The organism is Corynebacterium sp. Z-1, from assembly GCF_031844665.1.
Classification (GTDB): domain Bacteria; phylum Actinomycetota; class Actinomycetes; order Mycobacteriales; family Mycobacteriaceae; genus Corynebacterium; species Corynebacterium sanguinis.
The window spans coordinates 2,044,781-2,102,451 of record NZ_CP134621.1; the positions used below are offsets into that span (position 1 = coordinate 2,044,781).

General features: G+C 66.8%; 51 protein-coding genes (1 of these 51 cut by a window edge). 15 read left to right on the forward strand and 36 right to left on the reverse strand.

What is annotated here, in order from left to right; translation table 11 throughout:
- Window positions 1-651: the 3' portion of a YbjN domain-containing protein gene (locus tag RIU96_RS09970; RefSeq protein ID WP_311204928.1), read on the forward strand. Its footprint begins 417 nt before the window's first position; 651 of the gene's 1,068 nt are visible here — the last part of the coding sequence; its start codon lies off the left edge, out of view; its stop codon occupies window positions 649-651.
- Here RIU96_RS09970 and RIU96_RS09975 read toward each other — a convergent pair.
- Both RIU96_RS09975 and RIU96_RS09980 read right to left on the reverse strand, forming a co-directional pair.
- Window positions 623-1,162, reverse strand: a complete 540-nt coding sequence (locus RIU96_RS09975) for a hypothetical protein (RefSeq protein WP_311204929.1) — start codon at window positions 1,160-1,162, stop codon at window positions 623-625. The two genes, RIU96_RS09970 and RIU96_RS09975, sit on opposite strands and share 29 nt — an antisense overlap.
- A complete protein-coding gene (locus RIU96_RS09980; protein WP_311204930.1) occupies window positions 1,162-1,863 on the reverse strand; it encodes a nuclear transport factor 2 family protein in 702 nt (233 codons plus the stop codon). The genes RIU96_RS09975 and RIU96_RS09980 overlap by 1 nt, the downstream gene beginning before the upstream one ends.
- Window positions 1,864-2,032: 169 nt before the next feature.
- Between RIU96_RS09980 and RIU96_RS09985 the strand changes: the two genes are divergently transcribed.
- From RIU96_RS09985 to RIU96_RS10010, 6 genes are all read left to right on the forward strand, one after another.
- Window positions 2,033-2,632 carry a TetR/AcrR family transcriptional regulator gene (locus RIU96_RS09985; protein ID WP_311204931.1) on the forward strand — a complete coding sequence of 200 codons (600 nt, stop codon included), beginning with the start codon at window positions 2,033-2,035 and terminating at the stop codon, window positions 2,630-2,632.
- A gap of 61 nt (window positions 2,633-2,693) precedes the next feature.
- Complete coding sequence (gene glgX / locus RIU96_RS09990; protein WP_136651538.1) at window positions 2,694-4,877, forward strand: glycogen debranching protein GlgX; 2,184 nt, start codon at window positions 2,694-2,696, stop codon at window positions 4,875-4,877.
- Window positions 4,878-4,898: 21 nt separating this feature from the next.
- Window positions 4,899-6,296, forward strand: coding sequence for a 3'-5' exonuclease (locus tag RIU96_RS09995; protein ID WP_144740574.1), 1,398 nt, complete (start codon window positions 4,899-4,901; stop codon window positions 6,294-6,296).
- Window positions 6,297-6,344: 48 nt separating this feature from the next.
- The gene (locus tag RIU96_RS10000) at window positions 6,345-6,941 is read left to right on the forward strand and encodes a hypothetical protein (protein ID WP_144740571.1); all 597 of its coding nucleotides are present in this window, start codon (window positions 6,345-6,347) and stop codon (window positions 6,939-6,941) included.
- Window positions 6,942-7,012: 71 nt separating this feature from the next.
- Window positions 7,013-9,553, forward strand: coding sequence for a malto-oligosyltrehalose synthase (gene treY, locus RIU96_RS10005; RefSeq protein ID WP_311204932.1), 2,541 nt, complete (start codon window positions 7,013-7,015; stop codon window positions 9,551-9,553).
- A gap of 20 nt (window positions 9,554-9,573) precedes the next feature.
- A complete protein-coding gene (locus RIU96_RS10010) occupies window positions 9,574-10,611 on the forward strand; it encodes a GTP pyrophosphokinase (RefSeq protein WP_144318092.1) in 1,038 nt (345 codons plus the stop codon).
- A gap of 97 nt (window positions 10,612-10,708) precedes the next feature.
- Here the strand turns inward: RIU96_RS10010 and RIU96_RS10015 are convergent, their stop codons facing one another.
- Genes RIU96_RS10015 through RIU96_RS10025 form a run of 3 tightly spaced genes read right to left on the reverse strand, consistent with a single transcriptional unit; the run spans window position 10,709 to window position 12,008 of the window.
- Window positions 10,709-11,086: an Hsp15 family ribosome-associated heat shock protein gene (locus RIU96_RS10015; RefSeq protein WP_259810753.1), complete on the reverse strand. Its 378-nt coding sequence runs from the start codon at window positions 11,084-11,086 to the stop codon at window positions 10,709-10,711.
- An 8-nt stretch (window positions 11,087-11,094) separates the two neighbouring features.
- The gene (locus RIU96_RS10020) at window positions 11,095-11,337 is read right to left on the reverse strand and encodes a hypothetical protein (RefSeq protein ID WP_136651533.1); all 243 of its coding nucleotides are present in this window, start codon (window positions 11,335-11,337) and stop codon (window positions 11,095-11,097) included.
- Window positions 11,338-11,348: 11 nt separating this feature from the next.
- The gene (locus RIU96_RS10025; RefSeq protein WP_311204933.1) at window positions 11,349-12,008 is read right to left on the reverse strand and encodes an IMPACT family protein; all 660 of its coding nucleotides are present in this window, start codon (window positions 12,006-12,008) and stop codon (window positions 11,349-11,351) included.
- Between the two features lie 31 nt (window positions 12,009-12,039).
- On the opposite strand from RIU96_RS10025, the gene treZ reads away from it, so the two are divergent.
- Window positions 12,040-13,791, forward strand: a complete 1,752-nt coding sequence (treZ, locus tag RIU96_RS10030) for a malto-oligosyltrehalose trehalohydrolase (protein ID WP_259810757.1) — start codon at window positions 12,040-12,042, stop codon at window positions 13,789-13,791.
- A 197-nt stretch (window positions 13,792-13,988) separates the two neighbouring features.
- On the forward strand, window positions 13,989-14,165 hold the full coding sequence (locus RIU96_RS10035) for a hypothetical protein (protein WP_259810759.1): 177 nt from the start codon (window positions 13,989-13,991) through the stop codon (window positions 14,163-14,165).
- A gap of 10 nt (window positions 14,166-14,175) precedes the next feature.
- Here the strand turns inward: RIU96_RS10035 and ilvA are convergent, their stop codons facing one another.
- Window positions 14,176-15,459: a threonine ammonia-lyase IlvA gene (gene ilvA, locus RIU96_RS10040; protein ID WP_259810761.1), complete on the reverse strand. Its 1,284-nt coding sequence runs from the start codon at window positions 15,457-15,459 to the stop codon at window positions 14,176-14,178.
- Window positions 15,460-15,667: 208 nt separating this feature from the next.
- Here ilvA and RIU96_RS10045 point away from each other — a divergent pair, with 208 nt between their 5' ends.
- Window positions 15,668-15,841 (forward strand): hypothetical protein, encoded by a 174-nt coding sequence (locus RIU96_RS10045; RefSeq protein ID WP_259810763.1) that lies wholly within the window; start codon window positions 15,668-15,670, stop codon window positions 15,839-15,841.
- Here the strand turns inward: RIU96_RS10045 and RIU96_RS10050 are convergent.
- Complete coding sequence (locus tag RIU96_RS10050) at window positions 15,838-15,960, reverse strand: hypothetical protein (RefSeq protein WP_259810765.1); 123 nt, start codon at window positions 15,958-15,960, stop codon at window positions 15,838-15,840. The two genes, RIU96_RS10045 and RIU96_RS10050, sit on opposite strands and share 4 nt — an antisense overlap.
- Here RIU96_RS10050 and RIU96_RS10055 point away from each other — a divergent pair.
- Both RIU96_RS10055 and RIU96_RS10060 read left to right on the forward strand, forming a co-directional pair.
- The gene (locus RIU96_RS10055; RefSeq protein ID WP_396136768.1) at window positions 15,905-16,681 is read left to right on the forward strand and encodes a choice-of-anchor I domain-containing protein; all 777 of its coding nucleotides are present in this window, start codon (window positions 15,905-15,907) and stop codon (window positions 16,679-16,681) included. The genes RIU96_RS10050 and RIU96_RS10055 overlap by 56 nt on opposite strands.
- Window positions 16,567-17,439: a choice-of-anchor I family protein gene (locus RIU96_RS10060; RefSeq protein ID WP_311205186.1), complete on the forward strand. Its 873-nt coding sequence runs from the start codon at window positions 16,567-16,569 to the stop codon at window positions 17,437-17,439. The genes RIU96_RS10055 and RIU96_RS10060 overlap by 115 nt, the downstream gene beginning before the upstream one ends.
- Before the next feature lie 52 nt (window positions 17,440-17,491).
- Here RIU96_RS10060 and dnaE read toward each other — a convergent pair whose 3' ends face one another.
- From dnaE to lspA, 7 genes are all read right to left on the reverse strand, one after another.
- Entirely contained in the window at window positions 17,492-21,052 is a 3,561-nt protein-coding gene (dnaE, locus tag RIU96_RS10065) for a DNA polymerase III subunit alpha (protein ID WP_311204935.1), read from the reverse strand.
- Window positions 21,053-21,121: 69 nt separating this feature from the next.
- Entirely contained in the window at window positions 21,122-22,396 is a 1,275-nt protein-coding gene (locus RIU96_RS10070) for an ABC transporter permease (RefSeq protein WP_311204936.1), read from the reverse strand.
- Complete coding sequence (locus RIU96_RS10075) at window positions 22,393-23,109, reverse strand: ABC transporter ATP-binding protein (RefSeq protein ID WP_136651667.1); 717 nt, start codon at window positions 23,107-23,109, stop codon at window positions 22,393-22,395. Before RIU96_RS10075 ends, RIU96_RS10070 begins: the two co-directional genes overlap by 4 nt.
- Before the next feature lie 22 nt (window positions 23,110-23,131).
- Window positions 23,132-24,652, reverse strand: coding sequence for an efflux RND transporter periplasmic adaptor subunit (locus tag RIU96_RS10080; protein WP_311204937.1), 1,521 nt, complete (start codon window positions 24,650-24,652; stop codon window positions 23,132-23,134).
- Window positions 24,653-24,836: 184 nt separating this feature from the next.
- The gene (locus RIU96_RS10085) at window positions 24,837-25,409 is read right to left on the reverse strand and encodes a hypothetical protein (RefSeq protein WP_311204938.1); all 573 of its coding nucleotides are present in this window, start codon (window positions 25,407-25,409) and stop codon (window positions 24,837-24,839) included.
- A complete protein-coding gene (locus RIU96_RS10090; protein ID WP_311204939.1) occupies window positions 25,406-26,332 on the reverse strand; it encodes an RluA family pseudouridine synthase in 927 nt (308 codons plus the stop codon). The genes RIU96_RS10085 and RIU96_RS10090 overlap by 4 nt, the downstream gene beginning before the upstream one ends.
- A complete protein-coding gene (gene lspA, locus RIU96_RS10095; protein ID WP_136651522.1) occupies window positions 26,322-26,834 on the reverse strand; it encodes a signal peptidase II in 513 nt (170 codons plus the stop codon). Before lspA ends, RIU96_RS10090 begins: the two co-directional genes overlap by 11 nt.
- A gap of 43 nt (window positions 26,835-26,877) precedes the next feature.
- On the opposite strand from lspA, the gene RIU96_RS10100 reads away from it, so the two are divergent.
- Both RIU96_RS10100 and RIU96_RS10105 read left to right on the forward strand, forming a co-directional pair.
- The gene (locus RIU96_RS10100) at window positions 26,878-27,852 is read left to right on the forward strand and encodes a DUF6263 family protein (RefSeq protein WP_311204940.1); all 975 of its coding nucleotides are present in this window, start codon (window positions 26,878-26,880) and stop codon (window positions 27,850-27,852) included.
- 1 nt (window position 27,853) lies between these two features.
- A complete protein-coding gene (locus tag RIU96_RS10105) occupies window positions 27,854-29,539 on the forward strand; it encodes an ABC-F family ATP-binding cassette domain-containing protein (RefSeq protein ID WP_311204941.1) in 1,686 nt (561 codons plus the stop codon).
- Window positions 29,540-29,755: 216 nt separating this feature from the next.
- Here the strand turns inward: RIU96_RS10105 and RIU96_RS10110 are convergent, their stop codons facing one another.
- On the reverse strand, window positions 29,756-30,358 hold the full coding sequence (locus RIU96_RS10110) for a WKL family lipoprotein (RefSeq protein WP_136651519.1): 603 nt from the start codon (window positions 30,356-30,358) through the stop codon (window positions 29,756-29,758).
- An 86-nt stretch (window positions 30,359-30,444) separates the two neighbouring features.
- On the opposite strand from RIU96_RS10110, the gene RIU96_RS10115 reads away from it, so the two are divergent.
- Window positions 30,445-31,377, forward strand: coding sequence for an asparaginase (locus RIU96_RS10115; protein WP_259787366.1), 933 nt, complete (start codon window positions 30,445-30,447; stop codon window positions 31,375-31,377).
- Here RIU96_RS10115 and RIU96_RS10120 read toward each other — a convergent pair.
- The 21 genes from RIU96_RS10120 to RIU96_RS10220 form a co-directional block, all read right to left on the reverse strand.
- Window positions 31,374-32,747, reverse strand: coding sequence for a DNA polymerase IV (locus RIU96_RS10120; protein ID WP_311204942.1), 1,374 nt, complete (start codon window positions 32,745-32,747; stop codon window positions 31,374-31,376). The two genes, RIU96_RS10115 and RIU96_RS10120, sit on opposite strands and share 4 nt — an antisense overlap.
- A 76-nt stretch (window positions 32,748-32,823) precedes the next feature.
- On the reverse strand, window positions 32,824-36,012 hold the full coding sequence (gene ileS, locus RIU96_RS10125) for an isoleucine--tRNA ligase (RefSeq protein WP_311205187.1): 3,189 nt from the start codon (window positions 36,010-36,012) through the stop codon (window positions 32,824-32,826).
- Window positions 36,013-36,339: 327 nt separating this feature from the next.
- Window positions 36,340-37,257: a DivIVA-like cell division protein Wag31 gene (locus RIU96_RS10130; RefSeq protein WP_136651515.1), complete on the reverse strand. Its 918-nt coding sequence runs from the start codon at window positions 37,255-37,257 to the stop codon at window positions 36,340-36,342.
- A gap of 222 nt (window positions 37,258-37,479) precedes the next feature.
- Window positions 37,480-37,788 (reverse strand): YggT family protein, encoded by a 309-nt coding sequence (locus RIU96_RS10135; RefSeq protein ID WP_136651514.1) that lies wholly within the window; start codon window positions 37,786-37,788, stop codon window positions 37,480-37,482.
- 101 nt (window positions 37,789-37,889) lie between these two features.
- Window positions 37,890-38,369 (reverse strand): cell division protein SepF, encoded by a 480-nt coding sequence (locus RIU96_RS10140; protein WP_136651513.1) that lies wholly within the window; start codon window positions 38,367-38,369, stop codon window positions 37,890-37,892.
- 40 nt (window positions 38,370-38,409) lie between these two features.
- Window positions 38,410-39,126, reverse strand: a complete 717-nt coding sequence (locus tag RIU96_RS10145) for a YggS family pyridoxal phosphate-dependent enzyme (RefSeq protein ID WP_136651512.1) — start codon at window positions 39,124-39,126, stop codon at window positions 38,410-38,412.
- On the reverse strand, window positions 39,119-39,874 hold the full coding sequence (pgeF, locus tag RIU96_RS10150; protein WP_136651511.1) for a peptidoglycan editing factor PgeF: 756 nt from the start codon (window positions 39,872-39,874) through the stop codon (window positions 39,119-39,121). Before pgeF ends, RIU96_RS10145 begins: the two co-directional genes overlap by 8 nt.
- 205 nt (window positions 39,875-40,079) lie before the next feature.
- Window positions 40,080-41,309, reverse strand: coding sequence for a cell division protein FtsZ (gene ftsZ, locus RIU96_RS10155; protein WP_136651510.1), 1,230 nt, complete (start codon window positions 41,307-41,309; stop codon window positions 40,080-40,082).
- A 153-nt stretch (window positions 41,310-41,462) separates the two neighbouring features.
- A complete protein-coding gene (locus RIU96_RS10160) occupies window positions 41,463-42,128 on the reverse strand; it encodes a cell division protein FtsQ/DivIB (RefSeq protein WP_144689187.1) in 666 nt (221 codons plus the stop codon).
- A 3-nt stretch (window positions 42,129-42,131) separates the two neighbouring features.
- Window positions 42,132-43,583 carry a UDP-N-acetylmuramate--L-alanine ligase gene (gene murC / locus RIU96_RS10165; RefSeq protein ID WP_259794598.1) on the reverse strand — a complete coding sequence of 484 codons (1,452 nt, stop codon included), beginning with the start codon at window positions 43,581-43,583 and terminating at the stop codon, window positions 42,132-42,134.
- Window positions 43,584-43,632: 49 nt separating this feature from the next.
- Window positions 43,633-44,712 (reverse strand): UDP-N-acetylglucosamine--N-acetylmuramyl-(pentapeptide) pyrophosphoryl-undecaprenol N-acetylglucosamine transferase, encoded by a 1,080-nt coding sequence (locus RIU96_RS10170; protein ID WP_136651507.1) that lies wholly within the window; start codon window positions 44,710-44,712, stop codon window positions 43,633-43,635.
- Window positions 44,713-44,730: 18 nt separating this feature from the next.
- Window positions 44,731-46,299, reverse strand: coding sequence for an FtsW/RodA/SpoVE family cell cycle protein (locus tag RIU96_RS10175; RefSeq protein WP_375544260.1), 1,569 nt, complete (start codon window positions 46,297-46,299; stop codon window positions 44,731-44,733).
- A 144-nt stretch (window positions 46,300-46,443) separates the two neighbouring features.
- Entirely contained in the window at window positions 46,444-47,871 is a 1,428-nt protein-coding gene (gene murD / locus RIU96_RS10180; RefSeq protein WP_311204943.1) for a UDP-N-acetylmuramoyl-L-alanine--D-glutamate ligase, read from the reverse strand.
- Window positions 47,868-48,977 carry a phospho-N-acetylmuramoyl-pentapeptide-transferase gene (gene mraY / locus RIU96_RS10185; protein ID WP_136651505.1) on the reverse strand — a complete coding sequence of 370 codons (1,110 nt, stop codon included), beginning with the start codon at window positions 48,975-48,977 and terminating at the stop codon, window positions 47,868-47,870. The genes murD and mraY overlap by 4 nt, the downstream gene beginning before the upstream one ends.
- Before the next feature lie 6 nt (window positions 48,978-48,983).
- Window positions 48,984-50,540, reverse strand: a complete 1,557-nt coding sequence (gene murF / locus RIU96_RS10190) for a UDP-N-acetylmuramoyl-tripeptide--D-alanyl-D-alanine ligase (RefSeq protein WP_136651504.1) — start codon at window positions 50,538-50,540, stop codon at window positions 48,984-48,986.
- Window positions 50,527-52,143 (reverse strand): UDP-N-acetylmuramoyl-L-alanyl-D-glutamate--2,6-diaminopimelate ligase, encoded by a 1,617-nt coding sequence (locus tag RIU96_RS10195; RefSeq protein ID WP_136651503.1) that lies wholly within the window; start codon window positions 52,141-52,143, stop codon window positions 50,527-50,529. Before RIU96_RS10195 ends, murF begins: the two co-directional genes overlap by 14 nt.
- A gap of 64 nt (window positions 52,144-52,207) precedes the next feature.
- Window positions 52,208-54,217, reverse strand: coding sequence for a peptidoglycan D,D-transpeptidase FtsI family protein (locus RIU96_RS10200; RefSeq protein WP_396136759.1), 2,010 nt, complete (start codon window positions 54,215-54,217; stop codon window positions 52,208-52,210).
- A gap of 88 nt (window positions 54,218-54,305) precedes the next feature.
- The gene (locus tag RIU96_RS10205; RefSeq protein WP_311204944.1) at window positions 54,306-55,097 is read right to left on the reverse strand and encodes a cell division protein FtsL; all 792 of its coding nucleotides are present in this window, start codon (window positions 55,095-55,097) and stop codon (window positions 54,306-54,308) included.
- Complete coding sequence (rsmH, locus tag RIU96_RS10210; RefSeq protein WP_311204945.1) at window positions 55,098-56,135, reverse strand: 16S rRNA (cytosine(1402)-N(4))-methyltransferase RsmH; 1,038 nt, start codon at window positions 56,133-56,135, stop codon at window positions 55,098-55,100.
- A 208-nt stretch (window positions 56,136-56,343) separates the two neighbouring features.
- On the reverse strand, window positions 56,344-56,778 hold the full coding sequence (gene mraZ / locus RIU96_RS10215) for a division/cell wall cluster transcriptional repressor MraZ (protein WP_311204946.1): 435 nt from the start codon (window positions 56,776-56,778) through the stop codon (window positions 56,344-56,346).
- A 440-nt stretch (window positions 56,779-57,218) separates the two neighbouring features.
- Window positions 57,219-57,602, reverse strand: coding sequence for a DUF3040 domain-containing protein (locus RIU96_RS10220; protein WP_136651500.1), 384 nt, complete (start codon window positions 57,600-57,602; stop codon window positions 57,219-57,221).
- Between the last annotated feature and the right edge of the window lie 69 nt (window positions 57,603-57,671).

Consider the following 57,671-nt stretch of genomic DNA (forward strand, 5'->3'; position numbering starts at 1 on the left):
CACGCCGCGGCCTTTTCCACCCAGCTGCGCCAACGCTTCTTGCCTATCGAGTTCGACCAGCCGCTGCCGCCGGCGCTGGCGCGCGCCCAAGACGCCGACGCTTTGTTGGGCCGCCACCCCTCCGAGCGCCATCTGCCGCGCGGCGAACACCGACAGTTTTCGGACATCCACGACGTGCCCGACGTTTACGACAACGTCGACGACGAGTTTGTTGAGCTCGTTGACTTGGATTCGTTTACGGACACGTTGGACATGCTCGACTTCACCTACGACTTCCCCGCCGAGGACCTCATCACCACCGGTGTTAACTCCATCGCGTTCGCGGTCTGCATCGATGCCGGCGAGTACGCCCGGGTCACCGCGATGTGGGACACTGGCCAGCGCAGCGAGGACGGGTTCCTCGCCATGTGGCTGATCTGCAACGACCTCAACGAGCAAACCGCGGGCCTGCGCGCCTACCTGCTCGACCTCGACGGAGACCTGCACCTACACGTGGAAACAACCTGCCTCGTCTCCCAAGGCTTGTCCCCCGCACAGCGGCACAACTATCTGATCTCGTCGTTCGTCTCCATCCTCGGGGCGGTGGATCAGATCAGCACCCAGGTCAAGGGCGCGTCGGCGGTTAATTGGCCGGGGCGGGCTGAGGGCTAACGGCCGGCACGTCGCGCTGGGCGGCCTGCAGCTCAGAGGCGGCCGTGAGCAGGTAGAACATCAACGCCGCGACGAACGGCCCAGCGAGCCAGCCCATGCCGGGGTTTAGCGGGGGCACGACGCTGAACCCATCGCCGTTGGCAAGCGTGGCGTCATGGGGCGAGGGGTGGGTAAAGGCCGCGGACCAGCTGCCGAAGGTATGCACCGCGAAGGCCGCGGCGGCCGCGCACACAATCACCCACAATAGAGCGCGCAACCCGACGAGGCCGCGCGCGAAAGCGAAGATCGCGATGATCAGCCCCAGCACAGCGCTGACCAGAACGAACCCGCCGAGCGAGGCGAACTCGACGCTGGGTGGGCTCGCGACCTCGTCGACAACGTAGGAGCCTTCGCTCAACGTCCCCGCGTAACCCGGCCGGGTAAGACCCCACACGGCCCCGGCGACGGAACCCAGGCCCAGAGCGAGCATGAGGAGGGCCGCCGCGGCGCCGGCCCCGGTGGAAAACTTCATTAGTTGCAGAGCTTCCAGCGCCCGTCTTCGCGCTCGAAGATCAGGGTCTGCTCTTCACTGCCGTTCTGGTTGGTCACCGTCGCGGTGGCCGACGCCCGGTTGCCGTCAACCTTGGCGTCGGTAAGCGACACCGTGCTCTGCGGCACCGTAACCGCCTGGCCGGCCTGGGCCTGCAGGCGCGCCGCCTGCTCAATCTGGTCCAGGGTGTAGCCCGAGCGGTTCATCTCCTCCTGCACCGGCTCCGTCACCTTGCGGCAGGAATTTTCCATCAGTACGCGGGTCCACTTTTCCGGGCTCGGCGGGTTGAGCGCCGCGTGCATTGTCTGCTCCATCTCCTGCTTGTCAGCGTCGGAGGCCTGGCTGCCACCCTGCAGCGGCTGCTGGGTCGGCGGCGTGAAGTTCGGGTCTTGGAACGGGTTGGACAGCGCCGCGCCGCCGGCGGCCGCCGGGGCCCGGGGGTTGGCACCAGGGGCGTTCGCCGCCGACTGAGCGGCAGACGACTCAGCGGCGCTCGACTCCGTGGCCTCCGTCGTGCCGGAAGGCTCGGTGCTCTGCGTCGTCGTCGCGGAGGTAACCGTCGAGGTGGAGGAGGCTACGTCAGCGGTCTCCTCATCGGAGCCGCAGGCGGTGAGTGAGATAGAGGCGGCGGCCAGTGCGACAGTTGTCGCGGCTACCTTGTGGGAACCGGTTGGAAACATCACTACTACAACTCTCCTCGCAAAAATGCATTGTGTGGCCGTTTACGGCTTTTGTGGCTTTGTCAATACTAACAACGCATTGCTTAGTGGGCTGTGGGCCATCAGTGACAGATGTTTGAGAAGTTGCTGTGAGAATCACAGTGCCGTGGTCGTCTGGGTAATGTCGACAAGCATGCATCCGCCGTTGTCTCGGGAGTCGATCAGCCGCCAGGGCTTGGCCATCCTCGACGAATACGGCCTGGCGGACGTGACCATGCGCCGCGTCGCCTCCGCCCTCGGGGTCGCCCCCGGCGCGCTGTATTGGCACATCAGCAACAAGCAGGAACTCATCGCGGGAATCGCCACGCTCATCATCGCCCCGCTTATCGACGCCCCACCCCGCGCCGCCCCCAGCCCCGCGGCACTGTGCGCGAAACTGCGCGAAACCCTGCTTCGCCACCGCGACGGCGCGGAGGTTGTCACCACCGCGATGAGCCAACCGGGGTCTACCGTGGCACACGAGCTGACCCGGATCATGCGCGAGGCCATCGCGCGCGAGTTAGCGGACGCGCGGCGGGAGGCGTCGATAAGCAATGTGCACTCGGTGGCCGACGGACTGTTGTACATGACCCTCGGCGCAGCGAGTGTCCACCAGGCCGCGGAGCAGCTCGCGGAGGCGACCGGTGAGCGCGCCGCCGAACCCGCGACCGCCGCCACGGACGTTGCGGCCGCGATTTCGCTGCTGCTCACGGGCCTTCTCGACGCGAGCTCACCGCCGCCGACCGAACCCTAGCGTGCCAGGGCCGACCCGCAGCGCGCGAGCAACGTCCGCGCCTGCGATACGATTGGCTCCCATGACTGATGAGAACGTTGTGGTGTGGCCCGGTTCGGCCTACCCCCTTGGATCGACCTACGACGGAGCCGGCACCAACTTCGCACTCTTTTCGGCTGTCGCCGACAAAGTTGAGCTGTGCCTGATTGACAAGCAGGGTGCGGAAACGCGCGTCGCGCTCGAGGAAGTCGACAACTTCGTGTGGCACGCCTACCTGCCCGGTATCACCCCTGGCCAGCGCTACGGCTACCGCGTCCACGGCCCCTGGGACCCGCACAACGGCAAGCGCTGCGACCCGACCAAGCTGCTGGTTGACCCCTACGCCCGCGCCTTCGCCGGCGAGTTCGACCAAGACTCCTCCCTGTTCTCCTACGACATCCACGCCGAAGAGCCCGGCACCGGCCGCAACGAGGAAGACTCGCTCGGCCACACGATGCTTTCTGTGGTGATCAACCCCTTCTTCGACTGGGGCGATGACCGCTCCCCGCGCATCCCGGACGAGGAAACCGTGATCTACGAATGCCACGTCAAGGGCATGACGCAGACCCACCCCGACGTGCCGGAGAACCTGCGCGGCACCTACGCCGGCATGGCGCACCCGGCGGTGATCGACTACCTCAAAGACCTCGGGGTGACCTCCATCGAGCTGCTGCCCGTCCACCAGTTCCTGCAGGACGACCGCCTGCGCGACCTTGGCCTGCGCAACTACTGGGGCTACAACACGTTTGGCTTCTTCGCCCCGCAGCAGGACTATGCGTCGTCGGAAAAGCCCAGTGACGTCGTCGCCGAGTTCAAGGGCATGGTCCGCGCCTACCACGAGGCCGGCATGGAGGTCATCCTCGACGTGGTCTACAACCACACCGCCGAGGGCAACCACCTGGGCCCGACGATCGCGTTCCGCGGCATCGACAACGAGGCCTACTACCGGCTTGTCGACGGCGACAAGTTCCACTACATGGACTACACCGGAACCGGCAACTCGCTCAACGTGCGCGACCCGCACTCCCTGCAGCTGATCATGGATTCGCTGCGCTACTGGGTCTCGGAGATGCACGTCGACGGCTTCCGCTTCGACCTCGCCTCGACGCTGGCGCGCGAGTTTTCCGACGTGGATCGCCTTGCAACCTTCTTCGACTTGGTTCAGCAGGACCCGATCGTCTCCCAGGTCAAGCTCATAGCTGAGCCGTGGGACGTGGGCGAAAACGGCTACCAGGTGGGCAACTTCCCCGCGCTGTGGAGCGAGTGGAATGGCAAGTACCGCGACACCATGCGCGACTTTTGGCGCGGCGAGGCCTCCACCCTCGGCGAGTTCGCCTCCCGGCTGACCGGCTCCTCCGACCTGTACCAGCACAACGGGCGCCGCCCGACGGCGTCGATCAACTTCATCACCGCCCACGACGGGTTTACCCTCAACGACCTCGTGTCCTACAACGAGAAGCACAACGAGGCGAACATGGAGGACTCCCGCGACGGCGAGAGCCACAACCGCTCGTGGAACTGCGGCGTCGAGGGCCCCACGGACGACCCGGAGATTTTGCAGCTGCGCGCCCAGCAGCGCCGCAACTTCCTGACCACCCTGCTGCTCTCCCAGGGCACGCCGATGATCGCCCACGGCGACGAGTTCGCGCGCACCCAGGGCGGCAACAACAACGTGTACTGCCAGGACAACGAGATCGCCTGGATGAACTGGGACCGCCTCGAGGAGGCAGAGGAGCTGCACGACTTCACGCGCCGTCTCATCGCGATTCGCAAGCAGCACCCCGTGTTCCGCCGTCGCCGCTTCCTTGAAGGTGGTGCACTCGGCAACGACGTGGTTGACCGCGAGATCGCGTGGCTGGTGCCGTCGGGCAAGCTGATGAAGCGTGAGGACTGGGACTTCGCCTTCGGCAAGGCGCTGATGGTCTACCTCAACGGCAACGCGATTACGGAGCCGGACCGCCGCGGCCAGCGCGTCTCCGACGACTCATTCATCCTCATGTTCAACGCGCATTTCGAGGCGATTGAGTTCACCCTGCCGGATAAGTGGCTGGGCTCGAAGTGGGAGGTGCTCATCGACACCACCGAGCCTCTGGGCTACCCGGCGGACCAGGATGCGCTTGACGCGGGCGCGACCATCATCGTCCCGGCACGCTCCACGGTGGTGCTCAAACAGATTGAGCCGCCGGTGATAGACACCGACGACGAGCACGCTGAGGTTGCGATCTAAATCTCGGCGAAGGAGAGTTACGTGTCTGAGGTTTCTTCACATTCCGCGCTCAAGGCGCGCGGGGTCACGCTCAAGGTGGAGGGCACTGAGCTGGTACTCAGCCCGTCGCCGCTGGAGGCGTCGATAAGCGGCTCAAGCGAGCCCGTGCGTATCGACGCCACCACGATCACGCGCCTGCACGTCACCGACGGTGACGCCTGGCGCGGCGGCGCGTGCGGCATTGAAACGCCGCAGCGTACGGTCGATGTGGCTTTCTTCCCCGGCGACGCCCAGGCCCCCGCGCGGTTGCGCGAGCTTGTCGACGCCGCAGCGCGAGGCGAGGCCGCTAGTACACGGATCCCGGGGTTCGACTTCGTCGGCTTCGACGTCGAGACGGCCAATCCGGCGTGGGGGTCGATCTGCCAAATCGGCCTCGTCCGAGTCATCGACGGCGAGGAAACCGAGCGCGCGACCTGGCTGTGCACTCCCCCGCCGGGCCTCGACGAGTTTGACCCCTCCAACGTGGCCATCCACGGCATCTCCGCCGGGGCGGTCGCCGACGCCCCGCCGGTGGCGCAGCGCATCGACGAGCTGGTCGAGTTCGTCGGCGAGCTGCCCGTGGTCGCGCACAACGCGCAGTTCGACGCCACGGCCCTGCGCGACGCCTGCCGCGCCGTGGGGCGCGACATCCCGAACATCCTGTTCGCGTGCACGCTCGCGCAGTCGCGCGCGGCGAGGCTGAAGGTGGAAAACCACCGCCTGCCGACCCTCGCGGAGCACTTCGGGGTCAGTTTGGACAAGCACCACGATGCCGGTGAGGACGCCGCCGCGTGCGCGGGCATCATGGTGGGCCTTGCCCGCGACGCCGGCCACGAGGGAAGCCTGATGAACTTCGTCCACTCCACCGGGTTTACCCTCGGCGTGATTGGCGACGAGCGCGTCACACCCGTGCTGCGCGACCGCTCGGGCGCAGCCCGGGCGCTGCAGGCCTCCTCGACAGACGGCGCTGCCGTGACCCCGCGCGGCAGCAACCAGCACGAATCGCCGGTGCCCGCACCCGCCCAGGAGTCCGCGCCGGAGGAAGAATCCCCCCGCCGCGGCCCCGCCCCTTGGCAGTCCGTGGCCACCCCGGACACCATCCCGGACCCCGACCCCCAAGCCGACCCCAACTCCCCGCTCTACGGCCACAACGTCACGCTCACCGGCGAGTTCGAGCCTTTTGACAAGGGCCAACTGTGGTCCGGCATCGCCGCCCAGGGCGGTCAGGTGGGCAAGAACGTGACCAAGAAGACCACCATCTTGGTCACCGGCGAGTGGGCGACGATGACGTCGAAGGAAAAGCGCGCCCGCGAGCTCATGGACAAGGGCCAGGACATTGAGATCTGGTCGGCCGAGAAGCTACTCGACGCCCTCGGGCTCAACGAACAGCCACCGTTCTAGGGAACCGAACCCGTTGCGCGGCAGTCTAAGAAAAGTATGACTGCCGCGATGAGCGCTCTTCTTAGCCCCTACGCAGCCGCCGTGCCATGCGCGCTGACGCCCCGCCTCGTGCGGCGCAGCGCGCTGCCGGATGCCGCCTGCTGGTCAAGCAGTGAATTTTCCGCCAGCACCGCCTACATCACGCTCTCGCCCGAGTTGGTGTGCGTATTGGCGGATCACACCGGCCGGCCAGCGAGCCACCAGAGGATCGGCGCGATGGGCCGCAGCGTCACCGGGGCGTGGAACGCGGCAGCGCGCGGCGTGATCAATGAGGCAGTCAGCGACGGGCAGGTCGAGCTGTGGGTCAGGGACGCCACCGCAGCTTTTGGAGCTGACGTCCCGCGCGGGCTCCAACTGCGCGACGACCGGATGATACCCACGACGTGGCTGACCCACCCAAAGCTCTTTACCGTCTTAGATTCGCACTTCACGCAAGTGTTACGGCCGCGCTTCGGCCTGACATACCTCACCCGCGACTACCGCGAACTGTTCGTCTTTGACGCGCTCCCCAGCTCGTTCGCGCGGCGCTTCGCTTCGGCGTGCGTGATGCGCTACTCCGTGGGCTTTCCCCTCGTGGAACGCAGCGACCACCCTGCCGCGTGCTGAAAAAAGATTACGCTTGAACGGGCACGTACGACGTAGGAAAGCAACACAAGATCTATTTCTCAGGAGCCCTGATGCGACGCCCGATTACATCCACCTACCGCCTCCAGCTGCGCGGCCCCCACGCCGACCCCACGGGGCGGCGGTACGGGTTCGCGGAGGCCGCGGAGCAGATCCCGTACCTGCGCTCGCTCGGTGTCTCGCACCTGTACCTCTCCCCGATCTTCACGGCGGTCAAAGAGTCCAACCACAACTACGACGTCACGGACCCCACCGTGGTCAACCCGGAGCTCGGCGGGATCGAGGGCCTGCGCGAGCTCGCCGCGGTTGCCCACGACGCGGGCCTGGGCATCGTGCTCGACATCGTGCCCAACCACCTCGGCGTGGAAACGCCGCGGCTGAACAAGTGGTGGTGGGACGTGTTGAAGCTGGGCCAGGGCTCGGAGTACGAGCCCTACTTCGACATCGACTGGCACGAGGACAACGGCGCTGGCGGCCGGCTCGGCCTGCCCGTTTTGGGCGCGGAGGGCGACGAGGACAAGTTCAAGCTGGTCCACCTCGACGAGATCGACGAGGACGTGCTCGAGTACTACGACAATTACTTTCCGCTGGACCCCGAGAGCTACAGCTCGCTTGACGACGACCCCCTCGACGTCTACTCCAAGCAGCACTACCGCCTGATGTTCTGGCGCGACGGGGTGATCTCCTACCGGCGCTTCTTCTCCGTTAACGGCCTCGCCGGGATCCGCCAAGAAGACCCCCTGGTGTTCGAGCAAACCCACCGGATCCTGCGCCAGCTCATCGCCGAGGACCTGATCGACGGCGTACGCGTGGATCACCCGGACGGCCTGGCGGACCCGTTTGACTACCTCACCCGCCTGCGCGGGCTGATGGGCGACGACCGCTGGCTCGTGGTGGAGAAAATCCTCGGCGTCAACGAGCCGCTTGACCCGCGCCTCGCCGTCGACGGCACGACCGGCTACGACGCGATGCGCGAGTTCGACGGGGTGTTCATCTCGCGCGAGGCGGAGGACTCGTTGAGCATGCTGGCGATGCAACAGTCGGGCTCGACGTGGGACGAGGCGGCCATTTCCGCCGCCGAGCACCAGCTCAAGCGCGACGTGGCGTCCTCCGAGCTGGGCGCGGAGATCCAGCGCCTCACCCGCGCGATTCGCCGCGACAACTTCTCCACGGCCGGCTCCACCGTCTCCGACGAGGACCTGCGCTCGACCGTGGTCGAGCTCGTCGCGGCGATTCCGGTGTACCGCGCTGACTACATCTCCCTGTCGCGCATCACCTCCTCGGTGGTGGCCGAGATGGCGCGCCGTTTCCCCTCCCGGCGCGACGCGCTCGATCTGATCACCGCCGCGCTGCTGGCTAACAGTGAGGCGAAGACGCGTTTTTCCCAGGTCTGCGGCGCGGTGATGGCCAAGGGCGTGGAAGACACCCTGTTCTACCGCGCGAGCCGCCTTGTGGCGCTGCAGGAGGTCGGTGGCGCTCCCGGCCGGTTCGGTGTGTCTGCGGCCGAGTTCCACCTGCTGCAACAGGAGCGCGCCAACCTGTGGCCGCTCGCGATGACCTCGCTGACCACGCACGACACGAAGCGCACGGAGGACACCCGCGCGCGGATCATTGAGATTACGGAGGTTGCGAACGATTTCGCCGAGCTGGTGCGCCAGGTCAACGCGATCGTCCCGGCGCCCGATGCCGCGACCGCGCACTTTCTCATCCAGAACCTGCTCGGTGTGTGGCCGCACGACGGGGAGATTACGGAGTCGCTGCGTTCCCGCCTGCACGACTACGCGATCAAGGCGGTGCGCGAAGCCGGGGTGAAGACGAGCTGGTTCGATCAGGATGAAACGTTCGAGCAGGCCATCACCGACTGGATCGACGCGCTGCTCTCCGGCCCGGTGACGTCCGCGATCACGGACTTCGCCGCGCGCTTGCACGGCGGCGCAATCCAGGTCTCTCTGGGCCGCAAGATGCTGCAGCTCATCGGCCCCGGTATCCCGGATACCTACCAGGGCCAGGAGTACTTCGATCTCTCGCTGGTTGACCCCGACAACCGCCGCTTCGTCGACTACACGCAGCGCGCCCAGACGCTGGAGCAGTACCTCGAGTTCAAGGCAGGCACCGATCGCTCGCTGGCGGCGTACCTGGCGCTCGGCGAGGAACCCGCCGAGGGCGCCGGGGACGCAGTCTCGCCCGCGGTGTACCCGCACCTGCCGGAGATCATCGACCGCGCGAAGCAGGCCGTCGTCCGCGAGGCGCTGATGCTGCGTCGTGAGCACCCGGATGTGTTCTTGGCCGGGGAGCACCAGCCCGTCTTCGGTGTCGGCGAGGCGGAATCGCACTTGGTGGGCCTCGCGCGCGGCGACGGCGATGTGCGCGGCGCGGCGGGCCTGTCCGTCATCGCGCTGGCAACGCGCCGCCCCCTGCTGCTTGAGCGTCGCGGCGGTTGGGGCGACACCACGGTGACCCTGCCGGAGGGCAGCTGGGTCGACCGCGTCTCAGGCCGAACGTTCGAGGGCACCGTGCCCGTCGCCGACGTGCTCGAGGTCCTGCCCACGGCCCTACTCGTCTCGCGACGGCTGATCAACTCCGTGGCCCTGTAAGGCAGGTATCCTTGGCCCCCGTGAAAAACGAGCGCAGCGGAAAGAAGCGCAAAGGCGCCAAGCCCTCCGACGACACGATCGCGCGTCTCGGGTCGACCTACCACGCCTGGGTCGCGGTACACCCGGACGCCGGCACCGCGTTCCAGCAGGCGCTCGTCGAGCTGCTTGGCGACGCCGGCGTCAACTTCGACCGCGTCGACGTCCGCATCAAGTCGTGGCCCTCGCTCAAGGCCAAGGCCCGCAAGCAGCGCGACGGCGCTTACGTCTACCCCGACCCGTGGAACGACATTCGGGACGTGGTCGGGGCGCGCATTACGGTGCTGCACTCCACGGAGATTCCGGCGGTGCTAACGCTGTTGGCGGACGAGTTTGAGGTGCTACGCAGCGTCGATAAGGCTCAGGAGACGCGCATTGCTGGTGGCTTCGGGTACGGCTCGCACCACGTTGTGCTGCGGGTGACGGACAATTCGGAGAACCTCGAGTCATACGCGGGCACCCAGTTTGAGGTGCAGATCCGCACCGTGCTGCAGCACGCGTGGGCGGAGTTCGAGCACGACATCCGCTACAAGCGCTCCGGGGAGGCCCCGGACCCGCAGATCGACCGCGCGTTCACGCTTGCCGCCGGCCTGATCGAGCTCGCCGACCAGCAGTTCGACCAGATCGCCAGCATCAACAACCCCCACCACTCCGTGGACACGGGCGTGGATGCCGAGCTCGCGCCGGAGACGCTGCCCGGCGTGCTCACGGTGCTTCTGGGCAGCCGCTTTCCGCTGTCGCGCCCGAGCGACTACCGCTTCCTCATGGAGCTTCTGCGCGCCCACGACATCGAGACGGTGTCGCAGCTGGCGGAGCTGGTCAACGCCGCCGACTTGGAAGCCGTGGGCAGCGCGATGAATTACGCCTTCGTGCCCGGGCAGGTGCGCATTATCGACGACGTCCTGCTGAACCGTTTTGCCACCGAGCACATCGAGCGCACCGCGGAGCTGGGCAACCGCCCGAAGCTGCGCCGCGACCGCTTGGGCACGCGTTTGGCGGCGTTGCGCGCCGGCCGCGGGTAGGCGCCGGGTTCCGCGTAAACCCGCTCGCTGCAATCTGCGCCGAGTTTAGGCTGAGCACCCGCACTCTTACCCGTGCGGGTTTGGGGTGAAGCGCGAGCTAGAACCCGCGCAGCCGATCGATGGCGCGGCGGTCCTTCTTCGTCGGGCGCCCGGCCCCCCGGTCGCGCACCGGCAGCGTGGCAAAGATGTCGCGCGGCGGCGGTGGCGGGGACTTATCGACGTACATCGTGCGCGCCACCGGAGCCCCCACGCGCTTGCGCACTGTGCCCGTGACCTCGAACTCTAGGTAGCGGTGGTCCTTCCAGACGCGGATGTGGTCGCCCGGCGCCACCTGGGCGGCGGGCTTGGCGGACACCCCGCCGAGCTTGACGTGCCCGGCGCGCACCGCTTCAGCGGATTGCGAGCGGGTCTTGAAAATACGCACCGCCCACAGCCACACGTCGAGGCGGACGGGCGCGCCGTCGGGTTCAGTCATGGATGCCTTTAGTAGTTGTCCCTGTGGTTGACGATTTTCTGCACCTTGTTGTAGTTCACAAACCCGCCGACCACGCCGATGATCAGGCCGAGGATGAGGATGGTGAAGGAAAACGGCGAGCCGATAAGGAAACCGAGCGCAATGCCACCGACCACGCCGCCGCCGGCGAAGGCCACTGCGTTGCGGGAGTAGCGGCGCACGGCCTGCTTGCGCGCTTCGATCGGGTTGTTGGGGCGGGGCTGCATTGTCATGGCTCTAAAGTCTAGCCACGCGCGGCCACTTCCACCCACTCGTACCCGGCGCTGCGTGCGGTGGCGCTGCCGTGGGTGGCGGCGGCGAGGAGGGCGTCGACACGCTCGCGCTGCCCGGCAGGGAACGCGAGGGTGTACTCGGCCAGGCTGCCGTAGGTGATGTCGGCGATGTCGACGCCAGCGTTGCGCAGCTCGGCCTCTATGCGCCCGGCGTCGGCGTGCGGCAGCGCCACGGTGGCCAGCTCGGCGACGCGGCGCTCAACCCGCGGGACATAAATCAGCGCTTCCGAGACGGCGTTGGAGTACGCGTGAACGAGCCCGCCGGCGCCAAGCTTGATGCCTCCGAAGTACCTGGTCACCACAGCCGCGATGTCGCGCATTCCGGAGCCGCGCAGCACGTCGAGCATCGGGGTGCCCGCGGTGCCCGAGGGCTCGCCGTCGTCGGAGGAGCGCTCGATCGGGTTAGCCGCCTCGCCGCTGACGATGCAGGCGAAGCAGTGGTGGCGGGCGTCGGGGTATGCGGCGCGGGCGGCGTCGACAAGCGAGCGGGCGGCGGCCTCGTCGTTGGCGCGGGCGATCCAGGCGATGAAGCGCGAGCGTTTGATCTCAAGCTCGGCAACGACCGGCTCGCCCGCAGCGGGCAGGTCGTAGGGCAGCGGAGTAGTTGACATGGTTGCCTTTGATGTTACTACTGTCGGTTATATGTCTTGCGTCGAAATGTTCGAGGTGTGGGCCCCGTTCGCCCACGATGTTCGCCTGCTTGTCGACGGCGCCGAGCATCCCATGTCAAGGGACGGCACTCGCACCGGGTGGTGGGTTCTCGACCCGGCCGTCGCCACCCCGCGCGATGGCCAACGGTACGCGTTTCGCCTGTTCGACGGCACGGATTGGTCAAAGCCGCTGCCGGATCCGCGCAGCCGCGCCCAGCCCGACGGCGTGCACGGCACCTCCCAAGTCGTCGGCACCGACTTCGACTGGACGGACGAATCCTGGGCCGGACTGCACCTTCGCGGCCAGCTCATCTACGAGCTGCACGTCGGCACGTTTACGGACGCCGGGACGTTTGAGGGGGTCGTCGACAAGCTTGATTACCTGCTCGGCCTTGGCGTGACCACCATCGAGCTGATGCCGGTGCAGCCGTTCGGCGGAACGCGCAACTGGGGCTACGACGGGGTCGAGTGGTTCGCCGTGCAGGACTCCTACGGCGGGCCCAAGGGGTTAAAAAAGCTTGTCGACGCCGCCCACAACAAAGGCATCGCGGTGATCTTGGACGTGGTTTACAACCACTTCGGGCCCGAAGGGAACTACAACGGCTCCTTCGGCCCGTACACCACCGCCGGGCACACCGACTGGGGCGATGTGGTCAACCTCTCCGGCCCCGGCTCCGACGAGGTGCGCGCCTACATCCTCGACGCTGTGCGCCAGTGGCTCGACGAGTTCCACCTCGATGGGTTGCGCCTCGACGCCGTGCACGCCTACGACGACCGGCGCGCGTTTTCCATCATGGAGGAAATCCGCCGCGTCTCCGACTCGGTGGCGGAAGTAACCGGGGTGCCGCGCACCATCATCGGCGAAACGGACCAAAACGACCCGCGCATTGTCAACGACGAGTCCGTCGGCGGCTACGGCCTGAGCGCGCAATGGCTTGACGACGTCCACCACTGCATCCACACCCTGGTCAGCGGGGAACGCCAGGCGTACTACGTGGACTTCGGCACTGTCGACATCCTCGCCGACACCCTGCGCCACGCCTACCGCTTCCGCGACACGTGGTCCGAGTACCGGCGCCGCACGCACGGGCGCCCCCTGGACCTCGACGCAATCGGGCCGTGGCGCATGATCACCTACACCACCACCCACGACCAAACAGGCAACCGGGCGGCAGGTGATCGCCCCTCGCAGTACCTCTCGCCTGCCCAGCAGGTGCTCAAAGCGGCGGTCGTTTTGTGCTCCCCGTTCACCCCGATGCTGTTCATGGGGGAGGAGTTCGGTGCCCGCACGCCGTTTCCCTTCTTCTGCTCGCACACTGACGAGGAGCTCAACCGGCTCACCCGCGAGGGCCGCTTCCACGAGTTCTCGCGCCTCGGCTGGGACCCCGACGACGTGCCCGACCCCTCCGCCCCGGCGACCTTCGAGTCGGCCCGATTGAAGTGGGAGTTCGACCGCGACCAGGACGAAGTCTTCGAGGCCTACCAGGCGCTCATCGGCCTGCGCGAGCGCTACGGCTTCGCCCGCGAGGACCTGCGCGATCTCCACGTGGACAACTCAGAGACCTGGCTGACCATGAGCTACGACTCCCCCGAGCCTGTCACCCTCGCCTGCAACTTCAGCGACGCCCCCGTCACCGTGCCCGTCGGCGGCAACCTAGTGTACTCCTTTACCAACCCGGAGGTCACCGCGGACTCCACAACCTTGGAGCCCTGGGGGTTCGCGCTGATCGAGCGCACGGTATAGGCGGCGCGAGGTGCCCCTGACCAGCACGGAAAGACGCCTCAACCTCGCGTGGTTGCTCGTGGTAGCGCTGCCGTCGGTCGGGTTGTGCATCTCCTGCCTTCGCAGCGCGCACACCCCGTGGCAGTTCGCACTCGGGGTAGCCTCAGCGGCCTGTATCACTGCCGCGCTGCTGCGCCACGTTCCCACGTACTCGGCGCTTGCCCCGAGGGATTTTTAAGAGCCGCTCGTTCCCGCTGCTCTTCGCCAGCTACGTGCCCAGCGTCATCGGGCACTGGCAGGGTGGGCTGGCGCTGGTAGCGCTTGTCCACCCGCTCATCTGCTACTTGTTCATCGCCAGCCGCGAGCGCCTGCACGAGTGGGCGAGGCGGCGCTAGGTAACCGCTCTTACCCGGAGACGATGAAGTCGTACTCCTGCGTGCCGGGCTGCAGCCGGCGGCAGTCGATCGGGGATGCGTCCATGCGCTCCATGAGCGGCTCCAGATCCCGCGCACGGGTCAGCTCGAGGCCGACGAGCGCGGTGCCGGTTTCGCGGTTGTTCTTTTTCAGGTACTCGAACAAAACGATGTCGTCGTCAGGTCCGAGGATATCGGTGAGGAAGGTGCGCAGCTGGCCCGGCTCCTGCGGGAAGTTCACCAGGAAGTAGTGCTTGAGACCGCGGTGGATCAGCGAGCGCTCCATGATCTCGGCGTAGCGCAGCACGTCGTTATTGCCCCCGGAGATGATGCACACCACCGTGCTGCCCGGCTCGAACTTCACGCCGTTAAGTCCCGTGACCGCCAGCGCACCCGCCGGCTCGGCGATGATGCCCTCGTTTTGGTACAGGCTGAGCATCTCGGTGCACACGGCGCCCTCGTCGGCAATGACCATGTGGATGCGGCTTAGGTTGGCGTCGATGACCTGAAACGGCAGCGCGCCGATGCGCTTCACGGCCGCGCCGTCGACGAAGGGGTCGATCGACTCGAGCGTCACCGGCTCACCCTGGGCGAGCGCCGCGTGCAGCGATGCCGCCCCTTTCGGCTCCACGGCAATGATCCACGTCAGAGGCGACATGTCGGCGAGGTAGGACGCCACACCAGCAAGCAGCCCGCCGCCGCCGACGGGGACAGCGACGCTGCCGAGCTCGCGACCGAGCCCGGTGAGCTGGCTGAGGATCTCCGCGGCGACGGTCCCCTGCCCGACCATGGTGGCGCGGGCGTCGAAAGGCTCGACGACGGTTGCGCCGCGCGCGATCGCGTCGGCACGCGCAGCCTCAGCCGCCTCGTCGAAGCTGTTGCCCACGACGACGAGCTCGATCGCGTCGCCGCCATGGACGAGGATGCGGTCGCGCTTCTGCTTCGGCGTCGGCTTGGGCACGAAGATCTTGCCGCGAATGCCCATCGCACGGCAGGCGTACGCCACGCCTTGGGCATGGTTGCCTGCCGACGCCGCCACGACGCCCGCCGCCTTCTCCTCCGGCGTGAGGTTGGCGATGTTGTAGTAGGCGCCGCGGATCTTGTACGAGCGCACGTCCTGCAGGTCCTCGCGCTTGAGGTACACCTCCACCCCGTACTGCTGCGACAAGCGGGGGCAGTACTGCAACGGGGTGGGCTCGATGACGGACGAAATCCTCGCCTGCGCCGCCTGGATGTCGGCTGCGTGCACGGGCTGGAAGTTCGTTGTCTCACTCATGGACAGCCAGTTTATCCCCATGGGTTCTCACCCGACGGTGTGAGCCACCCAAGTAAGTGCGTTCACCCGCCGTTAATTAGACCGTCACGCAAACCTGCCCCAATTCCACCTGTGGGCCACCCGGCCCCGTTAAAAATAACCTGTCAGTTATATCCCATCTTCGTGAAAGGTGCCCTTTCTGTGAGCAGCCCCCGCCCCGCAGTACTCGGTGCTGCTGCGACCGCACTCGCCTCCGCTTTCGCCCTGGCTACCCCCCGCCCACGCGGCGGTCATCGCCTCCCCGATTCAGGACGGCGCAGCCGACGCCACCGTCGCGTTGAAACCCATCGGCTCCTACAACGCCGGGGTGTTCGATGAGTCCACCGCGGAGATCGTCGCCTAACACGCCGCGTCGAAGCGCCTGCTCACAGTAAACGCCCACGCGGGCGTCATCGACGTCCTCGACATCAGCGACCCGACCAACCCGACCAAGATCGGCTCCGTCTCGGGCGGCGAGGGCACCACGATCAACTCCGTCGCCGTGCGTGCCGACGGCCTCGCGGTCGCCACCGTGGAGCCCTCCACAAAGACCGATGCCGGGGAACTGATCTTCTTCAACGCGGGTGCAAGCGAGCTTGCTTCTGAGCCACTCGGCCGCGTCACCGTCGGCGCGCTGCCCGACATGATCACCATCACCCTCGATGGCGCCCACGCCCTGGTTGCCAACGAGGGCGAGCCGGCCGCAGACTACTCCGTGGACCCCGAGGGCTCCGTCTCCGTTGCCGCGCTACGCAGCGGCGTTGAGGCATCCGCCCAGACGGACGTGCGCACGGCGGACTTCACCGCCTTCAACGCCCCCGACGCGCTGCCGGAGGGGGTTCACGTGTTCGGGCAGGTTGGCGCATCTACCACCGTCGCGCAGATTCTCGAGCCCGAGTACATCACCGTCTCCGGCGGCAAGGCGTGCGTCTCGCTACAGGAGAACAACGCCATCGGGGTCGTCGACATCGCATCCGCCAGCGTGGATCGCATTTTCCCCCTCGGCTACCAGGACCGCGCAACCGTCGCCTTCGACGCCAGCGACAAAGACGGCGGCATCAACCTTAAAAAAACTGGCCGATCGAGGGCATCCTCCAGCCGGACGCCGTCGCGTCGTACCCGGCGAACGGCCAGACCTACATCGTCACCGCGAACGAGGGCGACGCCCGCGACTGGGACGCCTACTCTGAGGAGGTGCGCCTGAAGGACTTCGGCAAAAAGGGCATTGCCCCGGTCTGCGACAACATCGGCGGCCTGTCGCCTGAAGAGGTTGCCGCGATGCGCTCCGATGCCGGCGCCGGACGCCTCAACATGAGCACCACCTTTGGCCTCAACGACGAGAGCGGCTGCTACGACGAGCTCTACGCTTTTGGTGGCCGCAGCTTCTCCATCTTCTCCGCCGACGGCACCCCCGTGTTCGATTCCGGCGAGGACTTTGAGCGCATCACCGCGCGAGTGCTCCCCGACTACTTCAACTCGAACCACACGAAGGCCGAGTTCGACGCACGTTCCGATGATAAGGGCCCCGAGCCCGAGGGCGTCACCCTGGGCACGATCGACGGCCGCACCTACGCCTTCATCGGCTTCGAGCGCGTCGGCGGTGTCATGGTCTACGACATCACCGATCCCTACAACGCGAAGTACCAGACCTACCTCAACAACCGCGACTTCGCGACCAACGCCGGCGACCTCGGCCCGGAGGGGCTGACCTTCATCCCGGCGAGCGACTCCCCCAACGGCAAGAACCTGCTCGCGGTGGGCAACGAAGTCTCCGGCACCACCACCGTCTACCAGGTGGATTCGCTCATCGCCCCGCCCGCCGCGGGTGAAACCTCGCCCGATTCGTCGAGCTCGTTGAGCTCGTTCGGCCTGGTCGCTGGCATCCTCGCCGCACTGCTCGGTGCGATCACGGCTCTCATCGGCGCCGTGATGGCGGGAATCCTGCCCAACCCGCTGGGCTAGGCGGCGTCAGCGCGGAGGCTTCCGGGGCGCGAGTGAGGGCGTCGATAAGCAGCTAACCCACAATCCCCGCGCCGAGGTTGGCCTTGAGGTCGCCCATCAGGCTGGCCGAGCGCTCCACGCGCAAGTGGTCGCCGAGAACCATCAGCTGCGACTGGTCGCCGTGGACGAGGTTGAGGTAGACGTCGGAATCGCCCGGGTTGGTCGACAGGACGTGCTTGAGCTTGCGGATGTTATCCAGGGTGCACTGCTCCGTGCGCATGGTCAGGCGCAGCGGTAGGCCGGCGCCGTTGCCCGGGCCAAGCTCAGGCACCTTGACGTCGTCGCCAAACAGGCTCATCCGCTCGTCGCGGATGGTCACGTGCGCCTTGACTAGGACAATGTTGTCTTCGACGATCTGCGGGGCAACCAACGAGTAGACCTTGTTGAACAACAGCACATCGACCTGGGCGCCGTGGTGATCCTCGATGGTGACAATCGCCCAGGGCGAGCCGTCCTTCTTAGAGAACCTGCGGTCGACGCTCGAGATTAGACCACCGATGGTGATTTCGGCGCCGTTGCGCAGCTCGCCCGACAAAATGTCCGTGAGCTGCGTGTCCGTCTGCGCATCGATGGCCTCCTCGTAACCGTCGAGCGGGTGGCCCGAGACGTAGAGCCCGAGCATCTCCCGCTCGAGCGCCAGGGTGTGCTTCCGGTCCCACTCGTCGTCAGGCACGTCGATGGTGAACACGGCCTGCTCCGCGCCGCCCTCGCCCGCGAAGCTGGCGAACAGGTCGAACTGGCCCTTGTCCGCGGCCCTCTTGGTGGTCAGCACCGAATCAACCGCGTCCTCCTGCACGAGCATCAGCCCCTTGCGCGGGTGGCCCAGCGAGTCGAACGCACCCGCCTTGATCAGGGACTCCGTGATGCGCTTGTTACAGGCGAGCAGCTCGATCTTGTCCAGGTAGTCGGAGAAGCTCGAAAACGCCCCCTTCGTGCGGCGGGTTTCCTTGATCGACTCCACCACTTCCACGCCCACGTTGCGCACCGCGGCGAGGCCGTAGCGGATGTCGCTGCCCACAGCCACGAAGTTCTCTTCGGACTCGTTAATGTCCGGCTGCAGCACGCTAATCCCGAGGTGGCGGCAATCCGCGAGGTAGATCGCCGACTTGTCCTTCTTATCGCCGACAGAGGTCAATAGCGCGGCCATGTACTCGGCGGTGTAGTTGGCCTTGAGGTAGGCCGTCCAGTAGGACACCAGCGCGTAACCGGCGGCGTGGGACTTGTTAAACGCATACGAGGCGAACGGCTCAATCGTGCCCCACAGCGCGTCGACGGCGTCCTTAGAGAACCCGTTGGAGAACATGCCCTCGGAGAACTTCGTGTACTCCTTGGCCAGCACCTCGGGCTTCTTCTTACCCATGGCCTTGCGGAAGCCGTCTGCTTCACCGGCGGTGTAGTTCGCCACCTTCTGCGAGATCCTCATGATCTGCTCCTGGTAGACGATCAGGCCGTAGGTCTCGTCGAGGATCTCCCTCAGCGGCTCCTCGAGCTCCGGGTGAATCGGCGTAATCGGCTTGCGGCCGTTCTTTCGGTCCGCGTACGCCTCGTGCGCCCTGACGCCCATCGGGCCCGGGCGATACAGCGCGAGGGAGGCGACGATATCGTTAAACCCGGTCGGCTTCATGCGCTTGAGCAGGTCCTGCATGCCAACGGAGTCGAGTTGGAACACGCCGAGGGTGTCGCCGCGCGAGAGCAACTCGTAGACGGCAGGGTCGTCGATGTCGAGGGTTTCCAGGTCGATCGTCTCGCCCCGGTTTTTCTCGATGTTGGCCATCGCGTCACCGATGACGGTGAGGTTACGCAGGCCGAGGAAGTCCATCTTCAGAAGGCCGATCGCCTCACACGCCGGGTAATCCCAGCCGGTGATCAGCGCGCCGTCCGCCGGGCGCTTCCACATCGGGATGTGGTCCATCAGCGGCACCCGGGACATGATCACCGCGCAGGCGTGCACGCCTGCCTGGCGCACCACGCCCTCGAGGCCGCGGGCGGTTTCGTAGATCTTGGCCACGTCCGGATCCGTCTCAATGAGCGAGCGGACCTCCGCGGCCTCTGGGTAGCGCTCGTGCTCCGGGTCCGTGATCCCCACCAGCGGAATGTCCTTGGCCATAATCGCGGGCGGCAGCGCGCCGTTGATGCGGTCGGCCATCTGGAAACCAGGCTGGCCAAACCACACCTTGGCCGCGTCCTTAATGGCCTGCTTCGTCTTCACGGTGCCGAAGGTGATCACCTGCGCGATCTTGTCCTCGCCCCAACGCTCGGCCGCGTAAGTGATCATCTCCCCGCGGCGGCGGTCGTCGAAGTCGATATCGATATCCGGCGCGGACGGGCGCTCCGGGTTCAGGAATCGCTCAAACAGCAACCCGTGTTCGATGGGATCGATGTTGGTAATCGTCAGCGCGTACGCGACCAGCGCGCCGGCGGCCGAGCCACGGCCAGGGCCGACGCGGATGCCGATTTCGCGGGCGTGCTTGATGATCTCCGCGACGATAAGGAAGTACGAGGGGTAGCCCTTCATGTCGATCACGTCGACCTCGTAATTCGCGCGGTCGATGTACTCCTGCGGGACCTCTTGGCCCGGGAAGCGTTCCTCCAGCCCGCGCATGACCTCCTTGCGCAGCCACGACGTCGGGGTCTCGCCCTCGGGCACGTCCGCTACCGGCATGCGGTCGTGCGGGTGCTCCTGCCACAGCTCGGAGTAGTCGCCGACGCGCTCGGCGATCCACAGCGTGTTGTCGCAGCCGTCGGGCACGGTCGAGTCCCAGAGCTCGCGCATCTGCGCCGCGGACTTGATGTAGTAACCGGTGCCGTCGAACTTGAAGCGGTCCTGGTCCATCATGGTCTTGCCAGTCTGGACGCACAGCATCGCCTCGTGCGCCGGGGCCTGCGACTCGAGCACGTAGTGGCAGTCGTTGGTCACCAGCGGCGGCAGCTCGAGGATCTCACCGATTTTGAGCAAGTCATCGCGCACCCTGCGCTCGATGTGCAGGCCGTGGTCCATCAGCTCGAGGAAGTAGTTGTCTTTGCCGTAGATGTCCTGCCACATCGCGGCGGCCTCCAGGGCCGCGTCGAACTGGCCGAGGCGCAGGCGCGTCTGCACATCACCCGAGGGGCACCCGGTCGTGGCGATGATGCCGTCGGCGTGCTCGGCGATCAGCTCCGCATCCATGCGCGGCCACTTGCCCAGCTGCCCCTCGTAGGACGCGAGCGTGGACAGCTTGAACAGGTTGCGCAGGCCCGTGGCGTTCTCCGCCAACATGGTCTGGTGGAGGTACGCGCCGGACGCGGAGACGTCGTCACGCTTTTGGTCCGGGGTTCCCCACAGCACGCGCTTTTTGTTAAAGCGCGACTCAGGCGCCATGTAGGCCTCGATGCCGATGATCGGTTTGACGCCCGACTCGACCATGCGGCGGTAAAACGCGTTGGAGCCGAACATGTTGCCGTGGTCGGTCATCCCCACCGCGGGCATGCCCTGGCGGATTACCTCGTCCGCGAGCAGGTCCACCTTTGCCATGCCGTCCAACATGGAAAATTCTGTGTGGTTATGCAGGTGGACGAACGAGGAGTTTTTAGCCATGCGGCTATCCTAACCCGCACGCCGACACAGCAAAACCACCCAAATCACAGGGGTGTAACCCGGACGGTTCTACTCGTAGCGCAGGGCGTCGATAGGCTGCATCTTGGCGGCCTTCGACGCCGGGTAGGCACCGAAAAACACGCCCGTGGCCAGGGAGAATGCCAGAGACATCAGCACGGCGCCGATGGGTGGCCAGACAAACGCGTTAAACGCCGAGGTGGCTATCATGCCGGTCGCGGAGCCCAGCACGATGCCGATGACGCCGCCGACGAGGCAGACCAAAATCGCCTCGACGATGAACTGTGTGCGGATGTCGCGTTGCGTCGCGCCGAGCGCCTTGCGCACGCCAATCTCGCGGGTGCGCTCCGTGACGGTGATCAACATGATGTTCATCACGCCGATGCCGCCGACGACCAGGGAGATGCCGCCGATCGAAGACAGCACCGTCGAGATGATCCCAAACACGTTGGTCAGCTCTTCGAGGCCCTTGGACAGATCAACCACCGTTATCTCATAGTTCGGGTTGCGCTCGTACCAGCGGTTGACGTAGCGCTGCAGCTCCGATTGGAACGCCGCCGTGTCTTCGCCCGCGCTCGACTGCACAGAGAACCCCGTAATAGCCGTTACTGGCGCGCCCACCCGCTCCGCCGCACCAATCGGGATGTACGTCTCGGCCGTAGTGGTCCCACCGGAGGACATCCCGGCGTTGCCCTCGTCTTCCAACACGCCCACGACAGTGAAGACGGCCGTATGGCTGCCGACGGCAACGTCAATGCGCTCGCCGAGGGCCGACTGGGGGTCGCCGTTGAAAAGGGCGTCGATAAGCGGCTTCGACACCACGGTCACCGGCCGGCCCTGGGCGATGTCGTCGGCGTTGAGCGCCCGGCCGAACTGCACATTCTTGTTGCGCATGGTCAGCGTGTCCGCCAGCGAGGGGTAAACGGTGATGGCTGTGTCGGTTTGCTCGCGCGTGACCTGGCCCGAGTTGGACACCGAGCTAACCACGTCAACGCCCTGGATGCGGGGGCCGAAATGGGCGCGCATCTGCTCGAGCTCCTCGAACGAAATCTTGTCCTGGTCGTCCCTCGGCGGTGCTGAGCTCGGCCCGGCGACAGCCGCGTTCGGGTCAGTTTCCTCGGACCGTTCGTGCACCAACACCATGTGATTGGTCGCGCCGACGCCCTCGAGCGATGACATAACCTGCTTCTGCAGGCCGGCGCCAAGCGTCATGATGATGATCACCGCCATGATGCCGATGATGATGCCCAAAAGCGTCAGAAGCGAGCGCAACTTGTTGTTGTTCAGGCTGGACGCCGCCAGGCTGAGGGATTCGCGCAGGTTCATCGCACAACCCCTGCCTTGGGGCGGCGGATATTCGAGATGTTGCCGTCCTTCATCTCCACGATTCGCTCCGTCTCCTCGGCGAGGTCGGGGTTGTGGGTGATGAACACGATCGCTTTGCCCAGCTCCTGGTGAAGCTCGTGGAACAGGTCCATGACCATGCGCCCGGTCGAGGAATCCAGGGCGCCGGTTGGTTCGTCGGCAAGCAGCAGGTCTGGGTCGTTGGCGAGGCTGCGCGCGATGGCGACGCGCTGCTTCTGACCGCCCGAAAGCTCGTTTGGCAGGTGCTTGAGCCGGTCGCCCATCCCCATCTTCTTGAGCAGCTCGGCGGCGATTTCTTCGCGCTCTCGCTTATCGACGCCCGCGTACATCATGGGCATCGCAACATTCTGTAGCGCGTCAATGCGCCCGATCAAGTTGAAGTTCTGGAAGATGAAGCCGATGTTCTGGCTGCGGTAAGACGCCAACTCCTGGTCCTGCTTGGCGTAGACGGGCTCGCCGTTGAACGCGTAGGCGCCCTCTGTGGGGCGGTCGAGCATGCCGATCAGGTTCATCAATGTCGATTTGCCACAGCCCGAGGGCCCGACGATAGAGACGAACTCGCTTTGCTCGGTGTAGAAGTCGATTCCGTGGAGGACCTTGACCTCGCTGGGCTCGTCGGGGTTGTAGGTTTTGACAATGCGGCGCATGTCAATCAACAGGCCGGATTCGGCCATGGAGGTAGGTTCGCTCACGGGCCTACCCCTTGTTCTGGGCGCTCGTGGTGGGAGCGGGCGCGGAGCTGGCTCGGGCCTGGGCGACCTCGTCGGGATTGAAGTTCGGGTCGGCCACGGCGACGGTGTCGCCGAGCTTGTCGCGGTACTGGTCGGGCCAGTTGATCACGATGTCACCCTGCTTCAGGTCGCCGCCGGTCACGGCGACGTCGACCTCGTTGGCCGTGCCGGTTTCCACCGTGCGCTCTTCGACGGTGCCGCGCTTGTCGCCCTCGTCAGTGCTCAGCACGAGGACCTTATTCGTCCCGGCGTCGTCGTAGACCGCGTCGAGGGGCACGGACAGCGAGTCTGGGGTTTCTTCCGTGATGATTTCCGCTCGCGTGCTGCCGCCGAGCAGCAGCCCAACCTTATCACCCGTGACCTCGATGTCAACGGGGAACATCACAGAGGCGTTGGCCTGCTGGTCGCCCTCTCCCGGCGCGCCAACGGGCGAAATCCATGACACCCGGCCCGCGAATTCCTTGGGACCCGTCGCGGTGCTCGTGAACGTGACGCGGTTACCGGTCTTGATGTTGGGCATATCCACCTCTCGCACCTGGGTGCGGATCAGCAGCCGCGCATCATCGACGATGGTCAGCAGCTTGCCCTGGGGCACGTCGCCTTCTTTGACGTCAACGCTGGTGACCAGACCGCCCATCGGGGCGTAAACAGTTGCGGACTGCACCTGGTATTCCAGGGCACCGTCACCGGTTGCATTGCTCGCCATTTCGGCCTGACGCCACGCCGATTCGGCCTGACGCTTGAGCTGATCGCGCTCCTGGGCGGCCTGGGTGCGCGCGACGTCAAGCTGGGCGTAGGCCTCGCGCAGTGCGGCTTCGGCCTGGGCCACGCTGAGCTGGGTTGCCACCTGCTGCTGGGCCTGGGCGGCCTGCTCCTGCTCAACGATGCGCTGCTGGATCAACTGCTGCTGTTCAGGGGAAGGAGCATGCACCGGCACCGGGACTGGAACCGGCTGCGGCGCGGGGTGCGGCGCGCCACCGGAGCTGATGTCGCCGATAAAGCGCTTGATCTGGTTGACCGAGGCGTCCATGGCGACAGCGCCCTGGCCAGCGACGGCTGCGTCGTAAGCCGCCTGGGCCTGGTTCACGGCGGATTGCGCCTGGGCGATCGCGGGGTAGGTCCCGCGGTTGATCTGGTCCCGCACGGCGTTGAGCTGCGCCTGGGCCGCTTCCGCCGCCTGTACCGCATCCGCCTGCGCGTTGGCCTGCTGCTGCTGTTGCTGAGCAAGCTGGGCTTCCGCGGCGGTGGAGTTCATGTCCAGCAGGAACTGGTCCACGGCTACGCGGTCGCCGGCGGCCACAGCAACGTTTTCCACCTCTGTTTGCAGCGGGGTGGTCAAGTTCATCGTGCGGGCTGGTGAGATGTTGCCGTTGACAACGATGCTGTTGGTGACGTCGTCTTCGCGCACGACGGTGTAGTCACCGGCGGCCAAGCCGTTTTTCTTCTTCTCATCCCCACCAGCACCGCACGCCGTGGCGAAAAGCAATGAGGCGACCGCAAGTGCGGTCGCTGCTTTTGCCCTCCCGAGGCCCCGCTTCCGACCGGGCCGCGCGGTCGTGCGGTCACGGGATGTGTCGATTCCGGGGACGGAAACCAAAGCTGCTCCTCACAGGGCGTGTGAACTCTAACTCGAAAAACTATACACGCCAGCGCGACATGCTTCCCGGGCGTTAAGTAGACATTGGTGAAACGTTAGATGAAGGCGCTGCGTCGAAACTGTGAGGTCGCACGGGTGAAATCCCGAACGTGCCGACGCGCGCGTCCGGCGGCAGAGCTTCCACAGCGAAAACGCGGCTGTCCGCGGCGATGTCGCGCAGCACCGCGGGCGCATCCTTAACCAACACCGACTGCGGGGAGTCGGCCACGTCGAACCCCACGGCGCGCGCCCGGTCGGCCTCGTGGGTAAACACCTCAGCGCGGCTGCGCCCCGCCACGGGCTCCGGTATTGGGCGCGGGGGCGCACCTGGAAACACCACCGCGCTGACGCGTCGCACAGGCTCCACCACGTCCGCCGCCTCGGCGGGGCTGAGCTCGCCTTGGAAGGACACAAGCGCCCACACAGCCTCCTCGCCCTCGCTTATCGACGCCCGCGCCCGCGCCACATACTCCTGAGGCGACTCCCTCTGCTCCATGCCCAGCTGGTCGCCCTGGTACGTCGGCGCGGGCTGCGCCGCAACCCCCAGCGCCCACAGCCCCGCCACTAGCGCAACGACCAGCAGGGCAACTATTGCGATGCGTCTCACGCGCGCAGCACCTCGAGCGCGTGGGCGAGATCGGCCGGGTACGGGGATTCAACCTCCATGAAGTCGCCGGTGCGGGGGTGGATGAACCCGAGCTTGGTGGCGTGCAGCCACTGGCGGATCAGCCCGACGCGCTTGGCCAGGTTTGGATCCGAGCCGTACATCGGGTCGCCAACGCACGGGTGGCCCACGGCGGACATGTGCACGCGGATCTGGTGAGTGCGGCCGGTTTCTAAGCTGATCTCCAGCAGGCTCGCCTCGCGAAACGCCTCGACGAGCTCGTAGTGCGTGACCGCGTGGCGCCCGTCCGAGGTCACGGCGAACTTCCACCCGGAGGAGGGGTGGCGCCCGATTGGGGCGTCGATGGTGCCCACGATCGGGTCAGGCAGGCCCTGGACCACGGCGTGGTAGGTCTTCGACACCGTGCGCTCCTTAAACGCGCGCTTGAGCACCGAGTAGCCCTGCACGCTGTTGGCCACCACCATGACCCCGGAGGTGCCCACGTCGAGGCGTTGGACGATTCCCTTGCGCTCGGGCGGGCCGGCGTCGGGAAGCGGAAAGCCCATCGCCGTGAGACCGCCGACGACGGTGGGGCCCTCCCAGCCCAGCGTGGGGTGCGCGGCGACGCCGACCGGTTTGTCCACCGCGATCACGTCGTCGTCGCTGTAGATGATGCTCAGCCCGTCGACGAGCTCGGCCTTCGGCGCCGGGGGCTTCTTCGGCTCGGGCAGCGTGACTTCGAGCAGTGCGCCGGCGCGCACGCGGTCTGACTTGGCGACCCGGGAGGCGTCGATAAGCACGCTGCCCTCGGCGACGAGCTCGGCGGCGACGCTGCGCGAGAGCCCAAACAGCTTCGACACCGCCTGGTCCACCCGCATCCCATCGAGCCCCTCCGGCACGGGTAGGGCGCGGAACTCACCGCCCATGCGCGTTCTTCCTCTCGGCGGCGAACACCGCCAGGACGAACACGATCACACCCACGGTGATCGAAGCGTCCGCGATGTTGAACACCGCGAAGCCGCCCACCGAGATGTAGTCCACAACGTGGCCGAACCAGAAGCCGGGCTCGCGCAGCAGGCGGTCGATGAGGTTGCCCAGGGCGCCGCCCGCGATCATGGCCAACCCCAGGGCTTCCCAGCGGTCCTTGATGCGCGGCGCGGCAATCAACGCGCCCACCACGAACGCCAACTGGATCGTGGTGAACAGCCAGGTTGAATCCTGCCCCATCGAAAACGCCGCGCCGGGGTTAAACAGCAGGTACAAACGGAACCAGTCGCCGATCACGGGCACGGGCTCGCCCGGGGTCAGCATGCTCAGCATGAGCTGCTTGACCACCTGGTCGATCGAGGCGATCGCCAGCATGATGCCCACGATGTACCAGGTCCACCGCGCGCGGGGGCCACTTTGCACGTTCACGTTGTCCTCCATCGCCTGACAACTTTAGCCGTGCACGGTGCGGTAAGTTCAAAGGGTGATAGTAAAGCGTCGACTCCTCGCAGGGGCCCTCACCGGGATACTCGCCAGCACCGTGGTGCTGACGGGCTGCAGCCGAAGCGAGCCCGATCCCGTCGCTGACGTGCCCGCTTTCGCCCCGGATGCCCCCAGCGTCACCCTCGTCGAGGCCGGCGCCGACCCGCGCCCGCTGCGGTTCGACGACACGGGCGACACGGGCGACACCGAACCGTGGGAGACCGAGGTGCGCGTCTCCGGCGGGATCGACCAATCCGTGCAGGCCACCAGTGCTGTGGAGCAGCAGGCCCCGGCGGGCGGCGACGTCAACCGCGTGACGCTGCCGCTGAGCGTGACCGCGCAGCCCGCCCCGGCGCCAGGCAGCGGTGAGAACGACGCGGCGCGGCGCATCGACTTCACTGTCGGGTCCGGCTCGCACTCCGACCTCGCCTTCGGCCAGGAGGTCGCCACCGCGGAAGGGTTTCTCATGAGCTGGCGTGCGGACGCCGCGGGGCGCGTCGATACGCTCAAGCTCTTGGCCCCGCCGGAATCTTCGTCGACCGGCCGGCAGATCGTTGAGTCTTCCCTGCTCACCCTGGCCTCGACCAACGTGGTCTTCCCCGCCGAGCCCGTCGGTGTGGGCGGGTCGTGGACGGTGACCAACCGCATCACGGGCGACGCCAGCATGCGGCGCACCACAACCTACACCGTCACCGCTCTTGACGGCGACACCGTCACCTTGGACGTGACTGTGGACGAGCGCCCCACGCAGCAGGAGGTCACCATCGACAACGAGGTCGCCGGTGAGCTCAACGGCGCGACCCTGACCGTCGACGCGGCGTCGACCACCTCCGAAGGCGAAATCACGGTCGACCTTCGCCGACCTCTGCCCGTGGCGGGCGCCGTCAAGGCCACCACCCGCGTCGTGTACGCCGGCCCCCAGGCCGAGACGCGCGTTGTCCAGGACATCACCAGCGCCGTCGAGTACGGGGGTTAACATGGTCGCGCCATTGCACATCGGCCTGGACGGCATCTCCTTTTCCTACCCCGGCGGCCACCGCGTGCTCACCGACATCTCGTTCGCTGTGCCCTCCGGCTCGGTCACCGGGCTCATCGGGGAAAACGGCGCGGGCAAATCGACGCTCCTCGGCGTGATCTCGGGCAAGCTTCACCCCGACGCAGGCACGCTGGTCACCCCGCCGCTGACAGGGTTCATCGCCCAGGAAACCTCCCTGCCGTTTACCGAGCCAGCTTCATCGCTTATCGACGCCGCCGTCAACGAACTGCGCCTCATCGAACGCGACATCACGGAGTTCGCCGAGCGCATGGCCAGCGAGCCGGACAACGATTCACTCGCCGCCTCGTTCGACCGCGCCCTCGCCCGCGCCGAGAACTCCGGGGTGTGGGAACTCGATGCGCGCATCGCGACCATATTGGCTGGTCTGGGCCTTGCCAACGTTTCGTTGACGACCCCGCTGGGTGAGATGTCTGGTGGCCAGCGTCGCCGCTTCGCCCTGGCGACGCTGCTACTGCGCCCCGTCGACGCGATGGTGCTTGACGAGCCAACCAACCACCTCGACGACGAGGCCGTGGACTTTCTCATCAACGAGCTGCGCGCGTTTGACGGCCCCGTGCTCGCCGCCTCGCACGACCGCTTCTTTCTTGATGCCGCCTGCGACGGGCTCGTCGACCTCGACCCCTCGCTCGGTCCAGAGGGTGGCTTCGGCGAAAGCACGCGCCAAGGCGCGCGCTTTTCCGGGTCCTTCACCGACTACCTGGCGGCGCGCCACGCCCGCCGCGTGCGCTGGGCCAGCGACTACGCCGCCCAGGAGCAGGAAAGGACGAGGCTGGCGGCCGCGGCCCAGCAGAGTGCGGATGATGTCTTTCATTCCCACGAGAACAAAACGGAGTCGCGGATCGCGGCTAAGTTCTACGCCGACCGCGCGGCCAAAACGGTCGGCAACAGGCGTCGTTCCGCCGAAAACAGGCTCGAGGCCCTTGAGCGTTCCGAGATCCCCGCGCCCCCAGCGCGGCTTGAGTTTCGTGGCCTGCCGCCCCACACCCTGACCAGCCTGGGTCTGCCGGCGGTGGTGGCCAAGCAACTCAGTGTCGCCGACCGCCTCGCACCCCTGGATGTGAAGGTGCAGCCCGGCGACCAACTGCTGGTGGAGGGACCGAACGGGTCCGGTAAATCCACGCTGCTGAAGATCCTCGACGGCACCCTGCCCGGTTACGACGGTGAACTCATCATGCCCGAGGAGATGACAATTGCGCGGCTCGAGCAGGACGACTCTTGGCCCGACCTGACCCGCAGCGCGGAGGACGTTTTCGATTCCCTCGTGCCCGACGGCACGCCATCTCTAGTCAGCCTCGGGCTGATGAACGAGGAGCAGGCGGCGACACCGCTCGAGGACCTTTCGTTGGGCCAGCGCCGCCGCGTCTCCCTCGGGGTCATCCTCGCCTCTCCTCCAGACTTGCTGCTGTTAGACGAGCCCACCAACCACCTCTCCCTGGTTCTCGCAGAAGAGCTCGAGGTCGCGCTCGCCGATTTTGAGGGCACAGTGATTATCACCAGCCACGATCGGTGGCTGCGCAGGCGGTGGCGCGAGCGCATTAGTAAGGGGGACTCGCGCGCTCGGGTGTTGACGCTGTCCACGATGTGGACGGATGAGGTGTGGCGTTAGTTTCTTGGGTGGTTGGTGACAAAAGTTGCGCCCCCACTGCAGCATTTGTCATTTCCCCAGGTCGCTTTTAGGGGCCGTGCAACATTTGTCACTCGAGGGCGCGCGGGCCTCGCCCTAGACGCGAGGTAGTGACAAAAGTTGCAGCCCCACTGCAGCATTTGTCATTTCCCCAGGTCGAATCTAAGGGTTGTGCAACATTTGTCACTCACATGCGCTCTACAGCGCCGGTGCCTCCGCAGGAGCAGGCGCTTCAGCAGGAGCAGGCGCTTCAGCCGGAGCCTCAGCAGGCGCCTGCGCCGGTGCCGCCTGGCACATCGCCGGGATCTGCTCCGGCGGCAAGGTGTGGGTCACCAGCGTGCAGGCCCAGGTCTGGGAGAGCTTCCAGTTGCCGTCCTCGAAGACGAACTCGACGTTGTCGGCAAGCTCGGTGGCCTGGTTCGGCTGGGTAAAGCTCACGCTCGCGAGCACGGTGTTCGGCTCGTAGCCAGGCAGGACGGGGTCGACGACCTGGAAGTTGGCGCCGGATTCCTGCTGCGACTGGGCCATGACATCGAACAGTTCGGGCGCGGTCTGGCCACCCTGCACCGTGTTGACGCGCTCTTCCATCGGCAGGTTGGGGTCGGTTGCTCGCATGAGCACGCCGTTGAGTTCAGCGGCGGTGGGAAGCTGGGCCGCCGGAGCTGCTTCGGCGGATCCCGGCGCGGATGCCGTGGTGGCCTGGGTGGTGGTGGGGGCGGTTTCCCCGTCGGTTGAGCATGCTGCCAAGCTCAGGGCCGCGCCGAAAGCTGCGACAGCGGCGGTGAGTTTCCTTGCGTTCACTTTGTCTCACGTCTCCTTCATACGGGTGTAACCTTGCCGAGGTTACCGTTTAATAACAACAAACCCCAACCGACACTCTGGTAAACATGACTCTTCCCCAGCCCGGCGAGCCCTTCGTCCTCGTCATCGCAACCGGCGGCACAATCGCTTGCACCACCGATTCCTCGGGCGCGCGCGTGCCCACGCTCTCCGCCGAAGAACTCGTCACCTCCTGCGACACATCGGAACCCACCCGTGTCTACGACTCGGTGCTCCTTGACTCCTCTTCTATGGGGCTCGGGGACGTCGATACGCTCATTGCGCTCGTGAGCCTTGCGCTTGACGACGCGCTCATCACCGGCATCGTGATCACCCATGGCACCGACTCCATGGCGGAAACGGCGCTCGCGCTCGACCTGGTCCAGCGCGACCCGCGGCCCGTGATCCTCACCGGCGCGCAGCTGCCCGCCGACCACCCGCACGCCGACGGGCCCGCCAACCTGCGTCGCGCCATCGAGATGGCCGCCGACCCCCTGGCCCGCGGTCGCGGCGTGACCGTGCATTTCGGCGGCGACAGCCTCGCCGCCCGCGGTCTGTACAAGCACGACACCGATAACCGGCGCGCCTTCGCGCTCACCGCCCCGATGACGCTGCCGCGCCCCGCCGCCGTCGACCCCGCTCCCCTGGCCAGGTTCAACGTGCCTATCCTGCGGGCGTGGCCCGGCGCGGGCCCCGAGCTCGTCGACTTCACCATCGACAGCGGCGTCGACGGCATCGTCGTCGAGGCGCTCGGCTCCGGCAACGTCTCCGAAGAGATGGGGCGCGCGCTGGTGCGCGCCGCCGAGGCGGACATTCCGGTGGTGATGAGCACCTCCGTGCCGTCCGGCGAAGTCAGCCTCGCCTACGGCGGCGGTGGCGGCGGTGCGACACTCGCGCAGCACGGGGTGCTCTCTGCCGGCTGGCTGCGCGCAGGCCAGGCGCGCATGGCACTGCTCACGGCGCTGGCCACGGGCACCGACCCGCGGGCGCTGCTGGACTAGCCGCCTTCCTGCCCCAGCCACTCGTCCCAGGCCAGGGAGTCGATGGGGTCGGCGGGCGTGAGGAGGGGGTCGTCGACACGCAGGCTCACCGCACGGCCCGGGCCCGTCGCCCTGGTCTCGAAACGCACGGTGACCCACCCGTGCCCGGTGCCCTGGATCCAGCCGTGGCCGTACTCGGGGTGGTAGACGTCTTGCGTGGCGCGCCAGCCTAAGGGGGCATCCGTCACCGTGGCGTGCACCGGCTCCGCGTAGTCGCTGACCCCGACCTCGACATCGGAGGTGACGCTGCCTGCGGAGATCACCTGGTCAAGCTCGGGGAACAGCACGTCTTGCAGCGCGTCCTCCAGCCCGGAGTATGAGACCCCGACGAGCCGGATCGGCCCAACTTCCTCGGGGTAGCGCACGAGTTTGAAGGCGGTGGCAAGAAGCGTTTCGGCGTCGTCGGTGGCGTACGGCAGCGTGGCCGAGCGCGACTCGATACGAAAGTCGGCCATGCGCAGCTTCACGCTGACGGTGCGCGCCCCGCGGCCGTCGTGAAGCAAGCGGCGATGCGACTCGGCCGCCGCGCGCTTGAGCGCCTCGTCCACCTGTGGCGGGGTGGTCAAATCCTGCGGGTAGGTGTGTTCCGAGGAGATCTGCTTCGCCTCGGCGCGCGGCGCGACCTCGCGGTTGTCGATGCCACGCGCCAGGCCCCACAGCTGCTTCGCCACCGCACCGCCGAGCGCGATCTCTACCTCGCGCGAGCTGAGCGCCGCGAAGTCGCCGATCGTCTCGATCCCCACCGACGCGAGCTTCGCCTCGGTCACGGGCCCCACGCCCCAGAGCTGGTTGACGGGCAGCGGGTGCAGGATTTCCAGCTGCTCCTCGCGCGGGATGACAAACACCCCATCCGGCTTCGCCAGCCCGGAGCCGATCTTGGCGTACTGCTTGCCGGAGCCCGCGCCTATCGACGACGGTAGCCCCGTCTCCTGTTTAATCTCCGCGCGCAGCCGGTTCGCCCACTCACGGATGTCGTCGGGGCTCGCGTCCGCGAGCTCGGCGGGTTCCATAAAAGCCTCGTCGATGGAGAGCTGCTCGACGACGTCCACGTGGCGCGCGATCACCTCGAACACCCGACGCGACGCCGTGGTGTACACCGCCCGGCGCGGGGCGACAAGCACGGCTTTTGGCCCGACGAGCCGGGCCGCGCGGTGGGTCGGCATCGCCGAGCGCGCGCCGTACTTGCGCGCCTCGTAGCTCGCGCCAGCGACCACTCCCCGACCGCTCACGCCGGCGACCAGCACCGGGCGACCCTTGAGCGTCGGGCGGGTGAGCTGTTCACAGGACGCGTAAAACGCATCCATATCGATATGCAACACCCAGCGCGACATGATCCCAGCTTAAACGCAGGCCTTCACCCTCAACCCGAAACGCTGCAACCTGCGCCGGGTTGAGGGGGAAGCGAACCTAAGCGTTCTTCGCCACCGTAGCGCTCACACCCGCGACGACCTCGTGCTCGAGCGCCTCACCCTCGACCACCTCGAAGGAGGTCGCCAGCGTCTCGGCGGCGATGTGCTCTGCGTGACGACGCGCCCACTCATGCTTGTCCCCTGGCACGCTGAGCACGACGGAGATGCGGTCGGAGACCTCGAAGCCGGAGGCCTTGCGCGCGTCCTGCAGGCCGCGGATGACGTCCGCCGCCCAGCCCTCAGCCTCGAGTTCCTCGGTGACGGTGGTGTCGAGCACCACGAGGCCGTCGACGCCGGTGAGGGCGTCGATACGCGCCGTGGACTCGGGGTTAACGGCGACGAGCCGCTCGGTGTAGAGCTCAGGGGTGAGCACGATGTCTCCGTCCACCACGACGTTGTCGCCCTGGCGCTCGTAGTTGCCCGCCTTGACGCCCTTGATCGCGCGCTGCACGTCCTTGCCCAGCTTCGGACCCGCCACCTTCGCGTTGACAACAACCTCGAACGAACCGGCGGAGGCGACGTCGTCGGTCAGCTCGACCTCCTTGACGTTGACCTCGTCGCGGATCGCGGCCGCGAAGTCGGCGAGCCGCGCCGACTCCGGCAGGGCGACGGTGAGCTTCGGCAGCGGCAGGCGGTTGCGCAACTTGTTGGCCTTGCGCACCGACGACGCCGCGGAGCACACCGCGCGCGTCGCGTCCATCGCCGCGACGAGCTCAGCGTTGGCCGGGATCTCCTCTGCCCGCGGGTAGTCCGCCAGGTGGACGGAGCGCCCGCCGGTCAGGCCGCGCCAGATCACCTCGGTGATGTACGGCAGAAGCGGTGCGGTGACCCGCGTGAGTACCTCGAGCACCGTGTAGAGCGTGTCGAAGGCCTCCGGATGCGCCTCCTGGCCCTCCCAGAAGCGGTCGCGGGAGCGGCGCACGTACCAGTTGGTCAGCGTGTCGGCGAACTGGCGCACCTCGTCGCAGGCGTCGGCGATGCGGGTATCGCTCAGCGCCTGGGCGACGCCCGCGACGAGGTCGTGGGTCTTGGCCAGGATGTAGCGGTCGAGCACGTTGTCGGAGTCGACGGACCAGCGCGCCTCCGTGGAGGAGTAGAGCTGCAGGAAGCTGTACGCGTTCCAGATCGGCAGAAGCGCTTGGCGCACGCCGTCGCGGATGCCCTGCTCGGTGACGACGAGGTTGCCGCCGCGCAGGATCGGGCTGGACATGAGGAACCAGCGCATCGCATCCGAGCCGTCGCGGTCAAAGACCTCGTTGACGTTCGGGTAATTGCCCTTCGACTTCGACATCTTCTGCCCGTCGGAGCCCAGCACGATGCCGTGCGCGACGACCTTCTTAAACGCCGGGCGGTCGAACAGCGCGGTGGACAGCACGTGCTGGACGTAGAACCAGCCGCGCGTCTGGCCCGAGTACTCGACGATGAAGTCGGCGGGCTGGCGCGCGTCGTGCTCGGCGACGTTCTCAAACGGGTAGTGGTACTGGGCAAAAGGCATGGAGCCGGATTCGAACCAGCAGTCCAGCACATCCGGCACGCGGCGCATCGTGGACTTACCCGTCGGGTCATCCGGGTTGGGGCGGGTCAGCTCGTCGATGTAGGGGCGGTGCAGGCTTTCCGGGCGCACACCGAAGTCGCGCTCGAGCTCGTCGAGGGAGCCGTAGACGTCGACACGCGGGTACTCGGGGTTGTCGGAGACCCACGCCGGCACGGGCGAGCCCCAGTAGCGGGTGCGCGAGATGTTCCAATCGCGCGCGCCCTCGAGCCACTTGCCGAACTGCCCGTCGCGGATGTGCGCCGGGATCCACTCGATCTCCTGGTTCAGCTCCACCATGCGGTCACGGAACTGGGAGACCTTGACAAACCACGCGGGCAGCGCCATGTAGATCAGCGGCTCGCCCGAGCGCCACGAGTGCGGGTAGGAGTGCACGATGGTTTGGTCGCGCACGACGCGGCCCGCTGCCTTCAGGTCGCGGATGATGTCGCGGTTAGCGTCGAAAACGAGCTTGCCCTCGTATTCGGGCACCAGCGATGTGAACTTGCCGTCGGCATCGACGGGGATGACCAGCGGGATCGAGTACTTCTCCGTGGTGGCCATGTCGTCCTCGCCGAAGGCTGGCGCCTGGTGGACCACACCGGTGCCGTCTTCGGTGGTGACGTAGTCCGCGGTGAGCACCATGAAGGCATTCTCGGTATCGGCGAAGTGGTCGAACACGGGGGTGTACTCGAGGCCTTCGAGCTGCGCGCCGCTAAACGTGGCCACGACTTCGGCGTCCTCGCCGAGCTCCTTCGAGTACGCGCCGACCAAGTTGCTGGCGAGCAGCATCGTGGCGCCGATAAAGCCCTCCGCGCCCGTGGAGCCGACGCGCACGAGGGAGTACTCGACCTCGGGGCCCACAGCGAGCGCCAGGTTCGACGGTAGCGTCCACGGCGTGGTGGTCCAGGCGATGGCGGCGGCGTCGTGAAGCTCGGGGTGCTCGGCCCACGTCTTCTCGGCCTGGTAACCCGCGCGGGCGCCGGTAAACGGCATGGTCACGGTCACTGTGGGGTCTTGGCGTTCGCGGTAGGCGTCGTCAAGCCGCGTCTCCTGGTTCGATAGCGGCGTGTGCTCGGCCCAGGAGTACGGCAGGACGCGGAAGCCCTGGTAGATTAGGCCCTTGTCGTAGAGCTCCTTAAACGCCCACATGACGGACTCCATGAAGTCCAGGTCCATCGTTTTGTAGCCGTTTTCGAAGTCGACCCAGCGCGCTTGGCGGTTGACGTAGTCTTCCCACTCGCTGGCGTAGTTCATCACGGACTTGGCGCAGTACTCGTTGAACTTCTCCAGGCCCATGTCCTCGATCTGGGCCTTGTCCGTGATGCCGAGCTGCTTTTCCGCCTCCAGCTCGGCGGGCAGGCCGTGGCAGTCCCAGCCGAACACGCGCGGCACGTGGTGGCCGGTCATCGTGCGGTAACGCGGCACGATGTCCTTGACGTAACCCGTGAGCAGGTGCCCGTAGTGGGGCAGGCCGTTGGCGAACGGGGGCCCGTCGTTAAAGACGTATTCCTCGCAGCCTTCGCGGCCTGCTAACGACGCCTGAAACGTGCCATCCTCATCCCAATACGCGCCAACGATGCGCTCCATCTCTGGGAAGCTACTGCTGCCGCCCGTCATATCGACCTTGGGGTACACCCCGCCGACGTCAACCATACGACCTACTCCTTCACTCACGTTTAATGCCTTGACGCTGCAGGGACGCGGGCAACCGCGCGGTACCACCCTGCTTGAGGCCAGCGAACTGACCCCCACTTCGTTTGTGGTGAAGGAAGTAACGTCTTCCCGGTGACGTCCGGTTCTACTGGGCCGACCCCGTAGGGTGCGGCTGTTCTTCCGGAAACGCTCCCCGGTGATGGCCGGATCAACGCGTGCGTTCGATGCGCGTTAAGTACAACGCATCGGCGACGTGGTTTATTCTAGCGCAACGAAACGCACCCCCTGACCCGGGTGAGGGTCAAGGGGTGCGCGTGGGCGTAAGTCTTACTTCTCGCCAGCGTCGCCGCTTGGTGCGGAGGTCGAGCGCGACTCGAGCTCCTCGAGCTGGGACTGCAGCAGCGTCTTCAGGCGCGTGCGGTACTCGCGCTCGAAAGTGCGCAGTTCAGCGATGCGGTTCTCCAGAGCGGCCTGCTGCTGCTTCACCGTGTTCATGATCTCGGTGTGCTTGCGCTCGGCGTCAGCCTGCAGCTTCTGGGCCTTCTCCTCAGCCTGGCGGACCTGCGCCTCAGCGCGGGAGTTGGCGTCGTTGGTGGTCTCGTCGGCCCTCTTCTCGGCCTCAGAAACGAGCTGCAGGGCACGGGACTCAGCGGCGCGGGTGGTCTCGTTCGCCTTGGACTCGGCCTCCTGCAGCTGGCGCTCAGCGGCACCGCGGGCCTCGTCGAGCATGGAGCGTGCCTCAGCCTGCGCGTCGGAGGTGAGGCGATCGGCCATCTCCTGGGCGAGGCCGAGGACCTTCGCAGCCTGAACATGGGTATCGGCAGAAGCCTCTGCCTTCGGCGCTGCAGTGGCAGCAACGGTGCTTGGCTGGCTGCGGTTGGAGCCAGCCTCCCCTGCCTGCTTGCGAGCGCGCTCAGCGTCCTCGCGGGCGGAGCGTGCCTCAGCCTCGGCGGCGCGGACCTTCTGCTCGTACTCGGCGCGAATCTCGGCCTCGATGTCGGCGCGGAGGGCCTTCTCATCAACCTGGGGGGTGGCAGCAACCGGCGCGGAGGGAGCCTGCGTGGCTCCACCGCGGCTGAGCTCCTCCACCTGGGCGCGCAGATCGTCGTTCTCGTCCAGAAGCTGGGCGAGAGTGTCCTCTACGAGGTCGAGGAACTGGTCAACCTCGTCCTCGTTGTAACCCCGCTTGCCGATCGGAGGCTTGTTGAAAGCGACTTTGTGCACGTCTGCTGGAGTCAGCGGCATTAGAGTTCCCTTCGCGTTAATGTCAGGCCCACAAGTGTGAGCGGGCGGGTGCTCCCCCAAAGAAAAGGAACGCCCTGAATAAAAGTACGATTTGTATTGTGTTGACACGCTAAGTGTATCCGAAGCACACCCACGTCAATACATTTATACCCTCAATCTACCGTGGACGTTGACCTGTTGCACGCCAAGCGCCCCACAGCGCCGGAAAAAGTACCCCCACGCTTAGCGCAAGAACGGCATCACGAGCAGCGCCTGGACGCCAACCTGCAGCAGCATGAGGATGAGGAACAGGGCGATCACACTGATGTCGATGCCAATGCCGTTGCCCATCTGCAGCGGCGGGATGAGTCGGCGCAGCGCTTTGACCGGGGGATCCGTCGCCACGAAGATGTACTCGGCCGCGACCATGAACCAGCGCGGCGGATCGAAGTGCTTGGAAAACGACTGGATCATCTCCACGATGATGCGAATAACCACCATGAGGGAATAAAGCCCGATGAGCGCCACAAGAATTGATCCGAATAAAGCCACGTGTAGCAGCCTACCTGTGCTGCCCCGAGAGCACTAATGCCCCTTCCCTCACCCGTAACGGGTGTCGGAAGGGGCATTGACCTGCTAGCAGCGGGCGAACGCTAGCGCAGGTGCGCCGCGCGCTCGAGCTCGCCCTCGGAGATGTGCGAGCCTTCGGGAACGATGGCGAACACGCGGCGATCAGTCGCCATACCCTTGGTCAGGTTGTGCATCTTGCCGCGCAGCGCGAAGCACAGGCCAGCGGCGAAGTCGACGAGACGCTTGGCGTCGGCTGCGTCGAGGTCGGTCAGGTCCATGATCACGGCGTCGCCGTCACGGAAGGGCTCGCCGATCTCGCGGGCGTCGTTGTAGCTGCGGGGCACAGCGTTGACCAGCGCCGAGGTGTGGACGCGGGTGGAGCCGTACTCACGGGTGTGCGGGGCGTCGTAGGCGCGCGGCTCGCGCTCCACACTGGTCTCGCGGGCGTATCCGGCGCCCGCCGCAGCGTAGCGCGGCTCGTCGTAGTAGTAGGCCTCGTCTGCGTCGTTGACGTCCTGGACTCCGAGGCCGAAAAATTCCTTGGCGTTGCCGAGAATTGACATAGGTTTGGTGCTCCTGCAGGTAGTTGCCGTCCGTTGAGGGCTAGCCTACGGGCCGGGCGCCAAACACCCCGGTTCCGACACGCACGATGTCGGAACCGCAGGCGATCGCTGTCGCGAAGTCCCCGGACATGCCCGCGGACAGGTCCATGGGACGCCCGATACGGTCACCCAGGGCGTCGGCACGCTCGCGCGCGCCCGTGAACACCGCGGTCTCGTCCGAACCGAGCGGCGGGACGACCATGATCCCGCCGAGCTCGAGGTGCGTCGCCGCCTCAATGGCGTCCGCCACCTCGTCGAGGCCCTCGTAGGCGACGCCGCCGCGGGCCGTGTCGCCGTCGGCGGAAACCTGCACCAGGCAGCGCAGCCGTGTGGATGTGCGGTCGCCGCGCTCGAGCGCCAGCTCCATGCCGCGGTCGAGCCCGGTGGCGAGTCTCACCGAGTCGACGGAATGCACCTCCGCCGCCCACCGCGCCACGGCGTTGGCCTTTTTCGACTGGATCTGGCCGATCATCGCGATCCGCACACCCGCACCCGCCTGCACCAACTCCTCGGCCTTGGCGCGCGCTTCCTGCTCGCGGTTCTCCCCCACGAGCTCCACGCCGAGCTCACCGAGCGCCGCGATATCGGCCACCGGGTGAAACTTGGACACCGGGATCAGCCGCACGCTGCCCTCGGTGCGCCCAGCAGCCGTGACCGCCTCGCTGATCTGGGCGCGCACGCGCTCAAGGTTTGTGGCCAGCTCGTCTTTTCTATCCATCGCTTTCTCCCGTCAACCAGATCACACCGGCCTGGCGGCCTGTCGTGCCCTCGCGCCGGTACGAAAAGAAATCCTCATCGGCCACGGTATCGCGCGGGTCCGCGTCGATGTGGGTGACCCCCATCGACATCAGCTGGCGCACCAGCCCGGCGCGGATATCCAGCCCACTCGTTCCCTGTGGCGTTGTCACCCGAGAGCCAGGCAGCTGCTTCTCGACGTCCGCAGCCATGTCACCGGGCACCTCGTACGACTCCCCCGCCGCCGCGGGCCCCAGCAACGCCTGGATGTTGCCCGGGGATGCGCCCAGCCCCACCATGGCGTCGATCGCCTTGCGCACAATGCCGTTGCGTGCCCCGACGCGGCCGGCGTGCACCGCGGCGATCACCCCCGCGGCGTGGTCGGATAAAAGCACGGGCACGCAGTCGGCGACCAGCACGCACAGGGCAAGGCCGGGCGTGGTGGTGACCAGGGCATCGGTCGCCTCCACGGGCTGTGACTGCGGGCCATCGACGACGGTGACGGTGTTGGTGTGCAGCTGCTCCATCCAAACAAGTCGCTGCAGATCAAGCCCGAGGACGCGCGCTAAGCGCGCGCGGTTGTCGGCGACGGCGTCGGGGGCATCGCCAACGTGCTCAGCAAGGTTGAACGATGCGTACGGGGGCGCCGACGCCCCGCCAGCACGGGAGGTAAACACCATGCGGACGGGGCGCTCGCTCACGCTGTGGGGATCAGATGTGGCGTTTCGCATACGGTCCAGGCTAGTGGGACGCGGCGGGTAATGCCTGCGTGGCTGGTCGTCTCACCCGGTGCGCGGCAGCGCATGGGCCACTACGCAATGTCTACTGCGCAATATGGCCACACAGGCCTGACGCGACCTGCGGGTTCGCCGGCCCGGCGTCGTAAAATGCGCAGTCCAAACTGCGCGGAGGCCCCCCGAACCCGCAGCCGCCAACTTACTGCAGGAAGTCGGGGACGTCGACGTCGTCGTAACGCGGCGCGCGGCGCTCCTCGCGCTCGGTGAACAGGCCGGTGCGGCGCTCCTCGTAGCGGTGGCGCGGCTGGCGCGACTCGCTGGTGCGGTCATAGTCGCTGGTCGGGGCGTCGGCGCTGCGGTCGTCGAAAAGCGAACCGCGCTGCGGCGCCGGTGTAGCAGTCTCGGAGGCGGGCTCCGGCTCAACGGTCACGGCGCGAGTCGAACCCTCCGACTGCGGCTGCTCGGCGTCGGGGCGCACGTTGGCCTTCTCGTCGAAACCGGTGGCGATGATGGTGACGCGGACTTCGTCGCCGAGGTTGTCGTCAATGATCGTGCCGAAGATGATGTTGGCGTCATCGTCGGCCTTTTCCTCGACGATGGAGGCGGCGTTGTTGACTTCCATCAGGCCGAGGTCGGAGCCGCCGGCGACGGAGATGAGCACGCCCTTGGCGCCCTCCATGGTGGCCTCGAGCAGAGGCGAGTTGATCGCCTGTTCGGTGGCTGCCATGACGCGGTTGTCGCCGCGGGCGGAGCCGACGCCCATGAGCGCGGAACCGGCGTCGGCCATGACGGAGCGCACGTCGGCAAAGTCGACGTTGATCATGCCGGGGATGGTGATCAGGTTGGTGATGCCCTGCACGCCGTTGTAGAGCACCTCGTCGGCGGCGCGGAAGGCTTCCATCATGGACAGTTCGGCGTCGCCAAGCTGGAGCAGGCGGTCGTTGGGGATGACGATGACGGTGTCGCAGACCTCTTTGAGGTTGGCGATGCCCTCCATGGCCTGGCGGGTGCGGCGCTTGCCCTCGAAGGAGAACGGGCGGGTAACCACGCCGATGGTCAGAGCGCCCATCTTCTTGGCGATTCCCGCGACAACCGGCGCCGCGCCGGTGCCGGTGCCACCGCCCTCACCGGCGGTGACGAACACCATGTCGGAGCCCTTAAGCGACTCCTCGATCTCCTGCTTGTGATCCTCTGCGGAGGTGCGGCCGACCTCCGGGTTCGCGCCCGCGCCGAGTCCGCGGGTAGCCTCGCGACCGATGTCGAGCTTGGTGTCGGCGTCGGTAAACAGCAGCGCCTGGGAGTCGGTGTTGACGGCGACGAATTCGACGCCTTTCAACCCTTCCTCGATCATCCGGTTGACGGCGTTGACGCCGCCGCCACCGACTCCGACGACGCGGATCATGGCGAGGTAGTTAGCGGGAGATGTCATGGGGGGTGTCTCGCCTTTCAGGTAACTCTTGGTTCATGGGCCTTACGTGGTCTCCATCATGGGCGAGAAATTGCACTTTTGATGTTTTTGGTTCGGCGTGTCACTACCCTAAACCTTTACTTTAGGGTTTTAACCTGGGGTTTTGCCGCGCGCCTAGCGCACCGTCACCTGCTGCGGGTTGGAAATGTTGAACTCCTGGCCCTCGCGCTGCAGCACGGTGTCCAGCGCCAGCGCCTTGTTCGCATTGTTCTCGCTCGCGCCCCACACGACGGTGCGGCCGTCGTTCAGCTTCAGAACGAACGTGTTCGGGCTGCGCGCCTCGATCGATTCGACCGCCTCGCGGCTGGGCCCGCTTATCGACGACGCCACCGCCACGCCACCGGCCAAGACTGCGTCATCCCCCGCCGCAGCGCCGGTGATCTCCACCGCCCCGGCGGGCGGGTCATCCACCGCGAACTCCTGGCCCTCCGCGTCGATCAGGTGCTTGCCGTCGGGCTCGGACACAAACGCCACCGCGGTGTGCTCCGTAAGCTCCACCTCGATCGTCGACGGCCACGACCTGGTGACCGTCACGCTTTCGACCCACGGGAGCCCCGCCACGCCCACGGCGGCGTCGTGGGTGTCCACCGCCCCGATCGGCGTGCCCGGGGTAATCCCCGTCGCCGTCTTCACCTCCTCCGGGCTGAGCTGCGTCGCCCCTGCGACGGTGATGTCTTTGACCGCGAACGCTTGGGTGCGCGGCAGGACCAGCGCGGCGATCGCAATGACGACGACCGCGACCACGACCACGATGATGATCCGGCGTTGTGCACGTCCCATGGCCTAGCCCTCCCCGAGCGTGGCGAGGATGTCGTCGCCAAGCAGCGTGACTGTGCCCGCGCCCATCGTCAGCACGAGGTCACCGGCCTGCGTGATCCCCGCGATCGTGGACGGGGCGTAGGAGAAGTTCGGTTCGTACACCGTCGTCGCGGCTGCTTCGCGCTCCATGTGGTCGATGATGATGCGCGAATCCACCCCCTCGACAGGTTCCTCGCGGGCGCCGAAGATGTCGAGGAGCACGACGGCGTCGGCCAGCGAGAGCGCGGCGGCGAACTGCTGCGCAAACGCGATGGTCCGCGAGTACAGGTGCGGCTGGAAGCACGCCACAACGCGGCCCCCCTGGCCCGCGGCGCGCACGGTGTCGCGCGCGGCGGTGAGCACCGCGGTGACCTCGGTGGGGTGATGCGCGTAATCGTCGTACACGCGCACTCCCGCGAAGCGCCCGCCCGTGATCTCGCCCTTGAGCTCGAAGCGGCGGCGCACGCCGGTAAAGCCAGTCAACCCCTCGGCCAGCTTGTCCGGGTCCGCCCCGACGAGCGTGCACGCCAGCAGCGCCCCGGCCGCGTTGAGCACCATGTGGTGGCCCGGGATGCTCAACGTGTAGCGCACCGTGCGGCTGACACCCCCGACGCTGAGCTCAACCTCGGCCGAGGTCGCATCCGAGGTGGTGATCACGGCCGCCGCCTCGATATCCGGGTAGCGAGACGCCGCGGCGGCCGTGCCGTACCCGACCACGGTGACGCCGCGGGCGCGGGCGCGCTGCCCACAGGCGGCCGCTTCTGCGTCGTCCAAGCACACCACGAGGTGGCCGCCGGGCTGGATGCGATCGGCGAAGCTGTCGAAAACCTCGAAGTACTTCTCCGCCGTGCCGAAGTAGTCCAGGTGATCCGGCTCGATGTTGGTGATCACGGCGACGTCCGGCTTGTAGCGCAGCAGGGAGGCGTCGGACTCGTCGGCCTCGGCCACGAACACCTCGCCCGCACCCTGGTGGGCGTTCGTGCCGGCGAGGTTGAGCTGGCCGCCGATGGCGAACGAGGGGTCCTCGCCCGCCGCCTGCAGCGCCACGACCGACATCGACGTCGTCGACGTTTTCCCGTGCGTCCCCGCGAGCAGCAGCTGGGTCGAACCCTCCATCAGCTCCGCGAGCAGGTCAGAGCGCCGAATCACGGGGATCGACTCCTCAGCGGCGCGCACCAGTTCCGGGTTGTCCTTCGGGATCGCCGCGAAACTGGTCACCACCACCGTCGGCAGCTCCCCCGCGAGCTCGAGGTTGCCCCGGTCGTGGCCGACCGCAATCGTCGCGCCCTGGGTGCGCAGCGCCTGCACCGGGCGCGAGTCTTTCACGTCCGACCCCGTGACCACCGAGCCGCGGCGCAGCGCGATGTGCGCGAGCCCGGACATGCCGGCGCCTCCGATTCCGATGAGATGGACGCGTGACAGGTCGATGCTGGGCATCGGCAACCTCCCGGGTAGGTAAACGTTAACGGTGCTGTGGGGGTGGTAGTTAGCGGGGTGATCTCGCGGAACGGACAGTGCGCAGCGCCAGCTCGCGCGCGACGTCGCCCGCGCCGGAATCCTTCAACGAGGCCCGCATTTGCTCCAAGCGCTGCGGATCGCCGAGGATGGCATTGACCTCGTGGATCAGCCGCTCGGCGCTGAGGTCGGCGTCGTCAATGCGCGCGGCGGCGCCCATGTCAACCAGGTGGGCGGAGTTGAGCCCCTGCTCACCGTTGCCGTGCGGCAACGGCACGTAGATCGCGGGAAGCCCGGCGGCGGAGTTTTCCGCCACGGTCATCGCCCCCGAGCGGCACACCACGAGGTCCGCGACGGCGTATGCCTGCTCCATCGCGTCAATGTAGGGCACGGCCGTGTAGTGCTCGTGCGCGGCGGGCGCGTCGTTCTTGCGCCCGTAGGCGTGAAGCACCTGCCACCCCTTCGCCGCGAGCGTATCGACGGCCCCCGCAAGAGCAGCGTTAATGCTTACCGCGCCCTGCGATCCCCCGGTGACCAAAATCGTCTTCCGGCCCGGGTCCAGGTTCCACATCTTGTAACCGTGCTCGGCCTTGGTGCCGTCCGGGTCGCTGCCCACGCCGGGGCGAACGGGAATGCCCACGACCTCGCCCGGCATCCCGGAACCCGCCACCGCGTTGAATCCGGTGCCGCCGAGGCGCACCCCGAGCTTGTTGGCCATCCCGGCCAGCGCGTTGGTCTCCAGTACAAAGAACGGCAGCCGCAGCGACGCCGCGGCCAGGTACGCGGAGGCGGCGACGTAGCCGCCGGTGCCGAAGACCACGTCCGCGCCGACGCGCTTGAGCGCGGACCGGGTCTGGTGCACGGATTTGGCCAGCTTGAACGGCACCCCCGGCAGAAGCCACGGTGTGGAGCGCGGGATCGGCACCGGGTCGATCAGGTTGAGCTCGAAACCGCGCGACGGGACGATGGCCGTCTCCAGCCCTTTCTCCGTGCCGAGTGCGGTAACAAAGGCACCGAACTCATCGCGCAGCACCTCCCCCACCGCCAGGGCGGGTTCGATGTGTCCGGCGGTGCCGCCACCGGCGACGACGACGCTTAGCTTCTCAGCCATACGGCGGGGGACTCCCTTCTAGCTGGCGCGGCGGTCTCCGCCCCAGGAATTGTCTCTGCGGACATCGTAGCGCGGGCGCTCCGGGGCGCGGACACCCGCAGCGGGGCGCTGCACCGGGCGCTGCATCGGACGCCGTGACACCGGCGGGCGCGCGGTGACCGGGTCGCCGTAGCGCTCGCGGTGGCCGGCGCTAGCGCGCTGCTCGGGACGGCGCGCCTGGGGCTTGGCAAGCTGGCCTGGGGACTTCGGCTCGCCGATGCCCAGGATCCGGTCGAACGCGGGGCGGCCGTAGTTCTGCATGGATGAGACCGCGTCTGGCTCGTGGCGCGCCACCGAGGCGAGGATTCCCATCGCGGCCAGTGTGATCACCGCGGAGGTACCACCTGCCGAGAGCATGGGCAGCTGGATGCCGGTCACGGGCAGCAGACCCAGCACGTAGGCGATGTTGATAAACGCCTGGGACACCACGCCCGTTGTCAGCGCCGCAGCGAGCAGCGCCTGGAACTGGTTCTGGGCGCGGCGCGCGGCGCGCAGGCCGAAGAACGCCAGCAGGCCGAACAGGATGATTACCAGGGCGCCGCCCCACAGGCCCAGCTCCTCGCCGATGACGGCGAAGATGAAGTCGTTGCGCGCCTCGGGGAGGTAGAACCACTTGGCGCGTGATTGGCCGAGGCCGACGCCGAACAGGGAGCCGTCGGCAAGCGATAAGTAGCCCTGGTGGGACTGGAAGGCGGTGTCGCGCGTGTCCTCGAAGCGGCCGAAGAGCGCGTCGAAGTAGACGTGGAAGCGGTCGGAGCGGTAGCCGCCGGAGAGGAAGACGAACACCATGCCCACCATCGCCACCGCCGCGGCGGCGCCGATGAGGCGCCAGGAGATGCCAGCGAAGAGCAAGATGAAAGCGACGACGACGGAGAACGACACCGCCATGCCGTAGTCGCCCTGCAACCCGATCAGCCCGACGCAGAGGATGGCTACGGCGATAAACGGCGCGAAGCCGTTGTCCAGCTTGGAGGGGCGGGTGTAATCCTTGTTCGCCAGCACGCTCGCACCCCAGATGGCGATGGCGACGCGCGCCAGCTCAGAGGGCTGAACGCTGATCGGGCCGAAGACCAGCCAGGACTGCGACCCCACCTCATCGCGGCCGGTGCCGATGGGGGTGAGCACGACGATCAGTAGCAGCACGGCGACAATCATGATCACGTGGGCCAGGCGGCGCAGCCGGTCCGGGGGCATCTTCAGCATGATCCAAAAGAGGAACAGGCCGCCGGCGACCATGACGGTCTGGCGCAGTGCCTGCGACCACACGGATGCGGACGACGCGAACGAAGATGCCATCGAGGAACTGAGCACCATGACCACGCCGAGGCCGGCCAGGACCAAAACGATCGTCCGGATCAGGGTGTAGTCCGTCAGCGCGCGCGAATCCATTGCCGCCTGGGTGCGGCGGATCAGTCGCGCCAGACCCGACTGCTGGCCGGGCTGGCCCGCCGAGGCGGGCTTGCGTTGCGTGGGGCGCTGGGACGTGCGCGGTCCCAGTGGCGCTGCCTCGCGTGGGTGCCGCGGGCGCCCGCCTCGCGTTGTCGTCATAAAAGCTGCCCCTTCGCCTTCTTGTGCTCTCCGCTGTCGCATCAGTTGCTGTCGTTTCCCGCCTTCGGCGGCGAGATATTCACTACAGTCACATTAGCCCCCCAAAGCACTCCAGCGACAGTAGCAACACGGGGTGCAAAGGAATTACACGCAGTGTCTCACTGCAGCCGCGGCAAATTCGTCGCCACGCGCAGACATCCCGGAAAACATATCCAAGCTCGCCGCAGCCGGGGCCAGCAGCACCGTGTCCCCCGCCAGGGCCTGCTCGGCGGCGAAACGCACGCACTGATCCATCGCCTCGGCCGGGTCCGTGGACTCGCTCACGAACACCGGCACGCCGGGCGCGTGTCGACGCACGGCCTCCAGCACACTCTCCCGGTCCACGCCGAGCATCGCCACAGCCCGAAACAGGTGAGCGTGCGTTGCGACGAGCTCATCGACGCTCGCGCCTTTGAGCTGGCCACCCGCAACCCACACCACGGTGCCGGGCTCGCCGGCACCGGCAAGCGCGGAGTCCGCCGCGTGGGGGTTCGTCGCCTTGGAGTTATCCACCCACCTGACCCCGTTCGCCTCGTGCACGACCGCGCCGCGGTGGCCCTCGACGCGGTAGGACCGCAGGCCGTCGTCAATGCGTTGCGACGACACCCCCTGGGAGACCGCGACCGCCGCGGCCGCCAACGCATCGAGCACGCCAGCGATCCCGGCTGGCTCAATGCCCGTGACCGAGGCGAGGTCCTGCAGCTCGGCGCCGCTGTTGAAAACCAGCCTGTGGCCGATCACGCCCGCTTGGTTCGGGCCCGGCTCACCAAGGGTGAAACCAATCACGTCGTCCCTTCCGGTGCGCGCCGCGAGGCTCGCTACCTCCGCATCATCGACGCCCGCGACAGCAACCCGAGCGCGCAGCACCTTTGCCTTCGCCTGCGCGTACGCGGCAAAGGAACCGTGCCAGTCGATGTGGTCATCGGCGAGGTTGAGCAGCACGCCCGCGTCCGGAACGAGCTGATGCGACCAGTAGAGCTGGAAGCTCGACAGCTCGGCGACGAGGACGTCGACCCGGTGGGCGTCGACAAGCGCATCGCTCACCGCGACCCCGATGTTGCCGCAGGCCTGGGCGCGCAGGCCCGAGTCCTTGCTGGCCTCGCCCATGATGGAGGCGAGCATGCCCGTCGTCGTGGTCTTGCCGTTCGTTCCCGTGACCACGAGCCAGGTGCGCGGGGGCCCGAACACGCCGGCGCGGTCGAGGCGGAAGCACAGCTCAACGTCGCCGATGACCTCCAGGCCCGCGTGCTGCGCGGCGACGAGCAGCGGTGAATCCGGGCGCCACCCCGGCGACGTCACCACGATAGAGACCTCGTCGAAAAGCTCCGTTGCGTCGGCGGTACTGACCGCTCTCGCGGAGGTTTCCCCGGCGACTTTCTCGCGGTTGGCCGGGTTATCGTCGGCCACGACGCACGTCACGCCGACCGCATCCAGCAGTCGCGCGGCGCCGAGGCCCGAAACGCCAGCGCCGGCGACAAGGACACCGCCGCGCAGTGCTTCAGGGACCAACGCGGTCTCGGCGGGTGCCGTCATGGCATGGTCACCCCGACCTTGGTCGACCACTCACCGTAGAACAGCGCCAAGCCGGTGGCCACGGACATCGCCGCAATCAGCCAAAAGCGAATCACCACGGTCTGCTCCGCCCAGCCGCCGTTTTCAAAGTGGTGGTGGAACGGCGCCATGCGGAACACGCGCTTGCCTGTCGCCTTGAACGACACGACCTGGATCACCACAGAGGCGGCCTCCATGACGAACACCGAGCCGATGATAACCATGAGCAGCTCCGTCTTGGAGGTCACCGACAGGCCCGCGACCAAACCACCAAGCGCGAGCGATCCAGTATCGCCCATGAAGATCTTCGCGGGGGAGGCGTTCCACCACAGAAAGCCCATGCAGGCGCCGAAGCCGGCCGCAGCCAGCACCGCCAAGTCGAGGGGGTCGCGCACGTCGTAGCAGCCGGGGCCCGGCGCGGCGGAGCAGGAGTTGCGGAACTGCCAGAACGTCACGCCCGTGTACGCAGCCATCACCAGCGACGTGGTTCCCGCGGCCAGGCCGTCGAGGCCGTCGGTGAGGTTGACGGCGTTGGACCAGGCCGCGAGCACGAAGTAGATGAAGACCAGGAACATGATCACGCCCACGACGCCGCCGACGGCCGCGAAGTTGATGGTGTTCATGTCGCGGACGAAACTCAAGTTCGTTGACGCCGGGGTCTGGCCGTTCTCGTCGGGAAACTGCAGCACCAACAGGCCGAAAGCGAGCGCGATGCCCAACTGGGCGACGAGCTTCGCGGTCTTGTTCAGGCCGAGGTTGCGCTTGAAAAACAGCTTCATGCCATCGTCAGCGAACCCGACGGCGCCGAGTGCCAGGGTCAACCCCAGCACGATGAGGCCGGTGGCGGAGAACACGCGGTGGCCCGTGAACATCGACCACAGCCCCGACGCGACATAACCCAGGGTGATCGCCAGCAGGATGGCGATACCACCCATCGTCGGGGTGCCGCGCTTGCGCGCGTGCGACTTCGGGCCGTCCTCGCGGATCTCCTGGCCCATCGCGCGGCGGTTGAAGTAGCGGATCAGTAGCGGCGTGACAAAGATGGCCACAAGGAACGCGACGGCTCCCGCGATGAAAATCTGAACCATAGTGCTTTAGCGCTCCCCGTCTCCGAAATGTGTGTGGCCCCTCATGCTATGCCCTTGCAGCAGGGCGTTCGCCACCGCCCAGAGCCCGAGCGCGTTCGATGCCTTCACCAGCACCACGTCGCGCGTGTCGCGCTCGTACCAACCTTCCTCCCCCGCCGGCGGCACCGACAGGATCGCCTTCACCAGGGATGTGGCCTCGTCGACGTCCCGGGCGGAGTCGACGTGGATCCCGCGGTCGCGCGCCCGGTCCTTCAGCGCGTCCATCGCGGGGTTATCCCCGACCGCGACGAGGTGTGTGACGCGGTAGCGAGCCAGCTCGTTGCCGAGCTCGCGGTGCGCGCTGACCGAATCGCCTCCGAGCTCCCCCATCTCACCCAGCACCGCGATAGAGCGCACACCGGGGCGTGCGGCGGCCGTAAATCCCAGCGCCGCGATCCCGGCGCGCATCGAGTCCGGGTTGGCGTTGTACGCGTCGTTGATCACGGTGACCCCGTCGCTACGGGTTTGCACGTCCATGCGGTTGCCGGACACGCCGTGAGCATCGCTCAGGCAGCGCGCGACAGTGGCGGCGTCAATACCGCTTTCGATGCCGACGGCCGCGGCAGCGAGAGCGTTGGACACCTGGTGGGCGCCGAAGACGTTGAGCTCCACGCGCTGCGGATCGTTGCCCGGGGAGTGGAGCGTGAAGCTGGCGCGGGTGACGTCGTCAAGCGAAATGTCCGTGGCGTAGTAGTCGGCGCGGCTGTGCTCGGCAGAGAAGGTGACCACCCGCGCGCTGGTGCGCGGCGCCATGCCGGCGACGAGGGGGTCGTCGGCGTTGAGGATGGCCACGCCACCCTCCGCCGCGTCCGGCAGCGCCTCGACGAGCTCGCCCTTGGCCACCGCAATGTTTTCCTTGGAACCGAACTCGCCCAAGTGGGCCGAGCCGATGTTGAGCACCACGCCAAACTTCGGCGGGGCGATCGTCGCCAAGTGCGCGATGTGGCCGATGCCGCGCGCGGACATTTCCGCGACGAGGAACTTCGTCGACTCAGTGCAGCGCAGCACCGTGTACGGATGGCCGAGCTCGTTGTTGAACGACCCGGGGGGCGCGACGGTCTGGCCGGCAGCGGAGAGCACCGACGCGACAAGGTCCTTCGTCGAGGTCTTGCCGGCGGAGCCCGTGATCCCCACGATCGAGAGGCCGTGCTCGTTAGTGAGCGTTGTGGCCACGTAGCTGGCTAGCTTGGACATGCCCGCGACGACACCGGCAGCGGAACCGTCGGGGTCGTTGGCGGCGAGCTCGGAGTTGTCGCCGTCGAGCTTGGCGGCCTTGGGCACGATCACCGCGTCCACACCCACATCCTTGGCAGCGAGCACACCGGCTGCGCCCTGCTCAATGGCGTTGCGCGCGAAGTTGTGACCGTCGACATGCTTGCCCGGCAAGGCGACGAACAGACCGCCAGAGGTGATCTTGCGCGAGTCGAACTCCACGAACCCATCGACGAGAGCGTGCGGGTTCGCGTTGTCGCTCAGCGTGCCGCCAGTGATCTTGGCAATCGTGGCCAACTCAAGTGGGATCATGTGAGAAGAAATCCTTACCGTCTGCAAGCTCCTGCGGCTGGTGGGTGCCGTGAGCGTCGTTTTCACCGTAGCCGTTCTCGGCCAAAGCCCTGCGCATCTCCTCGCGATCGTCGAAGTGGTGTGTCGTCTCCCCAATGATCTGGCCGACCTCGTGGCCCTTGCCCACGACCACCACCGCATCACCTGGCTGGGCCCAGGCCACGAGCTGGTCAATCGCCTCCGCGCGCGAGCCGCATTCCCTGATCTCTGCGTCGCTGCCCGCCTCGCGCGCCCCGTCGAGCACCGCGGCGCGGATCGACGCGGGGTCCTCGGTGCGCGGGTTGTCGTCGGTGACGATGACGAAGTCGGCGCGCGTGGCCGCCTCCCGGCCCATCACGGCGCGTTTGGTGGTGTCGCGATCACCACCGGCTCCGACGGCGATGCCGATCCTGCCGTCGACCTGTTCGCGCAGCGTCTCAAGCACCGCGGCGATCGCGGCGGGTTTATGCGCGTAATCGACCACGGCTACGAAGCCCTGGCCGGCGTCGATACGCTCCATGCGCCCCGGCACCGCGGCGTCTTCCAGCCCGCGAACAAACTGCGCGACGTCCGCGCCCACCACGCGCGCCAGCGCCGTCGCGAGCGCCGCGTTAGCCACGTTGAACGCCCCCGGCAGCTGCAGGGTGAACGCGTGGGTGTGGGCGTCGATACGCAGCTCAATGTCTTGGGCACCGTTGTCGCGGACGCGGATCAGCCGCGCGCTGCAATCGAGCCCGTCCTGGCCGTGCGTGCCCACGCGCAGCGGTCGCGACGCGAGCTGCGCCATCCGCTCGCCCCACTCGTCATCAACGCAGATCACGCTTGTCGACGCCGCGACCGACGAGGCGGGATCAAAAAACGCCGCCTTCGCCTCGAAGTAGTCCTCCATTGTCGGGTGGAAGTCGAGGTGGTCCTGGCTGAGATTGGTAAATCCGGCCGCGTCGAACGAGGTGCCGCCCACGCGCCCCAGGCTCAGCGCGTGCGAGCTGACCTCCATGACCACGTGCGTCACGCCCTCAGCCGCCATGCGCGCAAACAGCGCTTGGAGGGTGGGCGCCTCCGGCGTGGTCAGCGAGGTGGGAACGTCGCGGCCGCGGATGCGCGTCCCCGTCGTGCCGATTAACCCGACCTGGGCGCCGGCGGCGATCAGCCCGCGCTCCAGCAGGTAGGTGGTGGTCGTCTTGCCCGACGTGCCGGTGACCCCGATAAGTGTCATGCGGCGCGAGGGGTGCCCGTAGACGTGCGCCGAGACCTCGCCCAGCACCGCGCGGGCGTCGTCGACGACGAGCACGGGGCGGCGATCCCCTGCCGCTTCGACGATGTCCAGGCCCTCGCGGTCGGTGAGGATGGCGCGCGCGGGAGACTCCGCGGCGAACTGCGCGCCGTGGACACGCGTGCCCGGCAGGGCGGCGAACAGCCCTCCCGGCGCGACCTCGCGGGCGTTGAGCCCCACGGAGCTTACGGCGACGTCCGCCCAACCTTCAGCCGGTGATGGAACATCGGCTCCGGCGATGCGTGCGAGCTCTCCAAGCGACACCGGCGCTTGCGAGTCGCCCGCGGCGCTGTTTTGGTTGAGCTGGTCCACCTAGTCTCCTCCGCCCTCGGTTGTTGTCTTAAGTCTTTTATATGCCTCTTGCGTGAAAGAGGGGTCAACGCTGCTCCAGCACGTACGGCTCGGCTGGCGGGCTCTGCGCGATGTTCTCGCGGTTGAGCAGCCAGGATGCGATTTCGCGGAAGACCGGCGCGGCCGACTGGCCACCTGACCCGCCCTCGAGCGGGCCGCGCTGGGGCTCGTCCAGCATGACGGCGACGACGAAGCGGGGGTCGTCGGCGGGCGCGATGCCGGCGAAGGTGATCCAGAACTGGTTCTGCGAGTACGCCCCGGTATCCGGGTTGACCTTCTGGGCCGTGCCGGTCTTACCCGCCAACTGGTAGCCCTCGATGCCGCTGCCCTGGGCGGTACCGGAGTTCACGCCCATCGGGTCCTGCTGGAAGGTAGAGCGGAACATGTCCACCGTCGTCTTCGCCGTGGCCTCGCTGACCACGCGGGTGCGCTTCGGTGCTTGCGCCTCCGCCGGCTGGCCGTCGGGCCCAACCACCTCGGAGATGATGCGCGGCTCGATCCTTTCGCCACCGTTGGCCAGCGTTTGGTACACGCTGGCCATCTGCAGCGTGGTCCAGCTCATGCCCTGGCCAATCGGCAGGTTGGCAAAGGTGCCGCCCGACCACTGCTCGAGCACCGGAACCAGGCCCGCGGATTCGTTCGGCAGCTCGATGCCCGTTGTCTGCCCAATGCCGAAGCGCTGCAGGTAGTCCCAATACTTCTCCTCGCCGAGGCGCTGCGCGATCTGCAGCGTGCCCACGTTGGAGGACTTACCGAAGATCCCCGCCGTGGTGTAGGGGGCCACGCCGTGTGACCAGGCGTCGTTGACCGTCACGCCAGCCATGTCGATGGAGCCGGGCACCTGGTGCACCTCGGTCGGGTCCGTCAGCCCCTCCTCGATCGCGGCGGCGGCCGTGATCACCTTGGCCACGGATCCCGGCTCGTACGGGTGCGAGATGGAATAGTTGTCAAAGCTGCGGCCCTCGGCGAGCTGCTTTTGTACATCGCCATTCGGGTCGATCGTCCCGGTGTTCGCCATGGCGAGCACCTCGCCCGTGTGGGCGTCGAGCACGACGGCCTCGGCGTCCTTGGCCAGCGAATTCGCCTTCGCCTGCTCGAGGGTGCGCTGCACGAACGTCTGCAGATCAACGTCGATGGTCAGCTTGACCTGGGAGCCGTCGACGGGCGGGACGACGTCGCGAAGCGTGCCCGGGATCGACTGGCCCTGGACCGAGACGTCCTCGGTGGACCTACCGTTAATGCCGGTCAACACACTGTCGCTGGAAGCCTCGAGGCCGAACTGGCCCTGGCCGTCCATAGAGACCTTGCCGATGATGTTCTCCCCGACCGCCCCGTTGGGGTACTGGCGGATGTCCTGGTGATCCGCCGCGACGCCGTGGAACTCCTTGGCCACCTCGGCCGCGACATCGGGGTCGACGTTGCGCACGAGCACCTCGTAGTTCGACTCCGCGTGCAGCTTGTCCAGAATATCCTTCGAGCTCACGCGGGACTGCGCCTCGTCCTTCGCGTCCGCTGAGTCCTTAGCGTGCGCCCCCTCGATCATCCGGGGGATTTCGTTGGCCATGGTGCGCAGGACGTCCTCAACGCGGGCGTCGACTTGGGCCTGGATCGCCTCAGACGACAAGCCGTCGCGACGCATCTGCAGCTCCTGCTGCTCGCGCAGCTCCTTACGCAGCATGACCGGGGAGACCGTCAGCGAGCGCGCCTGCATGGTGTAGGCGAGCTGGTTGCCCGAGCGGTCGATGATCTCGCCGCGGCGGGCCGGGTCGTCGTAGATGCGTTCGCGCTGCGCCTGGGCCTGCACCTGCAGGTTCGGCCCCCACACGACCTGCACCCACGCCAAGCGGCCGACGAGCAGCACAGCGGCGATAACGAATGCGGCCGCGATAAAGCTCGCGCGCTTGCGCGTGATCAGCTTCTGCGGCGCCACAGACTGGGGACCGGGCCCGCGAGGGCTCGGCTGCGGGCGGAGGTTGTCGACGCGGGTGCTCTCACCGCGATCCTCCGGCCGGCGGCGTGCGCTCGGGGTATTCACAGCGCTAAAGTCACCTGCCTCGTCGTTGTTTCAAATCGCACTTCATCTTGCCCTTCGCGCGGCTTTGTGTCTGTGACCGCCACGCCCGTTAGTTTCCGGCACTCACGCGCGGGGCGTACGGCGCGAGGTTGCTTGCCGGCGGGGCAGCCTCCGGCGCCGGCGGGGTGTTCTGGCCCAGGACGTTTCCGCCGGGCACCGAGGTCAGGCTGTCGCCGACGCGGGCCGTGGCGTCCCGGTCGCTCGTCGCCCGGTCTTCGGTGCCGCGCTGGCCGTCGGCGGAGGTCACGTCGGTCATCTTCTGCGTCGCATCAGGGTTGAACGGGCGGGTCTCCTCGACTGCGCCGTCCGCACCCACGGACAGGATTCCGGGCGCGTGCGAGACGACCATCCCGGCATCAGCTGCCTTGCGCGCGATCTCGGCCGAGGACTTGACGTTTTCCGCGTCGCGGTTGAGGGTCTCGACCTCGTTGCTCAGCGCGCGCTCGCGAGCCTGCAGCTCCTGGATGGTAAAAGACTGCGAGGTGGACACGCCCGAGAGGAACATCGCGATGAGCACCCCGAGGATGAGCAGCGGCACCGCGATTACGGACATCGTGGAGAAGGTGCGCTTGACCTCTTTGACTTCGCCGACCCTGCGGCCGCGAACGGACACGACCTGCTTGGAGCCGAGCCGGCCAACACCCTGGGTGTTGCGCGGGTGCAGCGCGTGCGGCGCGTATCGACGCAGCGGCTGCGGCGTCGCCGTCGTCCGCGACGTCGTCGTGCGCGGGCGGCGCGCTGCCGGCCGCTCGAGGGTGGCTGTGCCCGAGCGGGCGGACGCGGTGAGGTCTCGGCTTGCTCCCATGGCGTTGTGGCCTTTCGTCTGGGTCATCATGGTCATCTACGGGTTGTCAGTGCGAAGCTTTTCGATGCCCCGGACACGCACCGGCGCGGCCCGGGAGTTCTGTTCGATCTCTGCCTCGGATGCTTTTTCCGCGCCTTGGGTAATCGAGCGGAATTTCGCGGCGGTGCCGGGCAGGTCCATCGGCAGACCGGTTGGCGTTGTGGAGGTGGTCAGGGAGGTCAGGGCGGTCTTGACGATCTTGTCCTCGAGCGACTGGTAGCTCATGAACACCACGCGCCCGCCCGGACCGAGCAGGTCAGTGATCACCGGGATCACCGCTCGCAGCGCGTCGAGCTCCCCGTTGACCTCGATGCGTAGCGCCTGGAACGTGCGCTTCGCCGGGTGTCCGCCGGTGCGCCGGGTGGCGGCCGGAATGGCCTGGTAGAGAAGCTCTACGAGGCGGCCGCTGCGCTCGAACGGGGCCTTCTCGCGCTCTTTCAAGATGTGGGAGGCTATCTTTCCCGCGAAGCGCTCGTCACCGTAGGTCTTCAAGATGCGCGCGAGCTCGCCGTGGCTGTACGTATTCAGCACATCCGCCGCGGTGAGCGTCGTCGTTGGGTCCATCCGCATGTCCAGCGGCGCGTCGACCTTGTACGCAAAACCGCGCTCCTCCTGGTCGAGCTGCATGGAGGACACGCCGAGGTCGAACAGGGCGCCCGCTACCCCGTGCGTGCGCGCAGCGTCGAAAATGGTGCCCTCGCGGTCGCGGATTGCGTTGCCGATGTCGTCGAAACGCGCCTGCACGCCCACGAAGCGATCGCCGAATGGGGCCAGCCGCTCAGACGCGTCGCGCAGGGCCGCGGGGTCGCGGTCAACGCCAATTACCGACGCCTCGGGGAAGCGCCGCAGGAAATGCTCTGTGTGGCCGCCCGCGCCGAGTGTCGCGTCGACGATGACCGCGCCCGCACCAAACTCCTCGACAGCCGGGGCGAGTAAGTCCGCCATGCGGTCTCGCATGACGGGAACATGGCCGTGGTTGGGATCCACTCTAAAGTCCATATCCGCGATGTGAGCGGCGTTGTCCTTGTGTGCCATTGGATCCACCCCCTTGGTTTGGCTGGCCGTCGTGCGCGCGGTTGTCGTGCGGTGTGTCGTGCTGTGTCTCGGTCGGGGAACGTATAGGGCCCTGCCCGGGGCGGTTGTTCTGGTGTCGGGGAAGTACACCAGAACGCTCCACGCCACGGACAGAGTCCGTACACGCTCTCCGCTTGGAAGTCGGTGCCTGCCTGCGGGGTAGTCAGTCCTACAGGAGACCGGAGAGAATGTCGCCGTCATCGGCCGCCGCGAAGGCAGCCTCGGTTTCTTGCTGGTAGTTAGCCCAGGACTCGGCGTCCCAGATTTCGAGAAAATCGACCGAACCGATGACTACGCACTCCTTGGAAAGGTGCGCGTACTCGCGGTGCGCCGGCGACAGCGTGATGCGACCTGAACCGTCGAGCGTTTGCTCATCCGCGCTGGCAGCCAGGTTGCGGATAAATGCGCGCGCTTTCGGGTTCGTGCGTGAAGCTGCAGCTGCCTTGCGGGCGCGTGCTGCGAACTCCTCGCGGGGGTAGACCGCCAGAGAGTGGTCTTGCCCCTTGGTCACCATCAACCCGTCCGCCAGGTCCTCGCGGAACTTGGCGGGCAGCGTCAGGCGTCCCTTGTCGTCGAGCTTGGGAGTGTAGGTTCCCAGAAACATCCGAAAGCCCACCTTCCTTCACTCCGTGACTACGGCTGTTCAATTTTTCGAGCGGCGATTCGCAGTTGCACGTAGTCAAGATGCCACCACGGCCCTCCGCTGAGCCCCACTCTATCCCACTTTCCCCCACAAACGCCACACTCAGGGGCGAGTTGTCGCGAAACTTTAGGGAAAGCGCAGGTTAAAGGGAGAAAATTAGGTGGCGTAGTGGCTCGGAAGAAAGCGTGAAAGGGCCCAGAATGGCATTCACATGAGCAACTTTGGAGCTCTTTCACACTCCTGAGAACCACCTTCCCCACACGTTTAGGCGGCTCATCGCGGTGAATATCGAACCGTAGACAGCTAGTGGGAGAAAGTGGGAGGACAAGGTGGGGCACTGTGGGGACGACAAAGCCCGCCCCACGCTTGTGCGCGGGGCGGGCTTTGTGCCTGCCGGTTAATTACTGGCCTTCAAAACGGCGCTTGAAGTTCTCTTCCATCTTTGAGGTGCGCGCGGGGCGCTGTGCGGCGACGGCGCGAACCGGCACCGAAGACCCGCCCGACGGGGAGGTCAGGGCCATGACACCGCCGGCGAGCATGATGGCAAACCCAACGACGCTGATAGCGACTAACCACACGCTGACGGTGGCGAGGGCAACGCCGCCGATGAGCAGGACCAGGCCAGTTACCATCAGCGCAGCGCTGCGCATGGTGAGTCGGCCGCCGCCCGGCTGGCCGGCGAAACCGGAACCCTGGGGCACCCTGTTGCCGAACTTAGGGTCCTCGGCGAGAAGCGATTGCTCGATCTCGCGAAGGGTGCGCTGTTCCTGCTCAGAAAGGGACACTGTCTACTCTCCAGCTCTACCGTTGGATGATTGTGGTTGGCTTACATCTAGTACAACGGTAAGTGTATC

Bases quoted from the DNA above. Each gene is read 5' to 3' on its own strand.
- RIU96_RS09975 (WP_311204929.1), bottom strand. From the start codon at position 1,162: ATGAAGTTTTCCACCGGGGCCGGCGCCGCGGCGGCCCTCCTCATGCTC.
- pgeF (WP_136651511.1), bottom strand. From the start codon at position 39,874: ATGCGAAACGCCACATCTGATCCCCACAGCGTGAGCGAGCGCCCCGTC.
- murD (WP_311204943.1), bottom strand. From the start codon at position 47,871: ATGACGGCACCCGCCGAGACCGCGTTGGTCCCTGAAGCACTGCGCGGC.
- glgX (WP_136651538.1), top strand. From the start codon at position 2,694: ATGACTGATGAGAACGTTGTGGTGTGGCCCGGTTCGGCCTACCCCCTT.
- dnaE (WP_311204935.1), bottom strand. From the start codon at position 21,052: ATGGCTAAAAACTCCTCGTTCGTCCACCTGCATAACCACACAGAATTT.
- treY (WP_311204932.1), top strand. From the start codon at position 7,013: ATGCGACGCCCGATTACATCCACCTACCGCCTCCAGCTGCGCGGCCCC.
- mraY (WP_136651505.1), bottom strand. From the start codon at position 48,977: ATGGTTCAGATTTTCATCGCGGGAGCCGTCGCGTTCCTTGTGGCCATC.
- ilvA (WP_259810761.1), bottom strand. From the start codon at position 15,459: ATGAGTGAGACAACGAACTTCCAGCCCGTGCACGCAGCCGACATCCAG.
- RIU96_RS10170 (WP_136651507.1), bottom strand. From the start codon at position 44,712: ATGGCTGAGAAGCTAAGCGTCGTCGTCGCCGGTGGCGGCACCGCCGGA.
- RIU96_RS10075 (WP_136651667.1), bottom strand. From the start codon at position 23,109: ATGGCCGAATCCGGCCTGTTGATTGACATGCGCCGCATTGTCAAAACC.
- RIU96_RS10120 (WP_311204942.1), bottom strand. From the start codon at position 32,747: ATGTCGCGCTGGGTGTTGCATATCGATATGGATGCGTTTTACGCGTCC.
- rsmH (WP_311204945.1), bottom strand. From the start codon at position 56,135: ATGGCACACAAGGACAACGCCGCTCACATCGCGGATATGGACTTTAGA.
- RIU96_RS10020 (WP_136651533.1), bottom strand. From the start codon at position 11,337: ATGACAATGCAGCCCCGCCCCAACAACCCGATCGAAGCGCGCAAGCAG.
- RIU96_RS10130 (WP_136651515.1), bottom strand. From the start codon at position 37,257: ATGCCGCTGACTCCAGCAGACGTGCACAAAGTCGCTTTCAACAAGCCT.
- RIU96_RS10175 (WP_375544260.1), bottom strand. From the start codon at position 46,299: ATGACGACAACGCGAGGCGGGCGCCCGCGGCACCCACGCGAGGCAGCG.
- RIU96_RS10090 (WP_311204939.1), bottom strand. From the start codon at position 26,332: ATGGGCGGTGAGTTCCGCGCCCTACCCGTGCCGGAGGGGCTCGATGGG.
- treZ (WP_259810757.1), top strand. From the start codon at position 12,040: ATGTCTTGCGTCGAAATGTTCGAGGTGTGGGCCCCGTTCGCCCACGAT.
- ftsZ (WP_136651510.1), bottom strand. From the start codon at position 41,309: ATGACATCTCCCGCTAACTACCTCGCCATGATCCGCGTCGTCGGAGTC.
- RIU96_RS10070 (WP_311204936.1), bottom strand. From the start codon at position 22,396: ATGAACCTGCGCGAATCCCTCAGCCTGGCGGCGTCCAGCCTGAACAAC.
- RIU96_RS10145 (WP_136651512.1), bottom strand. From the start codon at position 39,126: ATGGATAGAAAAGACGAGCTGGCCACAAACCTTGAGCGCGTGCGCGCC.
- RIU96_RS10105 (WP_311204941.1), top strand. From the start codon at position 27,854: ATGGTCGCGCCATTGCACATCGGCCTGGACGGCATCTCCTTTTCCTAC.
- lspA (WP_136651522.1), bottom strand. From the start codon at position 26,834: ATGGAGGACAACGTGAACGTGCAAAGTGGCCCCCGCGCGCGGTGGACC.
- RIU96_RS10000 (WP_144740571.1), top strand. From the start codon at position 6,345: ATGAGCGCTCTTCTTAGCCCCTACGCAGCCGCCGTGCCATGCGCGCTG.
- RIU96_RS10205 (WP_311204944.1), bottom strand. From the start codon at position 55,097: ATGACCATGATGACCCAGACGAAAGGCCACAACGCCATGGGAGCAAGC.
- RIU96_RS09985 (WP_311204931.1), top strand. From the start codon at position 2,033: ATGCATCCGCCGTTGTCTCGGGAGTCGATCAGCCGCCAGGGCTTGGCC.
- RIU96_RS10160 (WP_144689187.1), bottom strand. From the start codon at position 42,128: ATGGGACGTGCACAACGCCGGATCATCATCGTGGTCGTGGTCGCGGTC.
- ileS (WP_311205187.1), bottom strand. From the start codon at position 36,012: ATGGTTGACGTCGGCGGGGTGTACCCCAAGGTCGATATGACGGGCGGC.
- RIU96_RS10025 (WP_311204933.1), bottom strand. From the start codon at position 12,008: ATGTCAACTACTCCGCTGCCCTACGACCTGCCCGCTGCGGGCGAGCCG.
- RIU96_RS10115 (WP_259787366.1), top strand. From the start codon at position 30,445: ATGACTCTTCCCCAGCCCGGCGAGCCCTTCGTCCTCGTCATCGCAACC.
- mraZ (WP_311204946.1), bottom strand. From the start codon at position 56,778: ATGTTTCTGGGAACCTACACTCCCAAGCTCGACGACAAGGGACGCCTG.
- RIU96_RS10140 (WP_136651513.1), bottom strand. From the start codon at position 38,369: ATGTCAATTCTCGGCAACGCCAAGGAATTTTTCGGCCTCGGAGTCCAG.
- murC (WP_259794598.1), bottom strand. From the start codon at position 43,583: ATGCCCAGCATCGACCTGTCACGCGTCCATCTCATCGGAATCGGAGGC.
- RIU96_RS10015 (WP_259810753.1), bottom strand. From the start codon at position 11,086: ATGACTGAACCCGACGGCGCGCCCGTCCGCCTCGACGTGTGGCTGTGG.
- murF (WP_136651504.1), bottom strand. From the start codon at position 50,540: ATGATCCCACTTGAGTTGGCCACGATTGCCAAGATCACTGGCGGCACG.